Genomic DNA, 57,671 nt, shown 5'->3' with positions numbered 1-57,671 from the left:
ATATTTTGTTTGATGCAGCAGAAAATAAAGAATGGTTGGGGCCGATTGATAACTATCCTGCAATGGCAAAAATTATCGAAATTTTAAAACAGCCAACCCATCCATTGCGTTTAGAAGTTGAACGCCAAGCTTTTATCAGTTTGTTCAACAGCAATAACTCCAAAGTGTTGCGCAACCTTGAACAGACGAAACGAGCAATGCGTTTGCAATATGAAGCTAGAGGAAATAATGTACGCGATGTAAATAAACTCGCTATTATTGGTGGTGGTTTTATGGGAGCTGGAATTGCTTACATCACAGTAAGAAATGCTAAAATTCCAGTAAGAATCAAAGATATACACCCATCCGGCATTGCTAAAGCATTGCATTTAACGCATTCATTATTGCAACAAGAAGTCGGGAAAAAACTGTTATCTTCTGGTGAAATGCAGCAATTAATGTATCTGATTTCCGGTGGTGAACGCTTTTTAGCTGCACCTGATGCTGATTTTGTGATTGAAGCAGTTTATGAGGATCTAACCACTAAACAACAAGTTTTAGAAGAAAGTGAAGTATTCTATAGTGAACATACTATTTTCGCCACTAACACCTCAACCTTATCGATTGCAGACATTGCCAGTGTTGCCAATCGTCCAGAAAACGTTATTGGCTTCCACTATTTTTCCCCGATTTCCAATCGCAAAATGTTGGAAATTATTCCTCACCCTAAAACATCAGAAAAAACAATTGCGACAGCTATCCACTTTGCTATTCAGCAAGGTAAAATTCCGCTTTTGGTTTCCGATAAACCAGGATTTTTTGTAAATCGTATTCTTATTCCTTACCTGTTAGAAGCCTTTTACTGCTTGTGCGACGGTGAAGCGGTTGATTTCATCGATCGTGCTTTGCAGGAATTCGGTTTTGAAATTGGCCCATTGGCTATGTTGGATGATTTTGGTCTGGATCTTTTTGCTAAAATGTTGCCAAGTTTGGAAAGACACTACGGAATGCGTTTCGCCGTGCCGGCAAAATTAGGCAACTTAATCCGCGATCAACGCAAAGGCAGCAAGAATCGGCGTGGTTTTTATCTTTATCATTCACAGAACGGTCAACGCTCTATGGTGGATAAAAGTATCTATTATGTGATGGAAACCATTTCCGAAAATAATTTGGAATCCGAACAGGTGGTTCGCCGTTGTATTCTGATGATGATTAACGAGGCGGCTCGCTGTTTGGAAGAGGGCGTGATCAATGATCCGAATGAAGGTAATATGGCTTCAGTATTGGGCGTATTCTTCCCTGAATTTCGTGGTGGCATTTATGCCTATATCGAACATATCGGTGCCATTTCAATTGTTAAGGCATTGAATGATCACGTAAAACTTTACGGTGAACGCTTCCTGCCTTGTGATTGGCTACTGAATAAAGCCGAACAGGAACAGCAACTTATGCAGAGGTAACACAGATGGCTTCTTCGCAACGTTGGGATATTTACAGCAAAATTTATAATCTCTTTTTACAAACTGCCGATGGAATGCGTAGAAGCCAGTTTGCTCTTCTGGATCAACATAACATCTGGTTGAGCGCGCCCCAATCGGTCTATATCGCCGGTGCCGGAACCGGTTTAGATCTCCCCTATTTAACCTCAAGATTATCTGAAAAAAGCCACTTAACCTTGGTGGATTTCTCGTCGTCAATGCTGCAAAAAGCGGAAATCTTAATTCAAAAGCACAATTACCCTTGGCAGATTGAAACCAAAGTCGGTCGTGCGGAACAAAGTGGATTGCCGGATCAAAGTTGCGATTTAGTGATAATGCACCTGATTTTAGCGGTAACTTCAACGCCGGAACAACTGCTGTCAGAAGCGGTTCGCATTTTAAAACCGAATGGCGTGATTTCACTTTGGGATAAGTTTCTAGCTGATGATCAACAACCGTCCTGTGTTCGTAACGGCTTTGATCGGATTACAACTGCGTTAGGGACAACCATTAATTTACGTCTGAATGATCTGATTGCTGATTTACCGCTTAAAATCGAACAGCGTAATTTCTGTCATTGGGGCTTAATGCAACAAGTGGTATTACGAAAAACAACGTAATACCACCTACTCGCTCCTCAATGTTAATAGCCGTTCATATTATCTTTCGGCAAAAACACTTTATCTTTAATGCGATGCACCTTAGTTTCCAAACGTCCATCAGGATATAAGCTGATTTCACGCCAACCCGGCTGTAGGTTATCCAAAGTGAAATAAGCACAATCCGGTTTAAACTGGATACAGGTAGACGGCGTTGCAAACACCGGAATGCCTTGCCAAACTGCATTCACTTCCTGATGAATATGCCCATAAACTATCGCTTTAATGTTTTTGTGTTTTGCCAAAATTTCAGAAAAATCATATGGATTGCGCAAATTATGCTGATCCAACCAAGCTGAATTTGTCGGCAAAAGATGGTGATGCAATACAATCAGAGTGTTCCGATCCGGATAAAGTGATAAACGTTGTTCCAGCCATTTCAACTCTTCTTCACTCAACATTCCGTGCGGTACGCCATATAACTGACTATCCAACAGAATCACTTGCCAACTCTCGCCCAACAACAGATGTTTTTCCGGCTGAATAACGGCTTTATAAAGATCAAATACCGCTTCCATTTTCGGTTGGAAATCGTGGTTACCGGGAATCCAAAAGATTTTTTTGCCCAGCTGCACAATTTCTTTCACGAAACGGTGATAACCCGCTTCACTGTTATCTTGCACAAAATCCCCTGTTGCAAGAATATAATTGCTCTCAAATCCGGATTTTTTTATCTCACTCAACACCTGTCGAAAACTGTCAAAGGTATTAATACCTAATAATTCACCGTCTTCATCTGCAAACAGGTGAGGGTCCGTTACCTGGAGCAATTTTATTACACCAGCCGATTCGTCACGAAATAGATCTGACATAATGTCTCCTTTCATTAATTCAAATTACTATCTCTACTTTAGACAATTCCATAAAAAAGTCAGCAGCTAAATTATAAAAGTGTTAGTTTACGCACATTTTTTATTGTTTTTTATTCAGAAAATGCTCACTTGTTCACAAATTAACACCATTTCTGTTGCAATTTTTTATAGTTCAACTGCAACCACTGTAACCCAATCACAGCAACACCGTTATCAATTCTGCCTTGTTCCAACCATTGGTAAGCGGTCGCTCGGCTGACAACGTGTACGCGAATATCCTCATTTTCTTCCGCTAAACCGTGAATACCGCCCACTTTGGTTGAATCTACTTTGCCGGCAAAAAGATGGATGCGCTCCGCCATTCCGCCCGGGCTATCCCAAAATTGCATAATCGGCATTACTTCAGTTAAATGCACGCCTGCCTCTTCTTCACTTTCACGAACAGCAACGCCTGCCGGCTGTTCTCCGGTTTCGATCATTCCTGCGACTAATTCCAATAACCAAGGTGATGATGGCGATTTCGGATCAATCGCACCAATCCGAACTTGCTCGACCAAAACAACATTATCCAGTTGCGGATCATAAAGTACGACGGCTGTTGCTTCATTTTTAGCAAGCAGTTCTCGCGTAACAATACCGCTCATTTCTCCGGAAAAAAGTTTGTGACGAAATTTAACCCGTTTCATCGTATAAAAGCCTTTAAATACGACCTCATCACTGACAATTTCAATATCTTTTTGCCCATATTGTTGAATAAATTTATCGTCTGACATTTTTAATCTCCTAATTTTTCTTCTCTGCGACATTGGCTAAAAACAGTGCAATCACCATTAATAAAATCGCCGCTGCCACCGCCAATGTTCCTAGCGAACTTGAGTGATCGACAATGATCAGCCTGATCATTGCCGTAATTCCGATATATAGAAAATAACGTAATGGGAAATGGAAGCCGGCGGTAAAATATTTCACAATCAGAGCTAAAAACTCAAAATAGAGAAAATAGACCACGATTCGTTCCGCCAACACATAGGCAATCGTGGTGTCACTTGCCTTCAACACAATAATCTGCCCCAATTCAAATGTCTGTTTGCCCAGTAAAATCACCAAAATTACCGACAATACCACCAAAGCAATATTTAAAATCCACTGCAATACGCCGGCAAATTTTCGCCCGAAAGCGTGTGGATCCAATTTATTTATTTGTTCTTCTGTCATTACAATTTCCTATTAATCACTCGATAACGTTTTAATTTTACCTTCTGTTGCAGCAAGGATGCGTTTTTTTCTTGCCAACAAAAACAGTGTGATATTGTGCCACTTCCTTGTACAAAGCAAGCTAAATAAAAAGGCAATTCCTGTGCAAAAAAAAGTTGCCCGTTTGGTGCCTCTTGGGTAAAAAAACAACTATTTTCCGGTTCAAACCGCACTTTTGAAATAGCACCGATTCCCCGCCCTTTCGCTTTTAAAATCGCCTCACGAGCACACCAAGTCAAATAAAAAGCCTCATCCTGCTTTTGCTGCGATTGCCACCACGCTATTTCTGTTTTTGAGGCATAATAATGCAATAAACGTTCAAAATTTCTTACCCTCAACGGATGCTCAATATCAATTGCCACCGACTCATTATGCGCTCGTTGTACTAAAATCACTGCCACCCAATCCCCGGAATGGCTTAAATTAAAATCAAATTGCGGTGCATTAAAATGCGGTCTGCCCTGTTGATCCTTTTCAATTCCTTGAGCAAAAACCTGTTCTTGCCCAAGCTGCTGCAATAATTTCCATAATAAAAAATAACCGATTTTGCGCTGCCTTTGTTTATTAGGTGCCATTGAAGTGTGCTTAAAAATCGTGCTTAGATACGAGATCGGTGGCAAAAGGTGAAATGGATAAGATTGATGAATATTTCCCCAAACAACAAAAACCTGCGACATAATGAAAGAGATGTGCATAAAACATAGTGCAAGTGTACTCAAATTCGGCGCCAATACCAATAATATTTCTATTAATTACCTAGATTTTAAGCTATTCTATACCACATTTTTTAATATCATTTTTCATTTCAAATTTCAGTACTCATAGGACAACTTTATTATGCAAGAACAATATCGTCCCGACTTAGTCGAGAGTCGTATTCAAAAATACTGGCAAGATAATAAAACCTTTAAAGTTCAACCCGATCCAAGCAAAGAAAAATATTACTGCTTATCAATGTTCCCTTATCCTTCCGGTCGTTTACATATGGGGCACGTTCGTAATTACACTATCGGCGATGTTATTTCCCGTTACCAACGAATGAACGGCAAAAATGTATTGCAGCCTATCGGTTGGGATGCTTTCGGTTTACCGGCAGAAAATGCAGCAATTAAAAATAAAGCAGCGCCGGCAACTTGGACTTACGATAATATCGAATATATGAAAAACCAACTGAAGATGTTGGGCTTCAGTTATGACTGGGATCGCGAAATTGCGACCTGTAAACCTCAATATTACAAATGGGAACAGTGGTTTTTCACTGAATTATATAAAAAAGGGTTAATTTATAAGAAAACCTCTACCGTTAACTGGTGTCCGAATGACCAAACCGTATTGGCAAATGAGCAGGTAAACGACGGTTGTTGCTGGCGCTGTGATACGCCGGTGGAACAAAAAGAGATCCCACAATGGTTTATCAAAATTACCGATTATGCTGAACAACTGTTGCAAGGATTGGATCAGTTGCCTGAATGGCCGGATCAAGTAAAAGCGATGCAGCGCAACTGGATTGGTCGTTCCGAAGGGGTTGAAATTACCTTTAAAATGCAAGATAGCGATGAAACTGTAACCGTTTATACTACCCGTCCGGATACGTTCTACGGTGTGTCTTATCTTGCCGTGGCTGCCGGACATCCACTGGCGGAACAAGCCGCGAAAAACAATCCTGAATTAGCGCAATTTATCCAAGAATGCCGAAATACCAAAGTGGCAGAAGCGGAATTGGCGACAATGGAGAAAAAAGGGATGTTTACCGGTCGTTATGCACTTCACCCGATTACCGGTGAGGCTGTGCCGGTTTGGATCGCTAATTTCGTTTTAATGCATTACGGTACCGGTGCGGTGATGGCTGTGCCGGCACACGATCAACGCGACTATGAATTTGCGCAAAAATATCATTTACCGTTAAAACCGGTGATTGCACCGCTTGACGGTTCAGAATTGGATCTATCCAAAGCCGCTTACACCGAACACGGTGTTGCCATTAATTCTGCTGAATTCAATGGCTTAGATTTTGAACAGGCTTTTAATGGCATTGCCGATAAATTGGAAGCGATGGGCGTGGGTAAACGCCAAGTGAACTATCGGTTACGCGATTGGGGAGTTTCTCGCCAACGCTATTGGGGAACACCAATCCCGATGCTCACCTTAGAAAACGGTGATGTTGTGCCGGTGCCACTAGCAGATTTGCCAGTCGAGTTGCCGGAAGATGTGGTAATGGACGGAGTGCAAAGTCCGATTAAAGCCGATCCGAATTGGGCAAAGACCACTTACAACGGTCAACCTGCGTTGCGTGAAACCGATACTTTCGACACCTTTATGGAGTCATCTTGGTATTATGCTCGTTATACTTGCCCACAATATCAACAAGGTATGTTAAACAGCGAAGAAGCGAATTATTGGTTGCCGGTGGATCAATATATTGGTGGAATTGAACACGCCACAATGCACCTGCTTTATTTCCGCTTCTATCATAAATTATTGCGTGATGCCGGTTTACTTGCTTGTGATGAACCTGCAACTAAACTTTTATGTCAAGGAATGGTGTTGGCGGATGCCTTCTATTACACTTCAGAAACAAACGAACGCATTTGGGTATCACCAACCAAAGTGACTATTACTCGCGATGAAAAAGGTCGTATTATCAAAGCAGTTGATCCAGAAGGTCACGAATTGGTTCACGCCGGGATGACCAAAATGTCGAAATCGAAAAATAACGGTATCGATCCGCAAGAAATGGTAGAAAAATATGGCGCGGATACGGTTCGTCTATTTATGATGTTTGCCTCTCCGGCAGAAATGACTTTGGAATGGCAAGAATCCGGAGTCGAAGGCGCTAACCGCTTCTTACGCCGTTTGTGGAAATTAACTTATGATTATTTACAACAGCCGGCCACTGTTGAACTTGATCCGAAAGCGTTAAGCGCAGATCAAAAAGCATTACGTCGTGATCTACATAAAACCATTGCTAAAGTGAGCGATGATATTGGTCGTCGTCAAACTTTCAACACCGCCATTGCTGCCATTATGGAGTTAATGAATAAACTCACTAAAGCACCATTGGTGCAAGAGCAAGATCGTGCGGTAATGAAAGAGGCGTTAAATGCGGTGATTAAGATGCTTTATCCAATCACGCCGCATATCTGCTTCCAATTATGGCAAGATCTCGGCAATCAAGATAATATTGATTTTGCGCCGTGGGTTATTGCCGATCAGCAGGCGATGGTCGATGAAGAAAAATTGGTTGTAGTTCAGGTTAATGGTAAAGTTCGCGGAAAAATTACTGTTGCGGCAAGTGCTTCCGAAGAAGAGATCAAAACTGCAGCAATGGCGGATGAAAATGTACAAAAACACTTAGACGGTTTAAATATCGTTAAAGTGATTTATGTTCCTGGCAAATTGCTCAGTTTCGTTGCTAAATAAAAGCAATCATCAACGTGCCACCGCATTAAACGGCGGTGGCATATTACAGTAATCTTAATACTTTAGTTGGAAGTTGTTTAACCTCACTTGCAACGATTATTAAGATGTCAATGAATAAGGAGATTTTGATGCATAAACTAAAATATATTTTCGCCTTGTCTGCGACATTGTTACTCTCTTCTTGCGGTTTCCACTTTGCTAATGACCAACTTTCACAAAAACTTTTTAAAGAAGTCAAACTCAGCAGTGGCGACAAATACAGCGATATTGCCATTGCAATGCGCAAAGAATTGCGTACCCACGGTGTTACTTTGGTCGAAGAAGGAAATGTTCCGACATTAAAATTAAACGGTTCTACCAGCAGTGATGAAGTGGTGTCTGTCTTTAAACAAGGCCGTGAAGCGGAATCCTTACTTTCTTTATCCGTAAGTGCATCTTTGCAAATGCCGGATAAAAAGCAATATCCAATAGAAGTGCAAGTTTCGCGTACATTTTTTGACAACTCTCGTGCCGCATTAGCAAAAAATGCGGAACAGCAACTAATCCGTAATGATATGTACAAGCAGGCGGCACAACAAATTTTAATCAAAATGATCAGTATCCAACAACAATACTAATCTCAATTATGATAATACGGATCTTTGCCAACCAACTTGTCCACACATTGCAACAAAAAACCTATCCTGCATATTTGTTGGTTGGGCAAGATCCACTATTGATTGAAGAAAGCAAATATCACCTTTTTCAATTCGGCAAACAGCAAGGAGCAACACAAAAACAGGAAATCGTTATCGATAGTAATACTGATTGGGCAACACTCTTTACCGATCTACAAACTTTCGGTTTATTTTCACAACAACAGATTTTCCTTTTCACTTTGCCAGATAATATTAACGCCCAGTTACAACAGCAATTACAACAGCTAGTTTCTTTGTTGCATTCCGACATCATCGCTATTTTTCAAATCGCAAAACTGACCACTACCATTGAAAAGCAAGCGTGGTTCAAAACATTAGAACAGATCAAAACATTGCAGATTAATTGCCAAACACCCACTTTAGAACAGTTACCGCAATGGATTCAGCAACGTGCCAAGATGATGGAGTTAAGCATTGATAATGAGGCAATAGAACTTTTAGCTTATAATTATGAAAATAATTTAGCAGCATTAAAACAGACGTTACAACTAATGCAATTGCTTTATCCGCAACAAAAAATTACACTAATAAATGCTGGGCAATGTATTGAACAATCTTCTGTTTTTACGCCGTTTCAATGGATTGATGCTATTTTGCAAGGCAAAAAATATCGCTGTATCCGCATTTTAGAACAGCTACAAAATGAAGGCGATATTCAGCCAGTAATGTTATTGCGTATTTTGCAAAAGGAATTACTCCTTTTATTACGGCTTGGCAGTGATGACAACATAAAAATTAAAAATACGCAACAAATGTTAAACTCCCAGTTGTTACGTCAAAAATTTGATCAATACAAAATTTGGAAAAACAGACGACCACTTTATAGTGCAGCCATCCAACGCTTAAATTATCATCGTTTATACGATGCCATTCAGCATTTAGCTGCCATCGAAAAAGCAATCAAACAACAGGGTGATGAAAACAGTTGGCAAGCATTACAACAACTTACCGTAAAACTTGCCGCCTAATCAGCTTCTGTTTCAGCCAACAATCGTTGAATAATTTTCACATTTGCCGGTGGGAATTGCCCGACATCCAACTCTTTCTGTTCCAACCAAAAACCCTCTTGACCTTCCCGACCAAAAGGCTCGCCAACCCATTCATCTACCAAATAAAAATAGAATGAGATTCTTTTAGTTGGATATTCAAATTCAAAGTGTTCATATAATTTTGCTTGTAATACAAAAATACCGATTTCTTCTTCCAACTCTCGTTTTAACGCCTGTTCCGGAGTTTCACCGTTATCCACTTTACCACCGGGGAATTCCCAAGACTGGGCAAAATCCTTTCCTTCTAACCTTTTAGTTAAATATATCTGTTTGAACTCATTACGAATGATGCCAGCTGATACTTTTACTAATGGTTTCTTCACCTTCAATTACCTCTTATAAGAATAAGGCTTCACTCTAAAAATGAAGCCTCACTATTATTTACTGGATACGTCCGTGACAATGTTTGTATTTTTTACCCGAACCACAAGGACAAGGTTCATTTCTACCGATTTTGCGTTTCGGATGAGAAAAATCACTCTCTGCCGCACTATTTTCCCCAGCATCCTCTCCACTGTGATACTGAATATGCGCTTGTTCAGCAGCTCGCTGTGCAGCATCCATTCTTGCTTTTTCAGCGGCTTCAATTTCCTCTTGAGTACGGACTTGAACTTTGGTCAAAATGCTAACGACATTGAACTTCAATGTTTCCAACATATCTGTAAACATTTGGAAAGACTCTTTCTTGTATTCCTGTTTCGGATCTTTTTGTGCATAACCGCGTAAATGAATTCCTTTACGTAAATGATCCATTGCAGCAAGATGCTCCTTCCATAACTCATCCAATGTCTGCAACATTACACCTTTTTCAAAATTACGCATCGTTTCCGCACCCACTAACGATTCTTTATTTTTATAATCATCTATAGCAATTTGAATAATGCGTTCACGCAAAGTTTCTTCGTGTAGATTATGATCTTCATCTAACCATTTAGCGATTGGCAAATCCATATTGAAATCTGACTTCAAGCGTTTTTCTAGTCCTTCTACATCCCAAAGTTCCTCCAAAGATTGTGGTGGGATATATTGATCAATGACGTGATTGAAAACATCTTCACGAATCACATCAATGGTTTCTGAAATATCATCATTTTCCAATAATTCATTACGCTGTGCATAAATAGCGTGGCGTTGATCATTAGCGACATCATCAAATTCAAGCAGATTTTTACGTCCATCAAAGTTATGCGCCTCCACTTTTGCTTGAGCAGAAGCAATCACTTTAGTCAACATTTTAGACTCCATCGCCTCCCCTGGTTCAGAAAATGCTTTTCGCATTAAATTTAACTTACCTTCATTCAGGTAAATACGCATCAATGCATCATCCAAAGAGAGATAAAAACGAGAAGAACCCGGATCTCCTTGTCGTCCAGAACGACCTCGTAACTGGTTGTCAATTCTACGAGATTCGTGACGTTCCGTACCAATAATATGCAAACCACCCGCTTTCATCACTATATTGTGACGTTCCTGCCACGCTTTTTTAATCGCTTCGATCTGTTCTTCAGTCGGATTTTCCAATTTTGCCACTTCTGCTTTCCAGTTACCGCCTAACACAATGTCGGTACCACGACCTGCCATATTGGTAGCAATAGTCACCGCTCCCGGATAACCGGCATCCGCAACAATTTCCGCTTCTTGGGCGTGGAATTTTGCATTCAACACATTATGTTTAATGCCCTCTTTTTTCAAAATATCAGATAACAATTCTGATTTTTCGATAGATACTGTCCCAACCAAAACTGGCTGTTGGCGAGCAACACAATCTTTAATATCTTCCACAATGGCTTGAAATTTATCCGCTTCATTTTTAAACATTAAATCTGTTCTATCATCACGAATCATTGGTTTATTGGTTGGAATAACAATGGTTTCCAAGCCATAAATTTGTTGGAATTCAAAGGCTTCGGTATCGGCTGTCCCAGTCATTCCTGCCAATTTTTCATATAAACGGAAGTAGTTTTGGTACGTAATGGAAGCAACGGTTTGATTTTCACTTTGAATCTGAACCCCTTCTTTCGCTTCAATGGCTTGGTGTAAACCATCAGACCAACGGCGTCCAGCCATTGTGCGTCCAGTGTGTTCATCAACGATAATCACCTCGCCGTCTTTCACAATATAATCCACATCTCGCTCAAATAAAGCGTGCGCACGCAACGCGGCGTAAACGTGATGCAAAAGGGTAATTTTTGAAGGGGAGTAGAGCGACTCATCCTCTTTCATCAAACCGGCCTGTACCAATAACTTCTCGATCTTAATCTGACCACGTTCAGTCAAATAGGCCTGTTTATTTTTCAAATCAACGGTAAAATCACCATCGCCTTGGTACTCATCGCTATCCTCTTTATCCTGTTTAATTAATTGAGGGATTAATTTATTGATCGCGATATAGAGATCGGAACTGTCTTCCGCCTGTCCGGAAATAATCAATGGTGTACGCGCTTCATCAATCAAAATTGAGTCAACTTCATCGACCAACGCATAATATAGTGGACGTTGAAAACGTTCGTGCATTGTATGTGCCAGATTATCTCTTAAATAATCAAAACCTAATTCACTATTAGTCGCATAAGTGATATCCGCAGCATAAGCCGCGCGTTTCTCTTCAGGCAATAAACCTGGTACATTGACCGCTACTGTCATTCCTAAAAACTCAAAAAGTGGGCGGTTAGTTTCCGCATCACGTCGTGCAAGGTAATCATTAACGGTTACCACGTGTACGCCTTTACCAGTTAACGCATTAAGATAACAAGGTAATGTTGCAGTTAACGTTTTACCTTCACCTGTACGCATTTCTGCAATACAACGATTATTCAACACCATTCCGCCGATTAACTGAACATCAAACGGACGTAACCCCAAAACACGTTTACTCGCTTCACGCACGGTAGCAAAAGCTTCCGGCAGCAATTGTTCCAATGTTTCACCTTTTTCCAAACGATCACGAAACTCTGCTGTTTTTGCTTTTAGCTGCTCATCGGAAAGAGCTTCAAATTCAGGTTCTAATTTATTGATTAAACTCACACGCTTATTTAAGCGACGTAAAATACGGTCATTACGACTTCCAAAAAGTTTTCTTGCAATAGCTGATAACATAATAATTTCTTTTTCAAAATAGAATAAATACCTTACCGGTTACCTTTCACCGATACCTACATCATAAACTAAACTATTGGTTTAGGCCCGGCACGAATAAGAATTTGGTAACGATTAAGATGCTGAGGACGATTCTGCACCACCGAATATTGAACCGGTTGCATTCTGCTTTTTTGCCGGATAACTTCTATTTGCTGCAACTGTTTTTTTAATGCAACAAACTGCAAATTTATCTGCTGTGATTCAATGCTAATAACAGATTGATTCGTTTCCGGTTGCAATGGAATAACCTGATTAGGCTGCTCGCTGTGAATCGGCAAAAACAGTAACGTTAGCAAACTTAGAATCAAGCGATGCCAGGCTGTTTTTTTTCCGATTTTCAATGAAAAAAGATAATTCACTACAATACCTAATAAAACTGGTTAAAATGGAAAAGATTATAAAATAGTTGCGTTATAATAGCATAAAATTCACTGACGGAAGGGACGGAAATGTCATTAAATGATAAGAAACAGATTAGAAATCAAAAAACATTGAATGTGAATGAAATTTTACAACACTCCTCGCTTTCTGGGCTGTTAGAGCAACACCAAAAACGACAACAATTTTATCGCAATATTGAACAATGCATTCCAACTCAATTCCGAGGTCAGATCCGTATTGCTCAATATAATGAAGAAAAAATTTTATTTCACGTTGCCAATGGTAGTGTACGACAAGCATTATTACTTCAACAGGCTCAACTGCTCCGCAATATCAACACTATTTGTCCTACCATCAATCAACTCGAATTCAAGGTAATTCCAACGATGCCGCTCTCATCTGCTGTTTAGCTTGCCATTTTTGCAAATCTTGCTTTTCAAAAACCGCGATCAACTCTTTCACTTTAATGCGTTTTTCTCCGGAATGGCTGATCGAGCGCTGCACATTAATGCGCTTAAATCTTGCGCCTTGATAAATACGGCGTGTAAAAACGGTATCGTGATTAGAGATCATCACCAGTGCATTATGCTGCTGGGCGGTCTGTTTCGATAACTCTGCCAACTCTTTTTGCTGAGTTAAACCGAAATCATTGCCGGCATAACGGGTAAAATTGCTTTCCTGCTTTATCGGTGCATAAGGCGGATCACAATAAATCACGCTATTTTCACTTGCTGCAGCAAATGTTTGCTGAAAAGAGGCACAAATAAACTCTGCTTTCTGTGCTTTTTCTGCAAAATAATGCAATTCCTTCTCCGGAAAATAGTGCTGTCTGTAACTGCCAAAGGGTACATTGAACTCATTTTCGCTGTTGTAACGACATAAGCCGTTAAAACCAAAACGATTTAAATAAAGGAAAATTATTGCTCGTAACCAACGGTCTTCACTTTGATTAAAAAGTGTTCTTAACTGATAATAACGTGTTGCCGTGTTTGCTTCGGGATGTATAAAAAGCGAACGACTCTCTTTGATATAAGTATTAACGTCCGCCTTCACAATATTAAAGAGATTGATCAAATCGGGATTAATATCCGCCAGTAAATAATGATCAAAATCACTATTTAAAAAGACGGTTCCTGCCCCGACAAAAGGTTCTATTAATTGCGTCTTTCCTTTCGGATAAAGACGCTTAATATCATCAATAACGCGATATTTACCACCTGCCCACTTCAGAAAAGAGCGGTATTTTGGCATCAGGATCTTTGACGGCATAAATTAATGCGGTTTAATGCAGTCTTGGATTGATTGCAACACTAGTGCTTTATCCACATCCGATGTTACATAAGCACTTCCCAGTGATTTTAATAAAATCAAACGAAGTTTTCCTGCCAACACTTTTTTGTCGCGCATCATATGCGGCAAATAGTCATCTGCCGTCATTTCATCCGGAGAGTGTACCGGCAAATCAGCCTGTTGCAACAGATGTTGTAAGCGAGCAATATCTACAGAGGATATATCGCCCAAATGATAAGAAAGATACGCCGCCATCACCATTCCAACAGCAACAGCTTCACCGTGAAGCCATTTACCGTAACCAAGATGAGTTTCAATCGCGTGACCAAAAGTATGACCTAAATTAAGCAACGCTCTTTCACCTTGCTCAGTTTCATCTTTTGCTACGGTTAACGCTTTTAACTCACAGCAACGTTGAATGCAGTACTGCAAAGCACTCGGCTGCAACTGAATTAATTCATCAATATGCTGCTCCAACCAAACAAAGAAATCATAATCTAGAATCGCACCATATTTAATCACTTCTGCCAATCCGGCACTCACTTCTCTGCTCGGCAAAGTACTCAACGTATCTGTATCAATAATAACTTTACTTGGTTGATAAAATGCACCAATCATATTTTTACCAAGCTCGTGATTGACCGCTGTTTTGCCGCCAACAGAGGAATCCACTTGCGCCAATAGTGTGGTTGGAACCTGAATAAAACGAACACCACGTTGATACGAAGCTGCTGCATAACCGGCAATATCACCAATCACGCCACCGCCTAGTGCTAATATGGTAGTATCACGACCGTGTTTTGCTTCCAACAAAGCCGTGAAAATCTGATTTAAAGATGCCAATGTTTTATACTGCTCACCATCATTTAATAGCACTTCATCAACTACGCACCCTAGCTGTTGCAACGTATTTTTCACCGTAGTTAAATAAAATTTTGCAACAGTCGGATTGCTGACAATCATTACCTTATCGCCTGCTTTCAAAGGAGAATAATGGCTAGGATCGGATAATAATCCACTACCAATCGCAATCGGATAACGACGCTCTTTAAGTTCTACATATACATTGACCATTTTTCTATCCTTAATTCAAGCTACAAGCTATCGATTAGCCGGCAAAATTTTCTAATAAATCAATAATATTATTTGCCATTAATTTAGCACTTTGATCATCTGTCTGCAGTGTAATGTCTGCAATTTCTTCATACAACGGCGTACGAATTTTAGCCAAATCTTCCAATACTTTACGCGGATCTTCCACACCCTGTAATAGAGGACGTTTTTTATCACGCAAAGTACGTTGATGTTGTTTTTCTACTGTGGTTTCTAAATAAATCACAATACCACGCGCTGAAAGATGATTGCGATTTTCTTTAGACATCACTGCACCGCCGCCGGTCGATAAAACAATGCCTTGACGTTGAGTCAATTCATTAATAATGCGTTCTTCTCTTTTTCTGAACCCTTCTTCGCCCTCAACATCAAAAATCCAACCGATATCAGCACCTGCTCGCTGTTCAATTTCAGTATCAGAATCCACAAAATCCATACTTAGCAGTTGAGCAAGTTGACGACCAATCGTACTTTTCCCTGCTCCCATCGGGCCAATTAAAAAAATATTTCTTTTTTCCGCCATTTTTATCGTTCTTAAGGTTTAAAAATTATGAATAGTTTGATCTTTGAATATTGTAACACTCACACACAATGTTGTTTTTATTACAAAAGAAAAAGAATACCGAAGTATTCTTCATAATTACAACACTCAAAAGATCCCCTAGACCTCGAATGTTTATTGAGATAGTTCAATATTATCTCAAGAAATGGGATTATATTTCAACCTTGCATTGTATTTTTATCAAAGATTGTTTCCTTGTATAAAATCCTGTTTCCGCTTTTGATAATTTTCTATCGTTTCTTGAGAATTATGAATAATTCTTGGCGTAATAAAAATCACCAATTCACGTTTCTGATGACGCTCCGATTTGCTACTAAATAACTTGCCTAATCCGGGAATATCTCCCAACAACGGCACTTTATTTTCACCTTTTCCGATCAGATCGTGAAAAATACCACCTAACACCACAGTTTCTCCATCTTTCACCAACACTTGCGATTGCACTTCCTGTTTATCAATCGTTACCACTTGCCCGGCACCATAAGGAATACTCGCACCTGCTGAATTCTGTGTCACCACCAAATCCAGAGAAATTACACCTTGATGCAGCACTTGTGGAGTCACTTCCAAACCCAATACTGCTTCTTTAAATTCAATATGAGTACGGCTGCTACGTTCTGTATCATCTTCGATAACATAAGGAATTTCAGAACCTTGCTTAATCGATGCCTTTCTTTGGTTAGATGTCAACAAATGTGGGCTGGCAATAATTTCCACATTATTTTCCTGTTCCAACGCTTTTAACTCTAAATCCAACAGCCGTCCGTGAATTTTCGCCACCTGTAATGCAATAGATGCAGCCTCCGAACTCGTTGAAAAATTAACATTTAAATGAGAACTTAAATTTTCCAAGCCAAAACTATCAAATTTAGCCGCCACTTTGTGAAAATTATCCGCATCACTAAACATTCCCCAACGAACGCCAAGCTCATTTAAACTTTCATTATTAATCGTCACTATACGTGCCTCTATGGCAATCTGCTTACCCGGTTTATCCAGTTGAGAAATTAACTGTTTAAATTTTTGTATCTGCTGTTTATCCCCTTTCACCAACAATAAATTGTTGCTCGGTTCAACACTAAATCCGCTCAAGCCGGACAAAAGCCCATTACCGTTTTCATTAAAAATTTTATACAATTCATTCACTTGTATATATTTCACAGCAATTGCTTCAAATTCATCTGTCGCAGCCAAATTTTTATCCTCTATTAAGTCAGGCATTATATTCGCCTCTTCCGCAAAAAAAGGATCTAATATCACTTTTTTGCTCCAACCGCTCAATGACATCATCATACAAACCACCAGTATTATGCCTTTCTTCATTAATGGAACTCCTCTGCAAATAACTGAATAGAAATATGTAATACACGCGGTAACATCGGATCACGCTCCAGTTTCACTGAAGAAACTGCCCATTCCGCTAAAATAGACTGAAACAACAAATCAAGATTCATAATAAATTGTTGAAATTCCATATAAATTTGCAATTCTACTTTCACCGTTTCATTATTATTAACTTGCATTTCAAAACGAAGATCGCCCTTATCGGCAGCAAATTGCGATAATTGCTGATGAAGATCGGATAATTTCTGCGTATTCTGTTTAGAACTTAAACGCTCGCTCACACGTTTTTGCAAGGAAGAAAGTATCTGCTGTTGTTGAGCTGTTTTTAAACGTAAATCGGTAATTTGCTGTGAAAAATCGGCTATCTGCTGCGAACGTTGCCAACTTTGCCACAACGGATAAGCACAAATAACAATAAAAAGAAACAACCATCCGCAAGCTAACCAATAATGAGGCAAATTTAAGCAATACCAATACACACCTTTTGGATATTTCGTACCAAGCTCCATCACTCCTCCTTGCTTTTACTAAAATCCAATTTGAAGCGATATAACTTCTGTTCATCCGGTGTCAATTCATTGCTTAAAAAAGTTATCGGATAGGGCCACTTTGCAAGCAGATGTTGTTGCAATGCATAAAATGATTGCTGATCAATTTTTTCTCCGCTTAACATAAAAACAGTGCTGTTCCGCTGTTCTTGGCTAAAAGGATTAATCTCAATTCTCACCAAATTTAACAACGCACCGTTAAGTGGTAAATGCGACAAATTTGTCATAAAAAAGTTGATATCATCCAATGACAACTTCTCTAGTTTGACCTGATTACTGAGTATTTTTCGCTGATGTAACTGTTTATTTTCGATTTGTTGTAATTGTTGACTTAATTCCTGATATGAACTGTTTAATTGATTCAACGCAAGCCGCTGTTGCCGTTCATATTGCAAACTAAAATACCAAATCATTGCCGACAAAATAATCAATAATAGGGCTGCTAGGGCAAGTCGGCGTAATCTTTGCCGATACAATGGAGAACGCCAATCCAATAAATTAATCTCATTTTGCACCGATACCTTCCCCCCATAATGCGCACCCTAAACTTAAAAACGCATACTGTGCTTTTGCTTCCAATAGGATATGGTTTTCCGGCAGTCCAAGTTGAGATAAATCACGCTCTTCGGACTGTTCTTGATAAATCACCATTTTGGAAAAGCGATTAGCAAAACGTTCCTGAAAACGGCTCCAACTCTGAGCCAACGAAGATTGACTGACCACGATTTCTGTTTTTAACGACGAATACAGGATAAATATCGTCTGCTCGGCGCAATAACAATATAACAATGTTTCTGTCTTATCCGGTTGAATTTCATAATAAAATGCCCGAAACAACACTCTAGGCAATACATCCAAAATATTCAGATCAAATTGTCGATACTTAGCCAGTTCCGCTTCTGCATTTTTTTGTTTAACCACATAAAGATCTATCTGTTGTCCTTGATACACATAATCAAACCAGATCGGCATTCCATCGTTAGGTACGTCATTCTCCAACATTGAATAAACCTGTTGTGCAACCTCGTATTGCGTTAAGGATTGCGGGCAGAGATAACGCTTATGCCAAACTAAATGTATCGGCAACACGGAAATATAAAGTAAATGTTTCGCTTCAAGTTGGAACTGTTGGGAAAGCTGTTTCTCCAACTGCATACGATCTTCAACTTTCCCACACACAAGTTCACCATCTTGCTTAAAAAAAGAGTAGAAAAAACAATTATCTATAAAAACGATTCCGACTTTAACCAATTTTGAGGATACTTTTTTTCGTGGAGCAAAAGGAACTTTCATCGTATAATCAACATCCAATTTTACAAACATAAGCTCAATTTACTTTTTTTCACTTATATCACATCAATACAGAGAGTCATTTTTCGATGAAGATCGCAAAATTAATATTTAGTTCCATTTTGACTGTATTTGTACTGGGCTGCGTTGCTTGCGGCTTATTCTACTTCCACATCAAATCACAGCTTCCTGATGTCAGCGAATTAAAAAATGTTGAATTACAACAACCTATGCAAATTTTTACTGCTGACGGCAAACTGATTGGCGAAATCGGTGAACAACGCCGCATTCCGGTAACGCTGGATAAAATTCCTCAACAGATGATCAATGCGGTTATCGCTACCGAAGATAGTCGTTTCTATGAACATCACGGCTTAGACCCTATAGGAATTGCACGTGCGCTTAAAGTAGCCATCACTTCCGGCGGAGCTTCTCAAGGGGCAAGTACCATTACCCAGCAAGTGGCACGAAACTTTTTTCTTACGCCGGAAAAAAAATTAATCCGTAAAATCAAAGAGGCTGTACTGGCTATAGATATTGAAAATAATCTCAGCAAAGATGAAATTTTAGAACTCTATCTCAACAAAATTTATTTAGGTTATCGTGCTTATGGTGTTGCTGCTGCGGCGCAAACCTATTTCGGTAAGAGCTTAGATCAACTTACACTTAGCGAAATGGCAATGCTTGCGGGTTTGCCAAAAGCGCCATCAACAATGAACCCACTTTACTCCTTAAAACGAGCAACTGATCGTAGAAATGTTGTACTGGCACGAATGCTAGATGAAAAATATATTACTGAAGAACAGTACCAACAGGCACTCAAGGAACCGATTATCGCTAACTATCACGGTTCAAAACTTGAATTACACGCTGATTATGTGGTGGAAGCTGTACGTCAAGAAATGGTGAAATTATATGGCGAAGAACAAGCTTATACTAAAGGATATCAAGTATTTACGACCATTAACTCACAAGATCAAATAAATGCACAAAATGCATTGCGGAATAATCTTCTTGCCTATGATATGCGACACGGTTATCGCAAAAATGTAACTTTATGGAAAGCAAACGAAACAGCGTGGGATAAAGAACATATTATCGGCTTTTTGAATCAACAACCAAATGTGAAACCGTTACAGCCAGCGGCAGTTTTAGAAGTGAAAAACAATAAAGCACAGGTCTTACTTGCTAACGGCGAAAACATTACATTAGATCAAAATGCTGTGAAATGGGCTGGATCTATCAATAAAATTCTACATAGTGGTGATATGATCTGGTTAATGCAAAACGACAAACAGCAATGGTTATTACGCCAAATTCCTTTGGCTAATTCCGGAATGGTTTCTTTAAATAGCACCAATGGCGCTATCGAAGCAATGGTCGGCGGTTTTAGTTTCGCACTCAGCAAGTTTAATCGTGCCACTCAATCGATGGTTCAAGTTGGCTCTTCAATTAAACCATTTATTTATGCTGCCGCTTTAGACAAAGGACTGACTTTGGCAACAATTCTAAACGATGCTCCTATTACCTTACGAAAAGCAGGACAAGCACCTTGGCAACCAAAAAACTCACCGAATGTATTTAATGGCCCATTGCGTTTGCGTGTCGGGCTAGGTTTATCTAAAAATGTAATGATGGTTCGTGCCGTTAATATGGTCGGAATTGATTACATTGCTGATTATTTACAGCGTTTCGGCTTTCAAAAAAATCAATATGCTGCTACCGAAGCTTTAGCACTAGGTGCGGCTTCGTTCACTCCTTTAGAAATGGCTCGTGGTTACGCTGTTTTTGATAATGGTGGTTTCTTAATCGATCCTTATTTAATCCAATCGATTAAAGACAATAACGGTCAAGAAATTTTTACAGCGAAACCGAAAATTGCCTGTTTCCAATGTAGCGATAAACAAATCCCAGTCATCTATGGTGATGTTAAACCAATAGATTTTCTCTCCGTTAAAGTGGATAACTCGGCAACAGAAAACACGCCGCTCGATACTTCACTATCTAACCTTTCTGTTGATGAGGATAATAGCGAAGCCGTTCCGGATGTGCCGGAATTAAATACCAACAATGTACAATTAGAAAATGCACCAAGTTTATTGGGTAAAAATGAGTCTAAAGACAACCCTGCTCAAACAGAATATGCACCTCGTGTATTAAGCGGTAAATTAACCTTTTTAATTCGCAGTGCGTTAAATTCCGGCATTTACGGTGAGCCTAGTGGCGGTTGGGTTGGTACCAGTTGGCGGGCAAAATCAATTGGTCGTCCGGATATAGGTGGGAAAACTGGAACTACCAACAACTCAAAAGTGGCTTGGTATGTCGGTTTTGGTGCAGATTTAGTCACTTCCGTTTATATCGGTTTTGATGACAATAAATTTGACTTAGGGCGCGGCGAATCCGGCGGTAAATCAGCAATGCCAGCTTGGGTTGATTATATGACTAATGCACTAAAACCGTTACCGGTGCGTGAAGATCCTATGCCTGAAGGGATAATTCAAAAACGGATTTCAATGGAGAATGGCTTGCTAACTAACTCGGGCGGTAGAATGGAATATTTCATTGAAGGCACTGAACCGACACAATATTATGTGCCGGAGCAGGGCAATAAAATTATCAATAGTAAAGGTGAAGTGAAAGAATTATTCTAATTAAAATTTGACGTCCTCCCCGCCTTAAAAGGCGGGGAATTCCTATTAGCTCCTATTGCAAGCAATAGACTATTCTTGGTGGGTTCTTGCTGCTGACCTATAATGAAGTTCACTTCACAAGCTCTACTGCCCTGATATTTGATTATGCTTGGACAATTGTTCGCCCACGCTCCAATACATTTAACGCCCCAACCTCATCGGCGTTTTCTGTGTGACCGCATTCCACACACTCAAAATTGGCTTGCGTTTAACGATTTTATTTCGCCGTATGACCGCAACAAGGGTTGGTGCGGCTGGTATTTTGTAGTGCAATTTGGTGATTTTCGCCTTTAATTTCTGCCAATTTTGACTGAATTTCACTTTATTTTTCAGTCATTTTTGCAGTTTGGCTAATTTGCTTTTATAGGTTTTAAACTCATTCAACGGTTCAAAAAATTCCCCATTAGAAAGCGTGGTAAAATGTGCAACGTCCATATCAATACCAATCGTTCCACCCTGATGAGTCGGGATTTCGAGTTTAAATTCCGTTTGAATACTGAACAAAAAGCGTCCGCATTTCATTGAAGCGGTGACATTTTTCACTTCGCCCACCATTTCACGACTGTTGCGATAGAGAACCCAACCGATTTTCGGCAAATACAAGCGGTCGTTTTTCGACTCAATTTTGCAACCTTGCGGAAAACGGAAGCGTTCTTTCAAACCTTTTTTCTTAAATTTGGAAAAGTCTGCACGTTGTTGAAAGAAGTTTTTAAAGGCACGTTCAAGGTCTTTTAAAGACTGTTGTAGTACTTGAGAATGGCATTCTTTAAGCCAACTTAGCTCTTTTCTCCATTGAGTGAGCAGAACGGTTAGCTTTGAATAGATTAATTTAAAACGATTATCTTGTTCGTATTGTTCATTTTGCCAAGCCAATGCTCGATTGAAAAGCGAGAACATCCACAGAACTGTTTAATTCTGCGACTTCACTCACCGTTTGGCATTATCTTGAACTTAAAGGCTTTGCGTAGTATGTATTCGTCAATACATCAAGCAACAGCAAAACACCCGATTAGTTAGGTTTAGTTAAGTTTAAAACAGCACAAGCTGTTGTTTGTGCCTTATATCTATGTCCTGAAGGAGGGAGTTTTACGGCACGATCTGATAAAAAGGCTATCACTGATAGCCTTTTTTTAATCATTTTCAAGTAAGTATAGATGTAACGACTGACAACAATTTTGATATTCTAATCAGGATTGACAAGAACATTGCATATTATGGTTTTCTTTATCACTTAGTTTTCTCTAAAGCCTCTCTCAATAAAGCATTTTCCCTACGTTGCATCTCAATAATTTCATCTTTAGCTTTAATTAATTCGTTTTTATGATCAAGCTGTAATTTTAAATATTCTATCTGTTGAGCCAATTCTTCAGAATTACAAATAATATTAAGGCTTTGATTATCACTTTCTTGGTGATACATCACTATATTTTTTTCTCCAACAGACATTAATTCCAACACATCAATATCAAATACATCTGCAATCTGTTCCAATTTAGGAATATATAATCTTGTCTCACCACGTTAAATTTTAGAATAGCCGTTTGTAGACATTCCCAATTTATTTGCCATTTCTTCTTGCGACCAATTTCTTGATTCACGCAACGATCTAATTTTTTCATTTACTTTCATATATCCCTCACTAATAAGATATTTTCCCTCACTCTTACGGTAGGTAAATACCAACTGCTAGTTGATTGTAGCATAAGCAATCTTTAATAGATAATTGTCAACAATGTTTATTACTATAAGAGGTACATTTATGTTCACTTTTTTAAAGGCATCTCCCCCAGCAGCTCCCATTACAGATCAAAAACAAATTGATAAGGATTATAAACGATTACGTTGGCAAGTATTTTTTGGCGTTTTCATTGGTTATGCTGCCTATTATTTAATTAGAAAAAATTTCTCTTTAGCTATTCCTCACCTAATAGAAGAGTATGGTTATACCAAAGCTCAATTAGGCACAGTCTCTTTTGCCCTCGCTATCGCCACCCATCATTCTCATAATTACTCAAAACAACACTCGTGAAACTACTGATTTCCTATAAATACGGATAAGACAACAATTATCAACTATCCCCTGGTGGTGTAAAGTTTCTGCCACTGGTGCTGTAAAAAGCTGTTGAGAACTATCAGTGATAGACCTATTTTTCATCATTTTCAAGCAAAAGTTGTAATAGCTCAATCGCCAATCTTGCCCGACTAAAACCGCGTTCATCACTCACCAACCAAAAACTTAATTTCTCTTGTTCTGTATTGACTTGACTAATATGCAATAATGGCAACACTTCATCATTTTCCTCAATTTCACCGTTTAAAACCGGTGTTATCAATTGTTCGGCGTGATAGCGTAATAAATCATCCTGTTGCCAAACTAAAGGAATATCAACCTCATTAAACTCATAGCCGACAACTGTTACCATCTGAGATAAGCCATAAAAAACTGGTACTTGAATACTATGTTCAATAAATTGTCCATTAAATTCTGGTAAAATTTTCTGTAATAACAGTTGATCTTTAATGCTCTCCTCCTGGTTATCAATCGGACTAACATTAAACGCTAACCGTTGTTGATCTTCATTTAGCGGAATGCCGTTTAACAATTGTGCGGTTTGTCCAACCAACTCTCTTACTTTTTCCTCGCCTTTATAGGTCATTGGCAATAAAGAAGTTACCATTATCTGAACTAACTGATATTGCTGCAAAATCGGTTTTAACGCCAATGCTAATTGAGAAATCTGCGGATTAGGCAATGAAACAATATTGCGCTGTCTAACCGCCTGCAACGCTTCATTATTCACTCCTGGAACAACCGCCGGAATATCATTTAGATAAGCGCAAATTCCCAACACATCAATCACTATACAACCGGCTTCTGCTGCAGTTGCCACATAAGTTACCTGAGGCAAAGAACCAGCAAATAATAAATAATCATAATTTGCCCAATCGACATCACCAAAACCAAGCTGTTCAACATATTTGCTGTTGAAGCGAATATTCTGTTCCTCTGAAAATTTTTCCGCTTCAATAACAGTGATCGACAAATTGGATAAAGCGCTTTGTTCCAAAATCGTTACCAATTTCTCTGCCAACGAAAAATCAGCCGCAATGGCAATATTTAAACTTGAATTCATTTTCTTCTCCGTGATACGCTGATGCACCTATTTTAACAATTAAAAATTATCACGGGAACGTTTTCAATGACTCCTGCAATCAATCTACTAAAAAAGAAAAAAATTCCATTTACACTTCATCAATATGAACACGATGCTAATAACACCCATTTTGGGCAAGAAGCCGTAGAAAAACTGAATCTCTCACCGCTACAGACCTTCAAAACATTGCTTGTTTCCATCAATAATGATGATAAACATCTCGCTGTAATGGTTGTACCAATTGCTTATAACTTAAGTCTCAAAAAAGGGGCTAAAGCCTTAGGCATTAAGAAAATTGAGATGGCGGATAAACATATTGCAGAAAAAAGTACCGGATATCTTGTCGGCGGTATTAGCCCATTAGGGCAGAAAAAAGTACTACCCACCATCATTTCCACTACTGCACAGCAATTTAAAACGATTTTTGTATCGGGCGGCAAACGTGGCATTGATATTGAAATTCATCCTTCAGATTTAGCTGCTTTGCTACGTGCTGATTTTGCAGATATTAATGATGAATAAAACTTTTTAGTTCAAGCCCCTATTTTTAGATTATTTTTCAACCACATTGTTTCTGATTAAAGCAAATAAAGAAAAAACTAAAAATTTTTATTGATTAGTTTCATAAAATCAGTATTATAAGCACCCGTTGCAATGTGGTGACACGTTGGGTCGTTAGCTCAGTCGGTAGAGCAGCGGACTTTTAATCCGTTGGTCGAAGGTTCGAATCCTTCACGACCCACCATTTATTTTAATACCCTTATGGGTCGTTAGCTCAGTCGGTAGAGCAGCGGACTTTTAATCCGTTGGTCGAAGGTTCGAATCCTTCACGACCCACCACTTACAATATCAAAGAGATGATTAAGTGGGTTATTAGCTCAGTTGGTAGAGCAGCGGACTCTTAATCCGTCGGTCGAAGGTTCGAGCCCTTCATGACCCACCACTATAAAGCACAATCTAATTATTCTGGGTCGTTAGCTCAGTCGGTAGAGCAGCGGACTTTTAATCCGTTGGTCGAAGGTTCGAATCCTTCACGACCCACCATTTCAGATAATTACTTCATAAATTTTCCTAAATGCTTTTATATTAAAAATCAATTATCATTTTTTACAATCTGCATATAATCCTTATTGAAATAAAAATAATCTTAATAAGGAGAATTTTATGCAATTTGAAACACAATGTTTGCACGCAGGTTATCAACCTAAATCCGGAGAACCGAGAGTTCAACCGATTGTACAAAGCACAACTTTTACCTATAACAGTGCTGAAGATATCGGTGATCTGTTTGATTTAAAAAAAGCTGGTTTCTTTTATACCCGTTTAGCTAATCCAACCACAAATGCCGCCGAAGAGAAACTCAAGGCGGTGTCGGCGCATTGTTGTCCACAGCACTACTAAATATCTTGATGGACACGCTGTTGCTATGGGAGGCGTCATTATTGATGGTGGAAATTTTAATTGGAACAACGGCAAGTTCCCTGCATTTACCCAGCCAGATGATTCTTATCACGGCTTAATTTATACAGAAACCTTCGGTGCTGCCGCTTATATCATAAAAGCAAGAGTACAGCTAATGCGTGATCTAGGTGCAACTCCTGCTCCACAAAACAGTTTTTTACTCAATTTAGGAATGGAAACTTTGCCTCTACGTATGCAGGCGCACTACAATAGTGCGCTACAAGTAGCCCAATATTTGGAAAAACAACCTTTGGTTAATTCTGTCAATTACCCTGCTTTAGCCAGCTCTCCTGATTATGCACTCAAACAAAAATATGTACCGAACGGTCTATGCGGTGTCATCTCCTTTGAATTAAAAGGTGGTAGGGAAGCAGCAGCGAAATGGTTAAATGCTCTAAAATTGGTTTCTCGTGAAGTACACGTTGCCGATATTAGAACTTGTACATTACACCCTGCGACTTCAACGCATCGACAATTAAGTGAAGAAGAACTAGATAAAATTAATATTTCTGCTGGACTAATCCGAATCTCTGTCGGAATTGAAAATATACAAGATATTTTGATGGATATTGAGCAAGCCTTTAGTGCACTATAGCTTAATCTATAGTGGATAATATCCTCACTCTATATTTTCAGTTAAAGTTAGGCGCTTATAAGAAATATTCATTATTTAATCTTTATTGTTTAGAAATTCAAGAATAGATGAAATTAATGAACATTTCTTTTTTTATATGTTGCAGTTAGATTGTAAATTAAAAGGAAAACAAAACCCCAACCATTTGGTTGGGGTTTAATCTGAATAATATTTTGAAAATTATTCTGCAACGATGATTACGTTTAATGACGCAAATACTTCACCGTGGAATTGGAAACGCACTTCGTGTTCACCTAAAGTACGTAGTGCACCATTTGGTAAACGCACTTCGCTTTTCGCCACTTCAACACCTTTTGCAGTGATTGCATCAGCGATATCACGAGTACCGATAGAACCGAATAAACGTCCTTCATCACCTGCTTTAGAAGCGATTGTTACTGAACCTAATGCTTCAAGTCTTTCAGCACGATCCATTGCAACCGCTAATGCTTTAGCTGCTTTTTCTTCTAATTCAGCGCGACGGCTTTCAAAATACTCAATGTTTGCTTTAGTTGCCATAACTGCTTTTCCTTGTGGGATTAAGTAGTTACGTGCATAACCAGATTTTACATTTACTTGATCACCAACATTGCCTAGGTGAACAATTTTATCTAAAAGAATTACTTGCATTACCGTATCCTCTCTTGTTGATTACTGATGATTGTCAGTGTACGGTAACAACGCTAAATAACGCGCACGTTTGATTGCACGAGCTAATTGACGTTGGTACTTCGCACGAGTACCGGTAATACGGCTAGGGACAATTTTGCCGCTCTCTGTAATGTAGTTCTTTAATGTAGCAATATCTTTATAATCGATTTCTACTACATTCTCCGCTGTGAAACGGCAGAACTTACGACGACGGAAATAACGTGCCATATGGCTATTCTCCTAATCTATAAATTCGATTTGCTCAGCGTGTAAGACTAATTGGCTAAGCCCATTATTCGTTTTGTGTGAGTGGATAAATCCTGCTACACACACCTTACTGCCGACCGTAATGCTTTGAGTTTGATTTGTTAATTGATTGCCGCTAAGTTGAACCGGTATTTTACACCACGCTTGTCTGGCTAATCCGGCTTCTTGTTGCCGCGAACGATGTTCAAGCCAAAATTGACAATGCGGAATTCCACTCGGGCTTTGATGTCGTTTTGGTTGAGAAACAACAGTGCCTATCAACGAAAAACGATTTTCAATTGTCAAATTACTCTTCAGCATCCTCATAATCGTTGTTATCAACATCAGCTAAAGCTTTACGTTCATCTTTTGCTTTAACCATTGGGGACGCTTCGGTTACGGCGTGCTTAGTACGAATAATTACGTTACGAAGAATTGCATCATTGTAACGGAAAGTTGTTTCAAGCTCGTCGATGACTTCTTGCGGTGCTTCTACATTCATTAACACATAATGTGCTTTGTGTAGTTTATTAATTGGGTAAGCCAATTGGCGACGACCCCAATCTTCTAAGCGATGAATTTGACCACCAGCTTCTTTAACAGAACCTGTATAGCGTTCAATCATCCCTGGTACTTGTTCACTTTGATCTGGGTGAACCATAAACACTATTTCGTAGTGACGCATTGCTGCTCCTTACGGGTTAATCAGCCTCCGACTATAGACCAGTCGCCAATCTGCGGAAGCAAGGAACGAAAAACGGAACGACTGTGAGGTCGCAAATTGTACTCAAACTGACTCAAAAAGCAAGTTAAAAAACTAATTTAACGCTAAAAGATGCAACATTTTCTCTGCCACCCGTTCAACTGTAATTTGCGCCATTAAATCTTTACCGTAAACCTTTGTTCCCCAAGGCAAATCTTGCCACGGCTTACCATACTGTTTTAAGGCATTCTCCGCATATACCGACACCACATCTTCTTTGCTGTAATAAGGTCCGGTGCGTTGTGGATTATGATAAGCATATAATCCAAGTACTTTTGTTCCCACCATTGTCGCCATATGCGCCGGCCCGGAATCCGGTGAAATAACCAAATCGGCTTGAGCCAATAACGCAACCAGCTGCTGTAAAGAGGTTTTACCTGCCAGATTTACCACCGGCAAACGGCATAATCGGCAAATCTCAGCGGCACTGCTCATCTCATATTCACTTGGCGATCCCGAGATAATCACCTGTGCGCCTGCTTCTGTCGCAATATCCGCCAGTTGAGCATAACGATCTAACAACCAATCTTTCTCTTTTTTGCTTGAACAAGGCGAAATAACTACCGTTTTTTTCTCTGGATCAATAAATTGTCTCACATAATGATGATCTTGCTCCGCAATCGGGAACTGCCAATGCGGTGCTGTAATCGGCACACCGATATATTCAGCGAAGCTCAAAAAACCATCCAGCACGTGATAACCTTTCGCTGCGCCGACTTGATGATTAATAAACCATTTTTGCCCCTCTTTTGTGCGCTGTGCATTAAAACCGACTCGATATTTCGCTTTAATTCCTAAAGAGAGAATCGAAGCTCGAATCGCTACCTGCATATCCAACAAAGCATCAAATTTACGCGAACGTAACCTTTTCCATAACGCGAAAACGCCTCGCCACCCCTGTTTTTTATCAAAAATAATAAATTCAATATTAGGGATATTTTTTAATAATTGCGCTTCGACCTTACCAATGACCCAAGTAATTTTGGTCTGCGGATAATAAGCTTGAATCTGCTGTACTGCCGCCAAAGCATTGCAAACATCGCCAATAGCAGAAAGACGTAAAATACAGATAGATTGCGGAGGTTGAGAAAATAACGGCATAGATTTAACTCTTAATATGTTAGAATTGCGCTCTATTTTAATCAAAAACGCAGAAATCCGCAGTAAAACAGGTAGCAAAATGTCGAAAACATACTATCTCTTCGCCGAAAATATTCAGACCGACTCGCCGCAATCACTATTCGATCCTGTTTTTTGGCAAGCACAGCAAGCCATTTTAGGTTCAGCCAAAGGACGCGGCATTACCTATTTTTTAAACACTAAAGATCGTTGGGGAGTAAATTGCGCCTTACGCCATTATTATCGTGGCGGACTGTTCGGCAAATTAGTGAAGGATCATTTTCTGTTTAGCGGAATAAATCAATGTCGTAGCATTAAAGAATTTAACTTACTGCAACAACTTAAACAAAAAAATTTACCTGTACCAAAACCTATCGCGGCAAGAGTTATTCGCTCAGGATGTTGTTACCAGGCGGATATTTTAAGCGAATTAATTGAAAATAGTCAGGACTTAGTCGCTGCTTTACAAAAACACTCATTACATCACGAAATTTGGTACGATATAGGAAAATTAATTCGTCAATTACATAATGAACAAGTTTGTCACAGCGATTTAAACGCACATAATATTCTGCTACAACGCCTTGAAAATCATCAATGTAAATTATGGTTACTTGATTTCGATAAATGCGGTTTTAAAACGGGCGACAACTGGAAACAAGAAAATCTACAACGACTTTACCGCTCATTTCAAAAAGAGGTGAAGCGTTACCATATTCATTTTAACGAAAACAACTGGCAACAATTATTAAAAGGCTATACGGAATAAAGCTCAACTTAATGTCACAGAATTTTCATCATTTCTCAACAAAGATAATATATTATTTTTCCAAAATGGTTTTAAAAACACCTGCCGGCACTAATTTTGCAATATTGCCACCGTGTAATAAAATTTCACGTACCATTGTTGAGGAAACATAAGACCATTTTTCTGATGGAGGGAAAAATAAACTTTCAACACCATTCGTTAACAAACGATTTAAATGAGCAAGTTGCAGTTCATAATCAAAATCACTGGATGTTCTCGCTCCACGAATAATACCCTGAATATTACGTTCTAAAATTAGATGCGCCAATAAACCATCAAATGAGATCACTTCAACATTGTTTAATCCTACTGTAGCAATTTTGACGAAATCTAGCCGTTGTTGCAAACTGAACATTGGCTTTTTGCTCGGGCTTGCTGCTACCGCCACAATCAATCTTGGGAACAATCGCGCTGCACGCATAATAATATCCAGATGTCCATTGGTGATAGGGTCGAATGTTCCAGGATAAATCATTGTTATCATTATTTTTTCTCGCTTAAATAAGGTAATAAAATGTTTAGAGTACGTTGTAAGGCACCACGATTCTGTTGCAATATACGATAGCCGTTTTGTCCATATTGCTCGGCTTTCTGCGGATTTGTCAACAAAGCACTAATCTGCTGAACCAGTGCAGATACACTATTTTCGATCACCATCACGCCGCCAACTTCACGCAAGTTTTGATAAATCTGTCGAAAATTAAACAAATATTGCCCTGTGATTACCGGCAGTTTAAACAACAACGGCTCAAGTGGATTATGTCCGCCACGCGCAATAAAACTGCCACCGACAACCGCAATATCCGCCAACGCATATAATTTTAGTAATTCGCCCATTGTATCGCCCAACAATACCGTTGTTTGTGGATCTATCGGCGCTCCAAAGCTCCTTTTTTGATAACAAAATTGCTGTTGTCGCAACAATTTTTCCACTTCGGCAAAACGTGCGGAATGGCGTGGCACAAGAATCAACAATAAATTTGGGTATTGTTGTAGTAATTGTTGATGAGCCTGCAACATCATCGTTTCTTCACCTTCGTGGGTGCTGGCAGCAATCCACACCGGACGCTGCTGCAACATTGCCATTTTCTGCTGACGATCATCAGCAATTTCCTCGTCAGAAACAGTCAAATCAAACTTTAAATTGCCACTGCAACTGATTTTGTTTTTATCAACACCCAAGCGTTGATAACGTTCCGCACTTAATTCATCCTGTGCGGCAATATGGGTAAACGCCTGCCAAATCGGCATAAGAGAATGCCGCAAATAAGCATAATGTTTAGCAGATTTATCTGATAAACGTGCGTTGATTAAAAACAGTGGAATATGACGATTCTTAATTTGTTGCAACAGATTAAACCACAACTCTGTTTCAACAATAATAAAGCATCGAGGCTGTAACTGTTGCAAAAAAAGGTTCATTAAAAACGGCAGGTCAAACGGCAGATAACAATGTTGGACAAGGTTACCAAACAAAGCCTGTACACGTTCCGAGCCGCCTGGAGTAAAAGTGGTAATGGTTATGGGTACATTCGGAAACTGTGCCAATAATTGTTTCACCAACGGCGTAACCAACAACACCTCACCAACTGAAGCCGCGTGAATCACAACACTCTGTTTTTGCAAAGATTTTGTTAAAGCAAAGCGCTCACGCCACCGTTGACGATACCCTATCTCTTTTCGACTTTTGTACAAAAAAGTGAGTAGAATAAAGGGTAAAGCGATAATAAAAAGTGCATTATAGATGAAAAATAACATTATTTACTTCTCTTTCAAAAATCGATCTACTCCATTTTCACAATCGACAATTTTTTGCTGTATTGTTTTTTCCAATAACTGATCATTCTGTGGTAATGCATCTCTGGCTTCTTCGTTATGCCACAAATGATAAGCGATAGCCGCAAAACGAATATCTTTTCGTTTCATTCCCGCATTATAAAAACGAGCAACAAACTCGCTATCTTCTCGTCCCCAACCAACAAAGTCATTATTAAAACCATTGATTTTTAAAGCATCTTCACGGAAAAATGCCATATTACATCCTCTAACACCTTTATAATATTGGCTACGCTCCTTATGCAAAATTCTATTTAACCAATATAAATGGCACGCAGATAAACGTTTTTCAAAACGAGTTTCAATGCCAGGTTGATACCATTTAATGATCGGATAACGTTCAGGATGTTGTAGAATATGCTCCGTTTTTTCTTTGGGCAAAGACACTCTACTACCTTGAATAAAAACACCTTTTTTCGCATAACGGATATGATCCTGAATAAATAAAGGATGCAAAACCATATCGCCATCAATAACGATAATATAATCTCCCGTTGCTTTTGCTAACGCCCTATTTCTAGATTCTGCCAATCGAAACCCATCATCCGGTTGCCAACAATGAATTAAAGGAATAGGGAACTTCTGTTGATATCGTGAAATTAATTGTGCGGTTTCTTGGCGAGAACCATCATCTGCCACTAATACTTCCATTGGTAATACTTTTTGTTGCAATACCGAATTTAAGACCGCCTCTAACGCATCGGGACGATTATAAGTTGTAATAATCAAAGAACTACTAAGTTTTTGATTATATTCTATTAATTTCACATATTTATAATAAGCCCCCATTGCATTGGCACAGGAAATAACAAAACCATCTTGTCCATCTAAAAATCCTTTTTTCAAAACATAATGTTTAAAAAATGAAGAGAAACCGTGCCCTATTGCAGAAAAAACAGAGGCTTTTTTTCTCCCTTGTTGCTGCTCTGCGAACAAGGTTGTGTATTGTTGCATTTTCTGAATAAGATCAGCAGCACCATCAAAAGAATAGTGCAAGAAAGGTTGTTTTAATTTTATGACTTGGATATTTTTAGGAATTTCAAGTGCCTCGTGTACTAATTTTTGATTAAATTGCACTTGTTGACGGTGATATAAGCGAGGAACATAATTTGGATACCAACCGCAGGTTTTAATAACTCGACCTCGATAATGATTTAATCTAGATAAAGAATATACAAAATTTGTTTTTGTTAAATCTATCTGCTTTAATTCTTCAATAAGTGATTTAGGTAAAATCTCATCACTATCAATATTTAAAATCCAATTATGTTTTGCATATTCAGCAGCTAAATTTTTTAAAGGTCCAAATCCAATAAAAGGTGAATATTTAATAACAACATTAGGGAATTGCTTAGCAATTTCGATTGTTCGATCTGTAGATCCATTATCCAATACAATAATTTCATCAAAATCTGCTAATGCTTTTAATACTTTTTCTAAATATTTTTCTGAATTTTTCACTAACATAGTGATACTAATAGCAAGATTTGAACTCATATTTTCCTCTTTTTAAAAAATCTACATTCTAAATGTAAAACTACCCGTTAATAAAATACGATAATTTATAATAACTATCTATTTTATAATAGATAGTTATGCAATCCCATATAAACAAAAATCCTCTTCCTTGACGGTAAGAGGATTCTTTTCACCACATAATATAATATATTACTTCACACGAGCCACATACTCGCCAGAACGAGTATCTACACGGATAACTTCACCAATTTGAATAAATAATGGTACACGCACTACCGCACCGGTGCTTAATGTTGCCGGTTTACCGCCTGTTCCTGCTGTATCGCCTTTCAAGCCCGGATCAGTATCAACCACTTCCAACTCAACAAAGTTTGGTGGAGTCACATTGATTGGAGAACCGTTCCATAAAGTTACGATACACTCTGCCTGATCCAACAACCATTTATCATTATCACCAATCGCTTTCGCATCTGCAGCAAGTTGTTCAAAAGTTTCATTGTTCATAAAATACCAAAATTCTTCATCTTTATATAAGAAAGTAAGATTAGTATCAACAACATCTGCCGCTTCGACAGTTGAACCTGATTTAAAGTTCACATCTAATACTTTGCCTGAAATCAATTTACGAATACGAGTGCGAGTAAACGCTTGTCCTTTCCCCGGTTTTACAAACTCATTTTCTACGATTACACAAGGTTCGCCATCTTGCATAAATTTAAGACCTGGTTTGAAATCGCTGGTAGAATAGCTTGCCATAATATCCTCATTAATATTTAATTGTCTGTTCAATTCACCGCACAATTCACAAAAAATTGTGCAACTTTAGAAAAGTTGGAAGTATATATCCCTAACAGTTGAATTTTCAACTTTTTAAGAAGTTTTTGATAAAAATAATGTCATTTAACAGAAGACATAGGTAAAAAAGTCATCATATGATAAAGCAAAACATTAAATTTGGAGCAGATTCCGATTGGACTGAATACTTAACCACTGCGGTTTCCGATCCGATTCAACTTTTAACATTACTGAATTTACCGCTCGAACCTTATCAACAACATTTGGCTGCGCGCCGTTTATTTGCAATGCGCGTGCCAATGCCGTTTATAAATAAAATGGAAAAAGGCAATGCCAACGATCCTCTTTTTTTGCAAGTGATGACTGATGCTGCCGAATTTCTGCAAACACCCGGATTTGTGAAAGATCCGCTGCAAGAACAGGATAATGCCATCCCTAATTTATTACATAAATATCATAACCGTGTGTTGCTGATGGTAAAAGGTGGCTGTGCTGTCAATTGCCGTTACTGTTTCCGCCGCCATTTCCCTTATGAGGATAATCCGGGAAATAAAACGAATTGGCGTAAAGCATTGGATTATATTGCTCAACATTCCGAAATTGAGGAGGTGATCTTTTCCGGCGGTGATCCATTAATGGCGAAAGATCGCGAATTAGCGTGGTTACTTGAGCAGTTAAATCAAATTCCACACTTGAAAACTGTGCGGATTCACTCTCGATTACCAGTGGTCATTCCACAACGTATTACGCTCGAATTGTGTCGATTATTGGCAGACTTACCGCTTAACAAAGTGCTGGTGTTACATATTAATCACGCAAATGAAATTGATGCACTATTAATCAACCGCCTACAGCAATTAAAGCAATCAGGAGTAACGCTACTGAATCAATCAGTGCTTTTAAAAGGGATTAATGATGATGCACACACTCTCAAAACACTGAATGATAAACTATTTGCTGCCGGTATTTTACCCTATTATCTTCATCTGTTGGATAAAGTGGAAGGAGCAAGCCATTTTTGGATTGATGATGAACGTGCTTTAGCTATTTATCGACAATTAATTGCTTCATCTTCCGGTTATCTTGTACCGAAACTTGCGCGTGAAATTGCTGGCGAAAAAAGTAAAACTTGGTATAGCTAAAAATATTTAAATAAATCGTGATTAGCCTTAGTCATTGCCTATTTTTTCCTTTAAAATAGCCAACGAAAATATGGTAGACACTTCTGTCTGCCAAGAAAGAATTTTTTTATCATTCAAAGTTATCATATTACTTTGAATCAACAGCATTGTTATAATAATGATTTTTAACCAAAATTTGAGGTATAACCGTGAGTAACACAGACAAGGAACAGCAAAGCGAACAACAGGACGCTAAACAGAACGAATTAAATTTAGAATTTAATGAATTTGAGCCTATCACACCTAAAAGACCAGCAGTTGAAACTGCACCTTCTTTTATCGATAAACTAAAAGGTATCTTTTATAAAAAAACGACACAAGCGGAAACCTTTCAGCAAGCAGAAGTTGGGCAAACTGTTGAGAATACAGAAAGCAACGACTTTACCGCTGAACCGGTTACTACACACAAAACATCACCATTAGCCAATTTGTCAACACGTTCTCGCCGTTTGCTTATTAGTGCCGCTGTGTTGGTTATCATCATTGTGTTATTTCTTTGGTTAAAACCTAACAGCCAACCGGTAGATAGCCTACAATCTCAAGATAATAATTTGCCAATTGAATTTCAGCCAATTGATCCGAATGCTACTAATGCCAACAATGAAGGTGTGCCAACAATGCAAACCGAAGAGCAAGCAATGGATAATGCCAATGACAACATAACAGATTCGACTACAGCCAATAATAATGCTACCGTTACTGCTGAAACACTCACACAAAACAGTACCGCATCGGCTCCATCAGTGGATAATACCCCAATTACGACTGATGAAAACAATGTAGCTGCGACTAATCAAGCACAAACTCCGGCTGTTGCTCCGGCTCCGGTTATCCCAGCACCGAAAAAAACAGAACAGAAACAGGCTCTCAGTCAGGCTGAAATTGATAAAATTGAAAAACAAGCGTATGAAGCTGAACAAGCTCGTTTAATTGCAAAAGCAAAAGCCCGTGCTGAACAGCGAGCTAGAGAAGAGTTTAAAGCAAAACAGCAGAAACAGAAAGAGCAAGAACAGCGTAAAGCACAAGCCATTCTTGACGGCAAAAATGTTCCTGTTGTTGATGCCAAACCTGTCACTAGAAGTAGCTCAAAATCCACTTCATCTACAACAAACGTTTCAAGTGGTGGGCAAGCTAAAACATTAACTATTCCGGCAGGTACTTCTTTGATGCAGGTGTTCCGTGATAACAATCTGAACATTGCCGATGTAAATGCAATGACTAAAGCAAATGGTGCCGGTAATGCATTAAGTAGCTTCAAACCAGGAGACAAAGTTGCCATCAAAGTAAACGGTGGTCGCGTTTCAGAACTCCAATTACCTAATGGAGCAAAATTTATTCGTCAAAGCAATGGTTCTTATATTTATCAAAAATAGTCATAAAACCATCTGTAACTAGGTGGTTTTGACCTAACAAAAAAGGTTCAACCTCTCGGTTGAACCTTCTACAATTTGATTATTCAGAAAATACTTTTTTACTCAAAAGAATCTTTCAAACGTTCACTGGCACGTCTTGCCTCTCCTTTATGTTGCAATTTATTGAGCTGACGTTCTAATTTTTCTTGTACATCATTAATGGCTGCATACATATCTTCGTGTTCCGCTTTCGCAACAAGGTTACCGAAAGGTGTACCAATCATAGCTTCCACTCCAAATCCTTTTGGCAGTTTTTGTAAAATAAAATGAGGATTTATTAACTGGGTTTGCCATTTGCCTAATTTTGCTAAACGTTCTTCAATGTGGGAACGAATTGCTGGGGTAATTTCCATTTGTTTGCTTGTAATATTTAGGGTCATAACATTTACCTCTCATAGTAATAAGACTGTTGCCAGTCAAGAAAAAATCTTGTTCTTGATTAAGAACATAATGCCGTATGATCAGCTTTTCAAGCCTTTTATCGTTTATTTTTCAGAATAGTGAAGTAGGTCAAATTTCTAAAATAATCTGCTTTACATTTTTAGATCGTGCTTTTTCGTCCATACTGATTTTTATGTTAGAATGCGCCCCATTCTTTGACTCAAACGATAATATTATGCAGACTGACTTTTCCGAATCACATTACAATCAACAGTTAGAAGATAAAGTTTATTATCTAACTCAACTACTTAAACCTTTTTTTCAGGGTGAAATTAAGGTTCATCGTTCCGCATTAAAACATTATCGAATGCGTGCTGAATTTCGGGTTTGGCACGATGGTGATGATCTTTATCACATTATGTTTGATCCGAAAAGTAAGCGGCGCTATCGCATTGATCAATTTCCAATTGCTTCAACATTAATCAATGCAATAATGAGCGCATTAGTACCATTGCTTAAACAACAACCTATTTTGCGTAATCAATTATTCCAGATTGATTATCTCAGTACCGTCAGCAATAAAATTATCGTCAGTCTGCTTTACCATAAAAAGTTGGATGAAACTTGGATCGCTGCCGCAAAACAACTGAAACAACAGCTTGAACAGCAACAATTTGATGTGCAAATTATCGGGCGCGCCAATAAACAGAAAATTTGCTTGGATCAGGATTTTATTGATGAAGTGTTGCCAATCAACGGCAAAAACTATATCTACCGCCAAGTTGAAAACAGTTTTACCCAACCGAATGCCGGCATTAACTGCCAAATGATTGAATGGGCATTATCCTGCACAGAAAATGCCAAAGGTGATTTGCTAGAACTCTATTGTGGTAATGGCAATTTTTCAGTGGCTTTAGCACAGCATTTTAGAAAAGTGTTGGCGACTGAAATCGCCAAACCTTCAGTACAGGCAGCACAATTCAATATCACTGCCAATCATATTGATAATTTACAAATTATTCGAATGTCGGCAGAAGAGTTTACGCAAGCATTACAAGGCGTGCGCGAATTTTATCGTCTAAAGGGAATTGATCTTAAACAATACCAATACAACACTATTTTTGTTGATCCGCCTCGAGCTGGGTTAGACGCAGAAACTTTAAAAATGGTGCAACAATATGACCATATTCTTTATATTTCCTGTAATCCGCAAACTTTAGCAGAAAATTTAACCGTTTTAAGTCAAACTCATCATATTGAGAAAGCAGCACTTTTTGACCAATTTCCTTACACACGCCATATCGAAAGCGGTGTCTATTTGGTGAGGAAATAATGCAGATTCAGCTTATTAATCAATCCGGTGATGATGAAAAATTTGGTCAAATTATCGAAAAATGGCAGTTGGAAAATGATCTAAAATCACCATTTGCCTTAGTTTTAGAGCCGCAACGCTTGGTACTTTATAAGACAGATGAAACTAAACTCGGAGCTATTTGTGTGGACTTCGTCTCTGGCGCAATGGCTTATCGACGTAAATTCGGTGGTGGTCGTGGTGAAGCAGTGGCTAAAGCTGTTGGCGTAAAAAAAGGAAAATTACCAAAAGTTCTTGATGCAACTGCAGGTTTAGGACGAGATGCTTTTGTGTTGGCATCAATCGGATGTGAAGTGTCATTGGTGGAACGCAATCCGATAGTAGCTGCTTTATTAGAAAATGGCTTACAACGTGCTTATAGAGATGCTGAAATCGGTGAGTTTATGAAACAACGAATGAAATTATTACCAGTTAAAACAATAGCTGAACTTGATCCGAACACTGAAAAATTTGATGTTGTTTATCTTGATCCTATGTTTCCGCATAAAAATAAAAGTGCGTTAGTTAAGAAAGAGATGCGTGTTTTTCAGTCGTTGGTCGGAGAGGACTCAGATGCCGATCAATTATTAACAACAGCGTTGAAACTAGCTCATCGGGTAGTGGTGAAACGCCCTGATTATGCTGGTTATTTGGCGGAATGCAAACCGCACTTCAGCCAAACAACCAAAAATCACCGTTTTGATATATACATCAACCACGAGCCTGTTGCATTTGCGCAAGATTAAGTAGTGCCAATTTACGCATAATGGCTTTTAAAACTACACCATAAACCGGAACAAAAAATAACAAACCAATCAGAAGTTTAAATAAATAATCAACAAAGCCAATTTCTACCCAGTTCTCTGCCATAAATGCATCGCTACTACGATAAAACGCAATCGCAAAAAAGGCAAATGTATCGCATAAACTACCGAAAATCATTGAACTGCTCGGAGCAATCCACCAAGTTTTTAATTGTCTCAAACGATTAAATACCAACACATCCAATAATTGTCCAAATACATAAGCCGCAAAACTAGCGATAGAAATACGAAATACGAACAAATTAAAAGTCGCCAAAGCACTTAAGCCCTGATATTGTGTATCAGAAAAGAGCGTGGAGATAACATAACTGACAATAAGCGCCGGAAACATCACCCAAAAAATAATCCAACGAGCTTCTTTTGCGCCAAACACGCGAACTGTAAGGTCGGTTGCTAAAAATATAAATGGAAAGGTCAATGTTCCCCAGGTGCTATGGAAACTGAAATCCAACCACGATAAATCAATTGTGAATGGAATTTGCACAAGGTAATTACTGATAGCAATGATAAAAATGTGGAAAAATGAAAGTAAAATTAATGCACGGCGTTTTTGACGATCGCCGAAAATCGCTTGAGCTGATACCATATTGTGTCCTTTTTATCTCAATGAAAATCTTTGGGGTGAGGGAACCCAACTACAAAAATAGGGGGTGAATGATACGCCGATGATAAAATTTTGCAAGAAAAAGCATATAATATGCCAAAATTAAACAACAAAAGGAGAACTAAGATGACACAGAAAATTGCTATTTTACTAACTAACGGTTTTGAAGACTCTGAAGCCTTGGTGCCAAATGATCTCTTCAAACGTGCCGGTTTACACACTGACCTAATTTCCATTGATGACACTGAAATCGTTTCCTCTTCCCATAATGTCAGCGTGGTTACAGATCGATTACTTAACCAAACTGATCTGAACGCTTACGATTTAATAATGCTTCCGGGAGGTCAAGTCGATCTCGAAAAATATGCTATGTTATCTGATATTTATCATCAATTTGCACAACAACAAAAATGGATTGCCGCTATCTGTGCTGCTCCAACAGTATTAGCTAAATTAGGATTATTAAAAGGCAAAAATGCTGTTTGCTATCCTTCAATGCGTGCTGACTTAATTAATAACGAGGTGAATTATCGTCATCTCGCTACCGTCATTGATGCGCCGTTTATTACCGGTCGAGGACCAGGAGCTGCCTTCGATTTCGGCTTGGCGATTGTCGCTCAATTACTGGGTATTGATGTGGCTGAACAGTTAAAACAACAACTTTATTACTAAATAATTCTTGCCCATTTATTTATCCGGCCATTCTAACGATTAACATAAAAAAGGAAAGAATAATGCAAAACTATGGCGTTACCATTTCAACATTTGGCGAAGCGGATGTACTTCAATTTCAGCCCCAATTACCAATGCCGACTATCAGTGCCAAGCAGGTTTTGATCGAAAATCACTTTGCTGGCGTGAATCCAGTTGATTTTAAAACGCGTAAAGGATTAGGCTGGGGAGCGGAAAAATTTAAATCACAATTGCCAGCTGTGCTAGGTTTCGATCTTGCCGGAATCGTGATTCAAGCCGGTAAAGAGAGCGGTTTCATCGTTGGTGAGCGTGTTGCCGCACTTACTTTTGACGGCGGAGCTTGTAGTCGTTATGTTGCTGTCGATGCTGATCTAGTTGCACGCATACCGAATGCTGTTTCCTTACAACAAGCGGGAGCAATGCCAACCGTTGCCGTTACCGCATTACAAATTTTAAAACAAGCAAATGTTTCCAGCGGACAAAAAATATTAATGTCTGCACCGTTGGGCGGTGTCGGACATTTATTATTACAGCTTTTGGCAAAAGAGAAAGTACATATTACAGTCATTTGTTCTGAAGCCAAACAGCAACAAGCATTAACTTTAGGCGCAAATCAATCCGTTGATTATCATCATCCTGATGCTTATCCCGATCTAAATGCCGATCTTTTCATTGATTTAGTAGGTGGTGAAAGTGGTGTCGCTGCATTAAAAATGGTGAAAAAAGGGGGACGTGTTATCTGCATCCCTACCATTCACGTACCATTATTGCAACAAGCAGGGACTGAGCAGCAACTCATTGTCGAAAAAATGTTAGCTGTACCGAATCATCAAGATCTTGAAACAATGTTGAATTATGTAGCAAAAAACTGTTTACGGTTAAATATTGCTCGAGTTTTTCCAATAACTGAAATTCAACAGGCACACCGTCAACTCGAAAGCGGACATACTAATGGTAAAATTGTGTTAGATTTGCAACTTGGATAAGTTATGTCATTAAGTGAAAAAGAAAAAATGGCGGCAAAACTGCCGCATTTCCCGTATGATCCAGAATTAATTCGACTTAGACAACAAGCGAAGCAGATGTTGTTTCAACTCAATTATCAGCTTGCACCGGCTGATTCGCAACGTAAGCTATTATTAGAACGTCTGCTTGGTAAATGCGGCGATAATTTGCATATCAATTCGCCGTTTTTCTGCGATTATGGCTTTAATATTGAAGTTGGCGACAATTTTTTTGCTAATCATCAATGCACCATTTTGGACAGCGGCAAGGTTTCCATCGGTGATAATGTGATGTTTGCCCCTAATGTCAGTCTTTATACGGTGGGGCATCCATTGCATTATCAGCAAAGAAATCAGGGCTATGAACAGGCAAAAGAAATTATTATTGAAGATAATGTCTGGATTGGAGGTAGTTGTGTGATTTTAGGTGGTGTTACCATCGGTGAAAACAGCGTTATCGGTGCCGGCAGTGTAGTAACAAAATCGATTCCGGCAAACAGTTTAGCGTTCGGCAACCCTTGTCGGGTGATTCGAGAAATCAACGATCAGGATCGTAAACAGTATCAACAACTGCTGGATCGCTCTGTTTAAAACCACCAATTCAAGCTACAATTAGCTAACACAAATAACAGAGATAAAAAAAGCCGCCCCAAACACTAGGCGGCAAATAACCTAAGGAACTAATTTAAACAACCATTATGTTGCACCTTTTCAGACAAACCTGCTCTGAAAAAGTTCAGTCAAAATCAAAATTTTTTTAAAGAAGGGTTTTCACTATGCCATTATTAGACAGTTTTAAGGTTGACCACGTTAAAATGAATGCCCCTGCGGTGCGTGTTGCAAAGACAATGCAAACGCCTAAAGGCGATAAAATTACGGTTTTTGATCTTCGTTTTTGCAAACCGAATCAAGACAATATCAGTCCGAAAGGTATTCACACTTTGGAACATCTTTTCGCCGGTTTTATGCGTGATCATCTCAATAGTGACAGCGTTGAAATTATTGATATTTCACCAATGGGTTGCCGCACCGGATTTTATATGAGTTTAATCGGTACGCCTGCGGAACAACAAGTTGCGGCGGCATGGGAAAAAGCAATGCAGGATGTATTGTCGGTGAAAAGCGAAAAAGAGATCCCGGAATTAAACCAATATCAATGCGGAACCTACACTGAACATTCATTAGCGGATGCTCAAGCAGCAGCGAAAAAGGTGCTTGCTCAGGGAATCGGCATTAATCACAATCAAGATTTATTACTTGATGACCGTTTTTTAAATCAATAATGACCTTAAGCCAAGCTGCTCTGCTTGGCTTTTTATTTGCCCACAACATTGAAGGAATAAAATTCTATGACAACATTAGGTACACCTCTCACTTCCACTGCCACAAAAGTAATGATGCTCGGCTCCGGAGAATTAGGTAAAGAAGTCGTAATTGAATTACAACGTTTAGGTGTAGAAGTTATTGCAGTTGATCGTTATGCTGACGCACCGGCACACCAAGTGGCACACCGTGCTTACACCATTTCAATGTTAGATGGTGATGCACTCAAAAGTCTTATCGAAAAAGAAAAACCGGATTACATTGTTCCGGAAGTAGAAGCCATTGCCACCGATACTTTAGTCGAATTGGAACAGCAAGGCTATAATGTTATTCCGACCGCAAAAGCTGTTAAGCTAACAATGAATCGTGAAGGTATCCGCCGTTTAGCTGCCGAAGAGTTAGGGTTACCAACATCACCATTCCAATTTGTCGATAATTTTAAAGATTTCCAACAGGCGGTGGAAAAAATCGGCTTACCTTGCGTAGTTAAACCCATTATGAGTTCTTCTGGACACGGACAAAGCATTCTCAAAAATAGAGAGCAATTACAGCAAGCGTGGCAATACGCACAGGAAGGTGGTCGTGCCGGCGGAGAACGGGTAATTGTCGAAGGTTTTATTCATTTTGATTATGAAATCACCTTATTAACCGTACGCCATCGTGGTGGCACCTCTTTCCTTGCACCAATCGGTCACATACAGGTTGACGGCGACTATCAGGAATCTTGGCAACCACAAGCGATGAGTGAAATTGCATTGCAAAAAGCACAACATATCGCTGAAAAAATCACCAATGCACTAGGAGGTCATGGTATTTTCGGTGTAGAAATGTTTGTTTGTGGTGATGAAGTCATTTTTAACGAAGTCTCTCCACGTCCGCACGATACCGGAATGGTAACACTGATTTCTCAGGATTTATCCGAGTTTGCTTTACACGCAAGAGCAATTTTAGGATTACCGATTCCCCAAATAAAACTATTGGCGCCAAGCGCTTCTAAAGCGATCGTAGTAAAAGGAAAATCAAACCAAGTTCGTTTTGGTAATCTCGAAAATGTTCTTGCCGAATCGGATACTAATCTCCGCCTATTCGGGAAAAGAGATGTGAATGGACATCGCCGCTTAGGCGTGATTCTGGCGAGTGCCGATAGTGTTGAAACAGCACGAGAAAAAGCAAACCGAGCCTATCAAAAATTAGAAATCACGCTTTAAAATATAAATTTCTAATATTCCCACATTTAGGCTTCTCTTGACGAGAAGCCTTTGATCAAACAATATCGACCTTCAATTCACCAAGTTTATCAACAGCAACAACAATTTGATCACCAATTTCCACCTTGCCAACACCTTTTGGCGTGCCAGTAAAAATTAAATCACCCGGCTGTAAACAAAAATAAGTTGATAGATGAGAAACTGTTTCCGCCACTGACCAAATTAATTGGTTAAGATCACTGCTCTGCCGCACGTCACCATTAACCCAAAGCTGAATCGCACCTTGCGACAAATGCCCCACTTCACTTACTAACGACACTTCACTTATTGGTGCAGAGTAATCAAACGCCTTACCAATTTCCCACGGTCGCCCCATCGCTTTCATCTCATTTTGCAAATCACGTCTGGTCATATCCAAACCAACCGCATAGCCCACAACATAATCCAACGCCTTTTCCACAGCGATATTGACACCTGATTTACCGATTACCGCCACTAACTCACCTTCATAATGCAAGTTTTTCGTTAGCATCGGATAGGGAAACGCATAACATTCATTCTGCCTGACACACCGCACCGCATCCGATGGTTTACAAAAGAAAAACGGAGGTTCGCAATCCGGATTATGCCCCATTTCACGTGCGTGTTCCGCATAATTTCTGCCGACACAATAAACACGATGTACAGCTATCTTATCATTCGAACCTTTTACCGCGACTGTTGCCAACGGTGGCGGTGTGAATAGATACACCATTTTGCTCTCCTTATTTGCTCAAACCAATATCACAAACTCAATAAAAATTACCACACCACACTAAAACTCTCGATTTTTTCATTTTATTTTTTGATCAACTTCACAAATTTAAACATTGCTTATTTTAAGAAAATAGAAAATTGGTTATTTTTATCTCATCGAAACGTTTCGATAAAGAGAATTAGGAGTAAAAAATGAAAAAAACAGGTATTTTAAATGCACAGCTTTCTCATCTGATTGCAACTTTAGGACATACCGATTTTCTAACAATTTGTGATGCCGGGTTGCCGATACCGCAACAATCAGAGCGTATTGATTTAGCATTAACGCCGGCTATTCCTAGTTTCTTATCTGTTTTTGATGCAGTTATTGAAGAGTGTTTTGTTGAAAGGGTTGTACTTGCCGAAGAGATAAAAACACATAATCAAAATATTCATAACGCATTATTACAGCGCCTTTCCCAATTGGAACAGCAGCAGAATAATCATATTCAAATTGATTATGTTTCACACCAACAATTTAAACAGCTTAGCCAAGCAAGTAAGGGTTTTGTACGTTCCGGTGAATGTACGCCATACGCTAATATTATTATTGGATCAGGCGTTCCTTTTTAAATGGAGAACGATATGCAACCAATTTTAAAACTTGACAATATTTGTAAGTCATTCCCAGGTGTTAGGGCTTTATATAATGCCGGATTATCCGTTTATCCGGGCAGAGTGATGGCTCTAATGGGAGAAAACGGTGCCGGTAAATCAACATTAATGAAAATTTTAACCGGCATTTACAGCAAAGACAGGGGTTCTATTCATTATCAGGGACAAGAAGTGACGTTCAAAAATCCTAAAATGTCCCAATTAGCAGGGATCAGTATTATCCATCAGGAATTAAACATTATTCCGAATTTAACCATTGCAGAAAATATTTTTTTAGGCAGAGAATTTACTAATAAATTCGGTGGTATTGATTGGAAGAAAATGACAACCGAATCTGAAAAATTGTTAAAACGTCTAAAAATCAAACACAGCCCAACTACACCGGTAGAACAGCTTTCATTAGGCGAATTACAGATGATCGAAATAGCCAAAGCGCTGAGTTTTGATGCAAAAGTGATCATTATGGACGAGCCAACCGATGCACTTACCGACACTGAAACTGACGCACTCTTCAATGTCATCAGAGAACTCAAACAGCAAAATTGTGGGATTGTCTTCATTTCTCACCGTATGCAAGATATTTTCACTATTTGCGATGATGTCACCGTTTTGCGTGACGGAGAGTTAATTGCAGAACGCTCCTTGAAAGATATTAATGAAGAACAATTGATTGAATTAATGGTAGGAAGAAAGCTCTCCGAACAATATCCGCATATTGAATCACCGATCGGCGACACTGTCTTAGAAGTGAAAAACATCAGCGGTTGTGGTGTTCACAATGCTTCATTCAAATTACACAGAGGAGAAATTTTAGGCATTTCTGGGCTAATGGGAGCCGGCAGAACTGAATTAATGAAGTTAATCTATGGTGCTTTACCGAAAACCGCCGGCGAAGTTTTTCTCAAACAAAAACAGCTCTCCATTCATTCACCGCAAGACGGCTTAAACAACGGCATTGTCTATATTTCAGAAGATAGAAAGGGCGATGGTTTGGTGCTTGGAATGTCTATTAAAGAAAATATGACACTAACAGCATTGAAACAGCTCACTAAACATTATTCTATCAATCATAAAGCAGAAAAAATGACGGTTAATGATTTCATTCTCTTATTCAACATCAAAACACCGTCAATGAATCAAACCATCGGTTTGCTTTCCGGTGGTAATCAGCAAAAAGTGGCAATTGCCAAAGGCTTAATGACCAGACCAGATGTACTCATTCTTGATGAGCCGACACGAGGCATCGATGTAGGTGCGAAAAAAGAGATTTATCAGTTAATCAACAAATTTAAAGAAGAAGGAATGAGCATCATCATTGTTTCTTCCGATATGCCGGAAATTATCGGTATGAGCGACCGCGTTTTAGTGATGAATAATGGTGAAATTCGTGCGGAATATCTACGAAATGAAGTCACTCAAGAAAAATTACTCACTGCCGCTATTACCCAAATACATTAAAAAAGGGATTCATTATGACGACAACAACTGTAACTAAACAATTCAATTTAAAAGAATTTTTAATTGAACAACGTTCTATTATTGCGTTATTGGTGCTGATTGCGATTGTTTCTTCGATCAGTCCTAATTTTTTTACTATCGATAATTTACTCAATATTTTGCGTCAAACTTCGGTTAATGCCATTATCGCTGTTGGAATGACATTTGTTATTCTCACCGCCGGCATTGATTTGTCCGTAGGTTCTATCCTCGCCTTAACCGGTGCGGTTGCCGCCTCTTTGGTTAATATGGAGCTTTCCATTTTTGTCGTGATCCCATTAGTGCTGTTATTCGGTACTCTGCTCGGCGGCATCAGTGGTGTCATTGTCGCTAAAGGGAAAGTACAGGCATTTATTGCCACTTTAGTTACTATGACATTATTGCGTGGAGTCACAATGGTTTATACCGATGGTCGCCCAATCAGCTTAGGTTTTTCCGATGTTGCCGATCAATTCTCTTTCTTGGGTACAGGCTATTTATTAGGCATTCCGTTCCCAATTTGGTTAATGGCAATTATCTTTATCGTTGCTTGGTATCTGCTAAAACATACCCCTATCGGTCGTTATATTTATGCACTTGGTGGTAATGAAGCCGCTACCAGCTTATCCGGTATCAACGTAGACAAAGTGAAAATCTTCGTCTATGCCGTTAGTGGCTTGCTCGCTACCGTAGCCGGTTTAATTGTGACCTCTCGTTTATCTTCCGCCCAACCTACTGCCGGCGTTTCTTATGAACTTGATGCAATTGCCGCTGTAGTGGTCGGTGGAACAAGTCTAATGGGCGGTAAAGGTCGTATTACCGGAACATTAATCGGGGCGTTAATTATTGGCTTTTTAAATAATGCCTTGAATTTATTGGATATTTCTTCTTATTACCAAATGATTGCAAAATCGATCGTTATTTTACTTGCTGTGCTTACCGATCACTTTTGCAGTCGTAAAACCGCGTAACTTATTCAGTCAACCTCATTAAAGGAGAAACTTTTATGAAAAAACTTACCCTTCTCGCTTCAGCATTGGTATTAGGCTCACTTGCCAGCAACGTTGCTTTAGCAAAAGATACCATCGCACTTGCTGTATCAACCTTAGATAATCCTTTCTTCGTTACCTTAAAAGAAGGGGCAGAAAAAGAGGCAAGTAAACTTGGCTACAATCTTGTCGTGCTTGATTCACAAAATGATCCGTCAAAAGAGCTATCAAATGTTGAAGACATTACCGTTCGTGGCGCAAAAGTATTATTAATCAATCCAACAGACTCAACTGCCGTTGCTAATGCCGTTCGTGTTGCGAACAAGAAAAATATTCCGGTTATCACCCTAGACCGTGGCGCGGCGCAAGGCGATGTGGTCAGTCATATCGCATCAGATAACGTTGCCGGCGGTAAAATGGCAGGCGATTTTATCGCTGAAAAATTGGGTGACAATGCAAAAGTTATCCAGTTAGAAGGCATTGCCGGAACTTCTGCCGCTCGTGAACGTGGCGAAGGATTTAAACAAGCGGTGCAAGCGCATAAATTTGAAATTCTTGCCAGCCAACCGGCAGATTTTGATCGTACCAAAGGTCTAAACGTGATGGAAAACCTACTCACAGCACAACCTAATGTGCAAGCGGTTTTTGCTCAAAATGATGAAATGGCACTTGGTGCAATTCGTGCCATTCAAGCGGCTAACAAATCCGTATTAATTGTTGGTTTCGATGGTACTGATGATGGTGTTAAAGCAGTTAAAAGTGGCAAACTAGGCGCTACAATTGCACAACAGCCGGATTTAATCGGTGCATTAGGCGTTCAAACTGCAGATAAAATTATCAAAGGTGAAAAAGTAGAAGCCAAAATCCCGGTACCATTAAAAGTCGTAACTCAATAATCTTTTTATAAATTTAATGCGTGGTGCGCCTTGCTGCGCACCATTAAAAATAAATTTTCAGTTGATAACTAAGGGCAAACAAAATGCAAAAACTTACCGTTCTTGGCAGTATTAATGCCGATCACGTTATTCAAGTTCCTTATTTCCCAAAACCGGGAGAAACTCTATCCGGTCAAAATTACCATATCGTCTATGGTGGAAAAGGTGCCAATCAAGCTGTCGCAGCTGCTCGTTTAGGAGCAAAAGTCGATTTTATTGCTTGTATTGGCGAAGATAAAATCGGGCTTGAGATGAAACAGGCTTTTCAAAAAGATGGCATAAACACCGAAAGCATCGCTACAATTCAAGGTGAAACGACTGGTATCGCTATGATCCAAGTTGCCGACAGCGGTGAAAACAGTATCGTCATTTCAGCCGGTGCCAATGCTCATCTCACCACCGACATTGTGGACAAGTTTAAACAGAAAATTCTTGACTCCGATGCACTATTAATGCAACTTGAAACTCCGTTAGATGCCATTATTTATGCGACAAAATTTGCTAGACAAGCAGGCAAACACACTGTGTTAAACCCAGCACCAGCAAAGATGTTACCAGACGAACTACTTGCTCAATTAACAATGATTACGCCGAATGAAACTGAAGCGGAAGTGCTGACCGGCATTAAGGTAGTGGATGAAGAAAGTGCAGCACAAGCAGCATCAATTTTTCACCAAAAAGGGGTTGCTATTGTTTTGATTACATTGGGGGCAAAAGGGGTATTTATCAGCCACAATGCATTACAAAAAATTATCCCCGGTTTCCGTGTTCAGGCAAAAGACACCACAGCCGCCGGCGACACCTTTAACGGTGCATTGGTAACCGCATTGTTAGAACAGAAATCGCTGGAAGAGTCAATTCAATTTGCTCACGCAGCAGCTGCAATCAGTGTTACTCGTTTCGGCGCACAAACCTCAATTCCAAGCCGACAGGAAACGCTCGATTTTTTAGCCAATATCAAATAGCATATTCCAAACTCATCAAGCAAAAGGCAAACAACTGTTATGGCAACAATGAAGGATATTGCACGAATAGCAAAGGTTTCAACTTCAACCGTATCACACGTAATCAACAATACACGTTATGTCAGTGATGAGATACGTGAAAAAATTATGAAGGTTGTCAATGAGTTAAATTATACCCCTTCCGCTGTTGCCCGCAGTTTAAAAGTAAAAGAGACAAAAACATTGGGAATGTTGGTTACTGCCACCAGCAATCCGTTTTTCGCCGAAGTAGTGAGCGGAGTGGAACAATATTGCAATCAGCACCACTACAACTTGATCATTTCCAGTATCGATGGCAACGAACAACGCTTGCAGCAAAATATTCAAACTTTAATTCAAAAACAGGTGGACGGATTGCTGTTAATGTATTCTGACACTCGCCACGCAATGGTGGAACAGTTAAATCTAAATTTGCCGATTGTGGTAATGGACTGGTGGCCGACCGAACTGAATGCCGATAAAATTTATGAAAATTCCGAATTTGGTGCTTATCTTGCCACAAAAACCTTAATTGAGCAGGGACATAAGAATATCGCCATTATTACGGGTAAATTGGATAAATCCTTAGCTCACAACCGTTTGCTCGGTTACCAAAAAGCGTTGCAGGATGCGCATTTGCCGATCAACCCTGATTGGATCATTGAGAGCCATTTTGATTTTGAAGGTGGCGTAGAAGGAATGAAAAAATTGTTACAGATTACACCTCGCCCTACAGCAGTTTTTGCCTGTAGTGACACCATTGCAGTCGGCGTTTATCAAGTTGCTTGGCAACAAGGGTTACACATTCCTCAGGATATTTCTGTCATCGGTTATGACAATATTATGTTGGCGCAATATCTCACACCACCGTTAACCACAATTCATCAACCTAAAGCAGAATTGGGCAAATTAGCTGTGGAAACATTATTAGAAAGAATTAAATCTCCGAATTTAGAATATAAAACCACAATGTTACAGCCACAATTAATTTGGCGTGCTTCCGTGGTTAAAATTTAGATATAGTCGTTTAAATATAAAATAAAAAATTGATATAAACCGAAAACAGTATACGTGATATAGCGATACGATATAACACTGGCATTATGCTAAAAGCAAACAACTATAAAATCCTAAATTTCCTGTTTTTGTGATTCTATATAAAAAACTCCTCATTACGTCAATGATTACGAATAGAGGAGTTTTAATAGTAAAGCAAAATTATAGAATTTCTTTCGCTTTAGCAACGACATTATCCACAGTAAATCCGAATAATTTAAATAACTCGCCTGCTGGAGCAGATTCACCAAAGCGGTTCATTCCGACAACACGACCTTCCAAGCCAACATATTTATACCAGAAGTCCGAAATGCCGGCTTCAATTGCAACACATTTCTTGATGTTGCTTGGTAATACGCTTTCTTTATAAGCGACATCCTGTTTATCAAATACATTCGTGCTTGGCATAGAAACCACACGCACTTTGTGTCCTTCCGCAGTTAATTGTTCCGCTGCTTTCACTGCCAATTCCACTTCTGAACCGGTTGCAATAAAGATTAATTCAGGCGTACCTTCACAATCTTTTAAGACATAAGCACCGCGTCTAACATTGGCAAGTTGTTGGGCGTTACGTTCCATTTGTGTTAGGTTTTGACGAGTGAAAATTAATGCACTTGGGCCTGCAGTGCGTTCAACCGCTGCTTGCCACGCAATCGCAGATTCCACTTGGTCACACGGGCGCCAAGTTTCTAAATTCGGAATTAAACGTAATGTTGCCGTCTGTTCTACCGGTTGATGGGTTGGCCCATCTTCCCCTAAACCAATGGAGTCGTGGGTGTAAACAAAAAGCACACGTTGTTTCATTAACGCTGCCATACGCACTGCATTATGCGCATATTCCATAAACATTAGGAAAGTGGCACCGTAAGGAATAAATCCACCGTGTAGAGCAATGCCGTTCATAATGGCGGACATCCCGAATTCACGCACACCGTAGTTAATGTAGTTTCCATCAATCACATTGGCTCGTAATGGTTTTGAACCTGACCATAAGGTTAAGTTTGAACCTGCTAAGTCAGCAGAACCGCCCAAAAATTCAGGTAAGATTTTCGCATAGGCTTCAATCGCATTTTGTGATGCTTTACGGCTGGCGATAGTCGCCGGATTGGCTTGCAATTTTTCGATAAAGGCTTGAGATTGCGCTTTCCAATCCGCCGGTAATTCGCCGGCTAAACGACGTGATAATTCAGCTGCCAATTCTGGATATGCTGATTGATAAGCAGCAAAGCGTTGTTGCCATTCCGCTTCTCTTTCTGCGCCTTGTTGTTTTGCATCCCATTCCGCATAAATTTCAGCTGGAATTTCAAATGGTGCATAATTCCAACCTAAATTTTTACGTGTTAATGCAATTTCTTCCTCTCCTAGCGGCGCACCGTGACTGTCGTGAGAATTGGCTTTATTTGGTGAGCCATAACCGATAATGGTTTTACAGATAATTAATGTTGGTTTTGAGGTTTCTGCTTTTGCCACTTCAATAGCGGCTTTAATTTCTGCTGCATTATGACCATCTACCGCAGGAATGACTTGCCAACCGTAGGCCTCAAAACGTTTTTGGGTATCATCAGTAAACCAACCATCAACGTGTCCATCAATGGAGATATTGTTATCATCATAGAATGCGATTAATTTACCTAAACCTAAAGTCCCGGCAAGAGAGCAGGCTTCGTGAGAGATACCCTCCATTAAACAGCCATCACCCAAGAAAACATAAGTGTAATGGTCGATAATATCGTGTCCTGGTCGATTAAATTGACCGGCTAACGTTTTTTCGGCAATCGCCATACCGACAGCATTAGTAATACCTTGTCCCAATGGCCCGGTGGTGGTTTCTACACCCGGTGCATAACCGTATTCAGGGTGTCCGGGTGTTTTAGAATGCAATTGACGGAACTGTTTTAAATCTTCAATTGAAAGGTCGTAACCGGTTAAGTGTAATAAACTATAAATCAACATTGAGCCGTGACCATTAGAAAGCACAAAGCGGTCACGATTGATCCATTTTGGATTGTTCGGATTATGAGATAAAAAATCACGCCATAAAACTTCAGCGATATCCGCCATTCCCATAGGTGCGCCTGGGTGTCCTGATTTTGCTTTTTGCACCGCATCCATACTTAAAAAACGAATTGCGTTTGCTCGCTCTCTACGTGTTGCCATACTACCTCCCTAAAGTTTTTCTAATAACATCGCTTCCAATTTTTCAATATCTGCTGCAAATTTACGAATACCTTCCGCCAACTTCTCAACTGCCATCGCATCCATATTATGTTGCCAGTAAAACTCGCTTTCTGTCATTGCAGCTGGTCGAGGCAATACATCACCCTTATAATCCAATTTACGTGGCAACTGTGCTTCACTTTCCTGCAATTCTTTCAATAACGGCGGTGAAATGGTTAAACGATCGCAACCTGCCAATTCAGTAATTTCTCCGATATTGCGGAAACTTGCTCCCATTACTACGGTTTTATAGCCATATTGTTTGTAATAGTTATAAATTTTTGTTACTGAAATTACCCCAGGATCTTCACTCGGCACAAACGTTTTCTTATCACTGTTCGCTTTATACCAGTCTAAAATACGACCAACAAACGGCGAAATAAGGTAAACACCTGCTTCTGCACACGCTCTTGCCTGAGCTTCAGAGAATAATAATGTTAAATTACAGTTAATCCCTTCTTTTTCTAGAATTTCTGCTGCACGGATACCTTGCCAAGTAGATGCAATTTTTATCAAAATTTGATCATTACTGATTCCTGCTTCATTATAAAGTGCAATAAGTTTACGTGCTTTTGCTACAGTTGCTTCTGTATCGTAAGATAAACGAGCATCCACCTCAGTAGAAATACGTCCTGGGACAATTTTCAAAATTTCCAAACCAATATTTACCGCTAATTTATCTTCTGCATCAATTAATTGTTGTGCTTTATCTGAACTTTTACTTTTTGCATAATCAACAGCTTCATCAATTAACGAAGCATATTGTGGTAGTTGGGAGGCACTTAATACTAATGATGGATTGGTGGTTGCATCTTGTGGTTGGTATTTTTTGATTGCTTCAATATCGCCAGTGTCGGCAACAACCACTGTCATTTTGCGTAATGTGTCTAATTGATTCATCATTTTATTTCTCCTAAATATTAATTATCCAATTTCATACTAAAGTTGTTTTTGCATTTTTTGATGTACAATATCTACAACTTCTTTCCCAAAAATAATTTGATATTGATTAGCAATAGAAAACAAACCTTTTACTAAGTCTAATTTTTCTATTTGATTTTTATTTATCTCTTCTGGATTATTTAATACAACTCTGATTCTTGTTGCACAGTGAGTTAATGCAACAATATTCTTCTTTCCACCTAAATATTCAATTAATTTAGTAGCAATTTCATTATATTCATTGCTCTCAATATTAAGCGATAATGACTCCAATGCATTTTTTATTAACTCAATAAAATTTTCCGCATTCCAAGCACTTCTACCAATAAATAACCCATCAATATATTTCTTATTTATTAACTTATTAGCATTCTCCGGATTAACACTGCCTCCATATAATACTGGAATATCTAATCCCTCTTTATTAAACATCTCATATAAACATTGTTTAATTACAGAATGCTTTTCATCTGCATATTCTGCAGAAGCTGGAATTCCTTTTTCACCAATAGCCCAAACAGGCTCATAAGCTATTCTAACAAGAGGTAACTGATCTTTAGTTACTCCACTCAAGCCAATTTTTAATTGTGTTCTTAATATTTCATCTGAAATACCATATTCTTTTTGTTCTAATGTTTCACCAACACATAATAATGTAATAAATTTATGTTTTAATGCTGAAAGAACTTTCTTATTTTCTTCTTCATCTGTCTCTTTAAAGATATGGCGTCTTTCAGAATGTCCTATCATTACTAATTTAATATCTAATTCTTTTAACATTAATGGCGATATTTCACCTGTAAATTGACCTGAATCAGCATAACACATATTTTGTGCGCCAATCACAATTAAATTATTAAATTTATTATTTATTAAACTCGTCGCATCACTTAAAGTTGTATAAGATGGTATAACAAATAACTCTACATTATCAGTTTTGATATCTCTTTTATATAAATCTCCTAACCTTGATAAATAATGAATAACATCTTTATTCCCTTTATACATTTTTAGATTAGTACCAAAATAAATCTTATTTTTCATTTATTTATTCCTTTATGTTTTTTATTAATACTCTACAAGGAGAACCATCTGCATTTTCAATAGCTATCGGAACCATCACTGCATAAACTTTATGACTTGTAATATTTTTTGTATTACAGATATATTCTACTAACGTTATACCTTTGGATAATAAATGATAATGTGTTGTATGTTTTTCTAAAGGCTTATCCATTTTATTTTCCACCCAAAATCGGATTGGATAATCCTGAGGAAAATCAAATGCTACAATAGTAATATTTTTATTCTTCATAAATATCACAGCATCATCTGTTAAATAAGGTGACTTTGTCCAAAATTCTTTAGAATTATAACTATAAAAAGTATCCCAATGCGTTTTAAAAATGATCTTATCTGGATTATTATCTGGCCACACTCTTCTTAATATATCTTCTGTAATAGCCAAATTTTCTTGGATTTCCTTAGAAAGATCAACAATATAAAATTCTCCTATATAAATATTAGGATTAATATCCAATATATTATAACCATCTTTATTAATATGACTTAACGCATCCATATGAGTAAAAGCGTGGCAAGATACTTTTATTTGTGTTGCTTCAAATAAATCTCCATTATCAAAATCACCCTTTTTCTCAATAATTGTTTTCCAACGTATATGCTGATTAGTAATAGGCATTGATAAATCTACCCATTCTCTCTCCATAATAAACCTCCCGTTTACTCAAAAAATATACTTGGTAAATAAGTACTAAATTCTGGCACTAATATTAAGATTACTAATAATCCTAATAAAGATAGTAAATATGGAATACTACTCTTTAATACTTTTATTGGTTCACATTCAGCAATATTTGCAGATAAATAGATTAAATAACCAACTGGAGGAGTAACCAATCCAATCATTAAGTTCAAAATAATGACTAAACCAAAATGGATAGGTGAAATTCCGAATTGATTTATAATTGGCATAAATACTGGAACTAATATTGTTAAAGCAGCTGTAGGATCCATAATCATTCCAATAAAAAGAACAATTACATTAATTAAAATTAATGCGGATAAAGGCGAAGAACAGATTTCTGAAACATAACTAGCAACTTGATGACTAATTTGTAATCTTGCAATAACCCATGCAAATATTGAAGATGCTCCAACAATTAGCATAACTGTTATCGTCCCCTTTAAAGATGAAATTAGTGCTTTTTTTAATCTTTCTATATTTAATTCTTTATAAATAAATGTTCCTACTAGATACGCATATACAACCGATACTGCTCCTGCCTCTGTTGCTGTAAACATACCTGAAATAATTCCATATAGAATAATAATTGGACAAAATAGAGCCCAAATAGCATCTTTTGAACTTTCTTTAACTTCTTTCCAGCTAAATGGTGTTGATTGATTACCAAAACCTTTCATTTTTGAAATAACAAAAGTAACAAAGATAAGTGTAAAGGCAATGAGTAGTCCTGGTATTACACCAGATAAAAACATTTTTCCTACAGAAACACCTGCTCCAGCCAACGCAGCAAATACGATCATAGGAACACTTGGTGGAATAATTGGCCCAATAATTGAAGCAGATTGTGTTAATGCTGCAGAAAAAGGAGCTGGATAATTATTCTTTTTCATTTCCGGAATTAATGAGCTGCCAATTGCTGCTGTAGAAGCAACAGCTGATCCACTAATAGATCCAAAAAATAAACTGGAAAAAATATTAATATAAGCTAGAGAGCCTTTCCAACGACCAATAAATGATGTTACAAAACGAATAATCCTTGTTGTAATTCCTCCAACACTCATCAATTCACCAGCTAAGAAAAAGAAGGCTAATGCTTGTAGTGCATTAGTATCAATACCCTGCATAACTTGTTGTGCAACAATAGTTACTGGTACAAAATAAAAATAAAGTAACTATTGAGGAAAAAATAATACTGTAGAATAATGGCAATCCAAAGACAGTTAATATAAACATAACGCCTAATAAAACAATAAATGACATTA

60 protein-coding genes, 4 tRNA genes and 2 pseudogenes (1 of these 66 running past the window's edge) are annotated in these 57,671 nt (G+C 38.6%); 30 read left to right on the top strand and 36 right to left on the bottom strand.

Annotated features, from left to right (window positions below; all coding sequences use genetic code 11):
* On the top strand, positions 1–1,439 hold the 3' portion of the coding sequence (locus QV04_RS04480; protein ID WP_065233234.1) for a 3-hydroxyacyl-CoA dehydrogenase NAD-binding domain-containing protein. 709 nt of this gene lie to the left of the window's left edge; 1,439 of the gene's 2,148 nt are visible here — the last part of the coding sequence; the start codon falls outside the window, past its left edge; it ends in the stop codon at positions 1,437–1,439.
* Between the two features lie 5 nt (positions 1,440–1,444).
* On the top strand, positions 1,445–2,077 hold the full coding sequence (locus tag QV04_RS04475; protein ID WP_065233233.1) for a class I SAM-dependent methyltransferase: 633 nt from the start codon (positions 1,445–1,447) through the stop codon (positions 2,075–2,077).
* Between the two features lie 23 nt (positions 2,078–2,100).
* Here the strand turns inward: QV04_RS04475 and cpdA are convergent, their stop codons facing one another.
* The 4 genes from cpdA to QV04_RS04455 all read right to left on the bottom strand — a co-directional run bounded on the left by cpdA (position 2,101) and on the right by QV04_RS04455 (position 4,757).
* Positions 2,101–2,928 carry a 3',5'-cyclic-AMP phosphodiesterase gene (gene cpdA / locus QV04_RS04470; RefSeq protein ID WP_013746264.1) on the bottom strand — a complete coding sequence of 276 codons (828 nt, stop codon included), beginning with the start codon at positions 2,926–2,928 and terminating at the stop codon, positions 2,101–2,103.
* A gap of 140 nt (positions 2,929–3,068) precedes the next feature.
* The gene (gene nudF, locus QV04_RS04465; RefSeq protein ID WP_013746265.1) at positions 3,069–3,701 is read right to left on the bottom strand and encodes an ADP-ribose diphosphatase; all 633 of its coding nucleotides are present in this window, start codon (positions 3,699–3,701) and stop codon (positions 3,069–3,071) included.
* A gap of 10 nt (positions 3,702–3,711) precedes the next feature.
* Complete coding sequence (gene psiE, locus QV04_RS04460; RefSeq protein ID WP_013746266.1) at positions 3,712–4,143, bottom strand: phosphate-starvation-inducible protein PsiE; 432 nt, start codon at positions 4,141–4,143, stop codon at positions 3,712–3,714.
* Positions 4,143–4,757 (bottom strand): 4'-phosphopantetheinyl transferase family protein, encoded by a 615-nt coding sequence (locus QV04_RS04455; protein WP_039173181.1) that lies wholly within the window; start codon positions 4,755–4,757, stop codon positions 4,143–4,145. Before QV04_RS04455 ends, psiE begins: the two co-directional genes overlap by 1 nt.
* Before the next feature lie 262 nt (positions 4,758–5,019).
* Between QV04_RS04455 and leuS the strand changes: the two genes are divergently transcribed.
* The 3 genes from leuS (at position 5,020) to holA (ending at position 9,268) form a co-directional block, all read left to right on the top strand.
* The gene (leuS, locus tag QV04_RS04450) at positions 5,020–7,602 is read left to right on the top strand and encodes a leucine--tRNA ligase (RefSeq protein WP_065233232.1); all 2,583 of its coding nucleotides are present in this window, start codon (positions 5,020–5,022) and stop codon (positions 7,600–7,602) included.
* A gap of 125 nt (positions 7,603–7,727) precedes the next feature.
* Positions 7,728–8,219: an LPS assembly lipoprotein LptE gene (gene lptE, locus QV04_RS04445; protein WP_026211100.1), complete on the top strand. Its 492-nt coding sequence runs from the start codon at positions 7,728–7,730 to the stop codon at positions 8,217–8,219.
* 11 nt (positions 8,220–8,230) lie between these two features.
* The gene (holA, locus tag QV04_RS04440) at positions 8,231–9,268 is read left to right on the top strand and encodes a DNA polymerase III subunit delta (protein ID WP_039158003.1); all 1,038 of its coding nucleotides are present in this window, start codon (positions 8,231–8,233) and stop codon (positions 9,266–9,268) included.
* On the opposite strand, the gene mutT is transcribed toward holA, so the two are convergent.
* The 3 genes from mutT to secM all read right to left on the bottom strand — a co-directional run bounded on the left by mutT (position 9,265) and on the right by secM (position 12,846).
* A complete protein-coding gene (gene mutT, locus QV04_RS04435; RefSeq protein WP_039134037.1) occupies positions 9,265–9,672 on the bottom strand; it encodes an 8-oxo-dGTP diphosphatase MutT in 408 nt (135 codons plus the stop codon). The two genes, holA and mutT, sit on opposite strands and share 4 nt — an antisense overlap.
* A gap of 58 nt (positions 9,673–9,730) precedes the next feature.
* Positions 9,731–12,445, bottom strand: a complete 2,715-nt coding sequence (secA, locus tag QV04_RS04430; RefSeq protein WP_065233231.1) for a preprotein translocase subunit SecA — start codon at positions 12,443–12,445, stop codon at positions 9,731–9,733.
* A 68-nt stretch (positions 12,446–12,513) separates the two neighbouring features.
* Positions 12,514–12,846, bottom strand: coding sequence for a secA translation cis-regulator SecM (gene secM / locus QV04_RS04425; protein WP_065233230.1), 333 nt, complete (start codon positions 12,844–12,846; stop codon positions 12,514–12,516).
* Positions 12,847–12,936: 90 nt separating this feature from the next.
* Between secM and QV04_RS04420 the strand changes: the two genes are divergently transcribed.
* A complete protein-coding gene (locus tag QV04_RS04420) occupies positions 12,937–13,278 on the top strand; it encodes a DciA family protein (protein WP_039134028.1) in 342 nt (113 codons plus the stop codon).
* On the opposite strand, the gene QV04_RS04415 is transcribed toward QV04_RS04420, so the two are convergent.
* The 7 genes from QV04_RS04415 to QV04_RS04385 form a co-directional block, all read right to left on the bottom strand.
* The gene (locus QV04_RS04415) at positions 13,238–14,137 is read right to left on the bottom strand and encodes a Dam family site-specific DNA-(adenine-N6)-methyltransferase (protein WP_065233229.1); all 900 of its coding nucleotides are present in this window, start codon (positions 14,135–14,137) and stop codon (positions 13,238–13,240) included. The two genes, QV04_RS04420 and QV04_RS04415, sit on opposite strands and share 41 nt — an antisense overlap.
* Before the next feature lie 3 nt (positions 14,138–14,140).
* The gene (gene aroB, locus QV04_RS04410; protein ID WP_065233228.1) at positions 14,141–15,232 is read right to left on the bottom strand and encodes a 3-dehydroquinate synthase; all 1,092 of its coding nucleotides are present in this window, start codon (positions 15,230–15,232) and stop codon (positions 14,141–14,143) included.
* Between the two features lie 34 nt (positions 15,233–15,266).
* Complete coding sequence (gene aroK / locus QV04_RS04405) at positions 15,267–15,794, bottom strand: shikimate kinase AroK (RefSeq protein ID WP_013746277.1); 528 nt, start codon at positions 15,792–15,794, stop codon at positions 15,267–15,269.
* 219 nt (positions 15,795–16,013) lie between these two features.
* Positions 16,014–17,156, bottom strand: coding sequence for a type IV pilus secretin PilQ (pilQ, locus tag QV04_RS04400; RefSeq protein ID WP_052118806.1), 1,143 nt, complete (start codon positions 17,154–17,156; stop codon positions 16,014–16,016).
* Positions 17,156–17,686, bottom strand: coding sequence for a hypothetical protein (locus tag QV04_RS04395; protein ID WP_039086216.1), 531 nt, complete (start codon positions 17,684–17,686; stop codon positions 17,156–17,158). Before QV04_RS04395 ends, pilQ begins: the two co-directional genes overlap by 1 nt.
* Positions 17,686–18,240, bottom strand: a complete 555-nt coding sequence (locus QV04_RS04390; protein WP_065233227.1) for a hypothetical protein — start codon at positions 18,238–18,240, stop codon at positions 17,686–17,688. The genes QV04_RS04395 and QV04_RS04390 overlap by 1 nt, the downstream gene beginning before the upstream one ends.
* On the bottom strand, positions 18,230–18,904 hold the full coding sequence (locus QV04_RS04385) for a hypothetical protein (RefSeq protein WP_230589407.1): 675 nt from the start codon (positions 18,902–18,904) through the stop codon (positions 18,230–18,232). Before QV04_RS04385 ends, QV04_RS04390 begins: the two co-directional genes overlap by 11 nt.
* 200 nt (positions 18,905–19,104) lie before the next feature.
* Here QV04_RS04385 and QV04_RS04380 point away from each other — a divergent pair, with 200 nt between their 5' ends.
* Positions 19,105–21,666 carry a penicillin-binding protein 1A gene (locus tag QV04_RS04380; RefSeq protein ID WP_039166278.1) on the top strand — a complete coding sequence of 854 codons (2,562 nt, stop codon included), beginning with the start codon at positions 19,105–19,107 and terminating at the stop codon, positions 21,664–21,666.
* 180 nt (positions 21,667–21,846) lie between these two features.
* Here the strand turns inward: QV04_RS04380 and QV04_RS11760 are convergent, their stop codons facing one another.
* The 4 genes from QV04_RS11760 to QV04_RS11755 all read right to left on the bottom strand — a co-directional run bounded on the left by QV04_RS11760 (position 21,847) and on the right by QV04_RS11755 (position 23,334).
* The gene (locus QV04_RS11760; protein WP_231924858.1) at positions 21,847–22,026 is read right to left on the bottom strand and encodes a hypothetical protein; all 180 of its coding nucleotides are present in this window, start codon (positions 22,024–22,026) and stop codon (positions 21,847–21,849) included.
* A gap of 12 nt (positions 22,027–22,038) precedes the next feature.
* On the bottom strand, positions 22,039–22,602 hold the full coding sequence (locus tag QV04_RS04375) for an RNA-guided endonuclease InsQ/TnpB family protein (protein ID WP_231924857.1): 564 nt from the start codon (positions 22,600–22,602) through the stop codon (positions 22,039–22,041).
* Between the two features lie 330 nt (positions 22,603–22,932).
* On the bottom strand, positions 22,933–23,196 hold the full coding sequence (locus QV04_RS04370; protein ID WP_052121777.1) for a hypothetical protein: 264 nt from the start codon (positions 23,194–23,196) through the stop codon (positions 22,933–22,935).
* Between the two features lie 30 nt (positions 23,197–23,226).
* Positions 23,227–23,334 carry a helix-turn-helix domain-containing protein gene (locus tag QV04_RS11755; protein WP_231924856.1) on the bottom strand — a complete coding sequence of 36 codons (108 nt, stop codon included), beginning with the start codon at positions 23,332–23,334 and terminating at the stop codon, positions 23,227–23,229.
* A gap of 130 nt (positions 23,335–23,464) precedes the next feature.
* Between QV04_RS11755 and QV04_RS04365 the strand changes: the two are divergent.
* Positions 23,465–23,695: pseudogene (locus QV04_RS04365) on the top strand (glycerol-3-phosphate transporter); the annotation flags it as partial.
* 154 nt (positions 23,696–23,849) lie between these two features.
* Here the strand turns inward: QV04_RS04365 and QV04_RS04360 are convergent.
* Entirely contained in the window at positions 23,850–24,839 is a 990-nt protein-coding gene (locus QV04_RS04360) for an Asd/ArgC dimerization domain-containing protein (protein WP_065233225.1), read from the bottom strand.
* Positions 24,840–24,905: 66 nt separating this feature from the next.
* Between QV04_RS04360 and ybaK the strand changes: the two genes are divergently transcribed.
* From ybaK to QV04_RS04330, 6 genes and pseudogenes are all read left to right on the top strand, one after another.
* A complete protein-coding gene (ybaK, locus tag QV04_RS04355) occupies positions 24,906–25,382 on the top strand; it encodes a Cys-tRNA(Pro)/Cys-tRNA(Cys) deacylase YbaK (RefSeq protein WP_065233224.1) in 477 nt (158 codons plus the stop codon).
* A 147-nt stretch (positions 25,383–25,529) separates the two neighbouring features.
* Positions 25,530–25,605: transfer RNA gene (locus QV04_RS04350), tRNA-Lys, on the top strand.
* A gap of 19 nt (positions 25,606–25,624) precedes the next feature.
* A tRNA-Lys gene (locus QV04_RS04345) sits at positions 25,625–25,700 on the top strand.
* A gap of 27 nt (positions 25,701–25,727) precedes the next feature.
* Positions 25,728–25,803: transfer RNA gene (locus QV04_RS04340), tRNA-Lys, on the top strand.
* Positions 25,804–25,828: 25 nt separating this feature from the next.
* Positions 25,829–25,904: transfer RNA gene (locus QV04_RS04335), tRNA-Lys, on the top strand.
* 120 nt (positions 25,905–26,024) lie between these two features.
* Positions 26,025–26,916 (top strand): annotated as a pseudogene (locus QV04_RS04330) (PLP-dependent transferase).
* A gap of 219 nt (positions 26,917–27,135) precedes the next feature.
* Here the strand turns inward: QV04_RS04330 and rplI are convergent.
* The 5 genes from rplI to QV04_RS04305 form a co-directional block, all read right to left on the bottom strand.
* Positions 27,136–27,585, bottom strand: a complete 450-nt coding sequence (rplI, locus tag QV04_RS04325; protein WP_065233223.1) for a 50S ribosomal protein L9 — start codon at positions 27,583–27,585, stop codon at positions 27,136–27,138.
* A gap of 21 nt (positions 27,586–27,606) precedes the next feature.
* Positions 27,607–27,834 (bottom strand): 30S ribosomal protein S18, encoded by a 228-nt coding sequence (rpsR, locus tag QV04_RS04320; protein WP_005759927.1) that lies wholly within the window; start codon positions 27,832–27,834, stop codon positions 27,607–27,609.
* Between the two features lie 12 nt (positions 27,835–27,846).
* Complete coding sequence (priB, locus tag QV04_RS04315) at positions 27,847–28,173, bottom strand: primosomal replication protein N (protein ID WP_013746287.1); 327 nt, start codon at positions 28,171–28,173, stop codon at positions 27,847–27,849.
* Positions 28,160–28,537: a 30S ribosomal protein S6 gene (gene rpsF / locus QV04_RS04310; protein ID WP_013746288.1), complete on the bottom strand. Its 378-nt coding sequence runs from the start codon at positions 28,535–28,537 to the stop codon at positions 28,160–28,162. Before rpsF ends, priB begins: the two co-directional genes overlap by 14 nt.
* A 132-nt stretch (positions 28,538–28,669) precedes the next feature.
* Positions 28,670–29,716 (bottom strand): glycosyltransferase family 9 protein, encoded by a 1,047-nt coding sequence (locus tag QV04_RS04305; protein ID WP_065233222.1) that lies wholly within the window; start codon positions 29,714–29,716, stop codon positions 28,670–28,672.
* Between the two features lie 79 nt (positions 29,717–29,795).
* On the opposite strand from QV04_RS04305, the gene QV04_RS04300 reads away from it, so the two are divergent.
* A complete protein-coding gene (locus QV04_RS04300) occupies positions 29,796–30,503 on the top strand; it encodes a 3-deoxy-D-manno-octulosonic acid kinase (protein WP_419177508.1) in 708 nt (235 codons plus the stop codon).
* 52 nt (positions 30,504–30,555) lie between these two features.
* Here the strand turns inward: QV04_RS04300 and coaD are convergent, their stop codons facing one another.
* From coaD to efp, 4 genes are all read right to left on the bottom strand, one after another.
* Complete coding sequence (coaD, locus tag QV04_RS04295) at positions 30,556–31,026, bottom strand: pantetheine-phosphate adenylyltransferase (protein ID WP_039133994.1); 471 nt, start codon at positions 31,024–31,026, stop codon at positions 30,556–30,558.
* A complete protein-coding gene (gene waaA / locus QV04_RS04290) occupies positions 31,026–32,300 on the bottom strand; it encodes a lipid IV(A) 3-deoxy-D-manno-octulosonic acid transferase (RefSeq protein ID WP_065233220.1) in 1,275 nt (424 codons plus the stop codon). The genes coaD and waaA overlap by 1 nt, the downstream gene beginning before the upstream one ends.
* 3 nt (positions 32,301–32,303) lie before the next feature.
* Positions 32,304–33,875 (bottom strand): glycosyltransferase family 2 protein, encoded by a 1,572-nt coding sequence (locus tag QV04_RS04285; protein ID WP_065233219.1) that lies wholly within the window; start codon positions 33,873–33,875, stop codon positions 32,304–32,306.
* 171 nt (positions 33,876–34,046) lie between these two features.
* Positions 34,047–34,613 (bottom strand): elongation factor P, encoded by a 567-nt coding sequence (efp, locus tag QV04_RS04280; RefSeq protein WP_039133985.1) that lies wholly within the window; start codon positions 34,611–34,613, stop codon positions 34,047–34,049.
* A gap of 176 nt (positions 34,614–34,789) precedes the next feature.
* Between efp and epmB the strand changes: the two genes are divergently transcribed.
* Both epmB and QV04_RS04270 read left to right on the top strand, forming a co-directional pair.
* Complete coding sequence (epmB, locus tag QV04_RS04275) at positions 34,790–35,794, top strand: EF-P beta-lysylation protein EpmB (RefSeq protein WP_065233218.1); 1,005 nt, start codon at positions 34,790–34,792, stop codon at positions 35,792–35,794.
* Positions 35,795–35,982: 188 nt separating this feature from the next.
* Complete coding sequence (locus QV04_RS04270) at positions 35,983–37,206, top strand: LysM-like peptidoglycan-binding domain-containing protein (RefSeq protein WP_065233217.1); 1,224 nt, start codon at positions 35,983–35,985, stop codon at positions 37,204–37,206.
* 98 nt (positions 37,207–37,304) lie between these two features.
* Here QV04_RS04270 and raiA read toward each other — a convergent pair whose 3' ends face one another.
* Positions 37,305–37,625: a ribosome-associated translation inhibitor RaiA gene (gene raiA / locus QV04_RS04265; RefSeq protein WP_013746297.1), complete on the bottom strand. Its 321-nt coding sequence runs from the start codon at positions 37,623–37,625 to the stop codon at positions 37,305–37,307.
* Positions 37,626–37,861: 236 nt separating this feature from the next.
* Here raiA and trmA point away from each other — a divergent pair, with 236 nt between their 5' ends.
* Positions 37,862–38,959 carry a tRNA (uridine(54)-C5)-methyltransferase TrmA gene (trmA, locus tag QV04_RS04260; RefSeq protein ID WP_065233239.1) on the top strand — a complete coding sequence of 366 codons (1,098 nt, stop codon included), beginning with the start codon at positions 37,862–37,864 and terminating at the stop codon, positions 38,957–38,959.
* Positions 38,959–39,723 (top strand): class I SAM-dependent methyltransferase, encoded by a 765-nt coding sequence (locus tag QV04_RS04255; protein WP_065233216.1) that lies wholly within the window; start codon positions 38,959–38,961, stop codon positions 39,721–39,723. The genes trmA and QV04_RS04255 overlap by 1 nt, the downstream gene beginning before the upstream one ends.
* On the opposite strand, the gene QV04_RS04250 is transcribed toward QV04_RS04255, so the two are convergent.
* Positions 39,689–40,387, bottom strand: a complete 699-nt coding sequence (locus QV04_RS04250) for a 7-cyano-7-deazaguanine/7-aminomethyl-7-deazaguanine transporter (RefSeq protein ID WP_065233215.1) — start codon at positions 40,385–40,387, stop codon at positions 39,689–39,691. The genes QV04_RS04255 and QV04_RS04250 overlap by 35 nt on opposite strands.
* A 144-nt stretch (positions 40,388–40,531) precedes the next feature.
* Here QV04_RS04250 and QV04_RS04245 point away from each other — a divergent pair, with 144 nt between their 5' ends.
* From QV04_RS04245 to purT, 5 genes are all read left to right on the top strand, one after another.
* Positions 40,532–41,077 carry a DJ-1 family glyoxalase III gene (locus QV04_RS04245; RefSeq protein ID WP_065230585.1) on the top strand — a complete coding sequence of 182 codons (546 nt, stop codon included), beginning with the start codon at positions 40,532–40,534 and terminating at the stop codon, positions 41,075–41,077.
* 62 nt (positions 41,078–41,139) lie between these two features.
* Positions 41,140–42,084, top strand: coding sequence for an NADP-dependent oxidoreductase (locus QV04_RS04240; RefSeq protein ID WP_065230584.1), 945 nt, complete (start codon positions 41,140–41,142; stop codon positions 42,082–42,084).
* Between the two features lie 3 nt (positions 42,085–42,087).
* A complete protein-coding gene (locus tag QV04_RS04235; protein WP_065233214.1) occupies positions 42,088–42,693 on the top strand; it encodes a sugar O-acetyltransferase in 606 nt (201 codons plus the stop codon).
* Between the two features lie 185 nt (positions 42,694–42,878).
* Positions 42,879–43,385 (top strand): S-ribosylhomocysteine lyase, encoded by a 507-nt coding sequence (luxS, locus tag QV04_RS04230; protein WP_039083128.1) that lies wholly within the window; start codon positions 42,879–42,881, stop codon positions 43,383–43,385.
* A 66-nt stretch (positions 43,386–43,451) separates the two neighbouring features.
* Positions 43,452–44,633, top strand: a complete 1,182-nt coding sequence (gene purT, locus QV04_RS04225) for a formate-dependent phosphoribosylglycinamide formyltransferase (protein WP_065233213.1) — start codon at positions 43,452–43,454, stop codon at positions 44,631–44,633.
* 55 nt (positions 44,634–44,688) lie between these two features.
* On the opposite strand, the gene QV04_RS04220 is transcribed toward purT, so the two are convergent.
* The gene (locus QV04_RS04220) at positions 44,689–45,387 is read right to left on the bottom strand and encodes a fumarylacetoacetate hydrolase family protein (RefSeq protein WP_065233212.1); all 699 of its coding nucleotides are present in this window, start codon (positions 45,385–45,387) and stop codon (positions 44,689–44,691) included.
* A gap of 194 nt (positions 45,388–45,581) precedes the next feature.
* Here QV04_RS04220 and rbsD point away from each other — a divergent pair, with 194 nt between their 5' ends.
* The 6 genes from rbsD to QV04_RS04190 all read left to right on the top strand — a co-directional run bounded on the left by rbsD (position 45,582) and on the right by QV04_RS04190 (position 51,443).
* Positions 45,582–46,001, top strand: a complete 420-nt coding sequence (gene rbsD / locus QV04_RS04215; protein WP_013746307.1) for a D-ribose pyranase — start codon at positions 45,582–45,584, stop codon at positions 45,999–46,001.
* Positions 46,002–46,013: 12 nt separating this feature from the next.
* Positions 46,014–47,501, top strand: a complete 1,488-nt coding sequence (gene rbsA, locus QV04_RS04210; RefSeq protein WP_065233211.1) for a ribose ABC transporter ATP-binding protein RbsA — start codon at positions 46,014–46,016, stop codon at positions 47,499–47,501.
* A gap of 14 nt (positions 47,502–47,515) precedes the next feature.
* On the top strand, positions 47,516–48,490 hold the full coding sequence (gene rbsC, locus QV04_RS04205; RefSeq protein ID WP_065233210.1) for a ribose ABC transporter permease: 975 nt from the start codon (positions 47,516–47,518) through the stop codon (positions 48,488–48,490).
* Positions 48,491–48,525: 35 nt separating this feature from the next.
* Complete coding sequence (rbsB, locus tag QV04_RS04200; protein ID WP_013746310.1) at positions 48,526–49,404, top strand: ribose ABC transporter substrate-binding protein RbsB; 879 nt, start codon at positions 48,526–48,528, stop codon at positions 49,402–49,404.
* A gap of 83 nt (positions 49,405–49,487) precedes the next feature.
* Positions 49,488–50,408: a ribokinase gene (rbsK, locus tag QV04_RS04195; RefSeq protein ID WP_065233209.1), complete on the top strand. Its 921-nt coding sequence runs from the start codon at positions 49,488–49,490 to the stop codon at positions 50,406–50,408.
* Positions 50,409–50,447: 39 nt separating this feature from the next.
* Positions 50,448–51,443 carry a substrate-binding domain-containing protein gene (locus QV04_RS04190; protein ID WP_065233208.1) on the top strand — a complete coding sequence of 332 codons (996 nt, stop codon included), beginning with the start codon at positions 50,448–50,450 and terminating at the stop codon, positions 51,441–51,443.
* Positions 51,444–51,644: 201 nt separating this feature from the next.
* Here QV04_RS04190 and tkt read toward each other — a convergent pair whose 3' ends face one another.
* The 5 genes from tkt to QV04_RS04165 are packed head-to-tail and all read right to left on the bottom strand — an operon-like array spanning position 51,645 to position 57,533.
* Positions 51,645–53,639 (bottom strand): transketolase, encoded by a 1,995-nt coding sequence (gene tkt / locus QV04_RS04185; protein ID WP_065233207.1) that lies wholly within the window; start codon positions 53,637–53,639, stop codon positions 51,645–51,647.
* Positions 53,640–53,648: 9 nt separating this feature from the next.
* Positions 53,649–54,602, bottom strand: a complete 954-nt coding sequence (gene tal, locus QV04_RS04180; RefSeq protein ID WP_065233206.1) for a transaldolase — start codon at positions 54,600–54,602, stop codon at positions 53,649–53,651.
* A gap of 36 nt (positions 54,603–54,638) precedes the next feature.
* Entirely contained in the window at positions 54,639–55,685 is a 1,047-nt protein-coding gene (locus QV04_RS04175; protein ID WP_065233205.1) for a triose-phosphate isomerase, read from the bottom strand.
* Between the two features lie 4 nt (positions 55,686–55,689).
* Entirely contained in the window at positions 55,690–56,370 is a 681-nt protein-coding gene (locus tag QV04_RS04170; RefSeq protein WP_065233204.1) for a cyclase family protein, read from the bottom strand.
* A 14-nt stretch (positions 56,371–56,384) separates the two neighbouring features.
* A complete protein-coding gene (locus QV04_RS04165; protein WP_231924855.1) occupies positions 56,385–57,533 on the bottom strand; it encodes a TRAP transporter large permease in 1,149 nt (382 codons plus the stop codon).
* Positions 57,534–57,671: the final 138 nt, after the last annotated feature.

This window comes from Gallibacterium genomosp. 1 (genome assembly GCF_001678575.1).
Classification (GTDB): domain Bacteria; phylum Pseudomonadota; class Gammaproteobacteria; order Enterobacterales; family Pasteurellaceae; genus Gallibacterium.
The sequence above is the reverse complement of the archived record's forward strand: the minus strand, read 5'-3'. Positions and strand labels throughout refer to the sequence as shown.

Coding starts and splice junctions, on each gene's coding strand:
- QV04_RS04475 (WP_065233233.1), top strand. CDS start 1,445: ATGGCTTCTTCGCAACGTTGGGATATTTACAGCAAAATTTATAATCTC.
- cpdA (WP_013746264.1), bottom strand. CDS start 2,928: ATGTCAGATCTATTTCGTGACGAATCGGCTGGTGTAATAAAATTGCTC.
- nudF (WP_013746265.1), bottom strand. CDS start 3,701: ATGTCAGACGATAAATTTATTCAACAATATGGGCAAAAAGATATTGAA.
- psiE (WP_013746266.1), bottom strand. CDS start 4,143: ATGACAGAAGAACAAATAAATAAATTGGATCCACACGCTTTCGGGCGA.
- QV04_RS04455 (WP_039173181.1), bottom strand. CDS start 4,757: ATGGCACCTAATAAACAAAGGCAGCGCAAAATCGGTTATTTTTTATTA.
- leuS (WP_065233232.1), top strand. CDS start 5,020: ATGCAAGAACAATATCGTCCCGACTTAGTCGAGAGTCGTATTCAAAAA.
- secA (WP_065233231.1), bottom strand. CDS start 12,445: ATGTTATCAGCTATTGCAAGAAAACTTTTTGGAAGTCGTAATGACCGT.
- QV04_RS04420 (WP_039134028.1), top strand. CDS start 12,937: ATGTCATTAAATGATAAGAAACAGATTAGAAATCAAAAAACATTGAAT.
- QV04_RS04415 (WP_065233229.1), bottom strand. CDS start 14,137: ATGCCGTCAAAGATCCTGATGCCAAAATACCGCTCTTTTCTGAAGTGG.
- aroB (WP_065233228.1), bottom strand. CDS start 15,232: ATGGTCAATGTATATGTAGAACTTAAAGAGCGTCGTTATCCGATTGCG.
- aroK (WP_013746277.1), bottom strand. CDS start 15,794: ATGGCGGAAAAAAGAAATATTTTTTTAATTGGCCCGATGGGAGCAGGG.
- pilQ (WP_052118806.1), bottom strand. CDS start 17,156: ATGAAGAAAGGCATAATACTGGTGGTTTGTATGATGATGTCATTGAGC.
- QV04_RS04395 (WP_039086216.1), bottom strand. CDS start 17,686: ATGGAGCTTGGTACGAAATATCCAAAAGGTGTGTATTGGTATTGCTTA.
- QV04_RS04380 (WP_039166278.1), top strand. CDS start 19,105: ATGAAGATCGCAAAATTAATATTTAGTTCCATTTTGACTGTATTTGTA.
- QV04_RS04375 (WP_231924857.1), bottom strand. CDS start 22,602: ATGTTCTCGCTTTTCAATCGAGCATTGGCTTGGCAAAATGAACAATAC.
- QV04_RS11755 (WP_231924856.1), bottom strand. CDS start 23,334: ATGAAAGTAAATGAAAAAATTAGATCGTTGCGTGAATCAAGAAATTGG.
- QV04_RS04360 (WP_065233225.1), bottom strand. CDS start 24,839: ATGAATTCAAGTTTAAATATTGCCATTGCGGCTGATTTTTCGTTGGCA.
- ybaK (WP_065233224.1), top strand. CDS start 24,906: ATGACTCCTGCAATCAATCTACTAAAAAAGAAAAAAATTCCATTTACA.
- rplI (WP_065233223.1), bottom strand. CDS start 27,585: ATGCAAGTAATTCTTTTAGATAAAATTGTTCACCTAGGCAATGTTGGT.
- rpsR (WP_005759927.1), bottom strand. CDS start 27,834: ATGGCACGTTATTTCCGTCGTCGTAAGTTCTGCCGTTTCACAGCGGAG.
- priB (WP_013746287.1), bottom strand. CDS start 28,173: ATGCTGAAGAGTAATTTGACAATTGAAAATCGTTTTTCGTTGATAGGC.
- rpsF (WP_013746288.1), bottom strand. CDS start 28,537: ATGCGTCACTACGAAATAGTGTTTATGGTTCACCCAGATCAAAGTGAA.
- QV04_RS04305 (WP_065233222.1), bottom strand. CDS start 29,716: ATGCCGTTATTTTCTCAACCTCCGCAATCTATCTGTATTTTACGTCTT.
- QV04_RS04300 (WP_419177508.1), top strand. CDS start 29,796: ATGTCGAAAACATACTATCTCTTCGCCGAAAATATTCAGACCGACTCG.
- coaD (WP_039133994.1), bottom strand. CDS start 31,026: ATGATAACAATGATTTATCCTGGAACATTCGACCCTATCACCAATGGA.
- waaA (WP_065233220.1), bottom strand. CDS start 32,300: ATGTTATTTTTCATCTATAATGCACTTTTTATTATCGCTTTACCCTTT.
- QV04_RS04285 (WP_065233219.1), bottom strand. CDS start 33,875: ATGAGTTCAAATCTTGCTATTAGTATCACTATGTTAGTGAAAAATTCA.
- efp (WP_039133985.1), bottom strand. CDS start 34,613: ATGGCAAGCTATTCTACCAGCGATTTCAAACCAGGTCTTAAATTTATG.
- epmB (WP_065233218.1), top strand. CDS start 34,790: ATGATAAAGCAAAACATTAAATTTGGAGCAGATTCCGATTGGACTGAA.
- raiA (WP_013746297.1), bottom strand. CDS start 37,625: ATGACCCTAAATATTACAAGCAAACAAATGGAAATTACCCCAGCAATT.
- trmA (WP_065233239.1), top strand. CDS start 37,862: ATGCAGACTGACTTTTCCGAATCACATTACAATCAACAGTTAGAAGAT.
- QV04_RS04255 (WP_065233216.1), top strand. CDS start 38,959: ATGCAGATTCAGCTTATTAATCAATCCGGTGATGATGAAAAATTTGGT.
- QV04_RS04250 (WP_065233215.1), bottom strand. CDS start 40,387: ATGGTATCAGCTCAAGCGATTTTCGGCGATCGTCAAAAACGCCGTGCA.
- QV04_RS04245 (WP_065230585.1), top strand. CDS start 40,532: ATGACACAGAAAATTGCTATTTTACTAACTAACGGTTTTGAAGACTCT.
- QV04_RS04240 (WP_065230584.1), top strand. CDS start 41,140: ATGCAAAACTATGGCGTTACCATTTCAACATTTGGCGAAGCGGATGTA.
- QV04_RS04235 (WP_065233214.1), top strand. CDS start 42,088: ATGTCATTAAGTGAAAAAGAAAAAATGGCGGCAAAACTGCCGCATTTC.
- luxS (WP_039083128.1), top strand. CDS start 42,879: ATGCCATTATTAGACAGTTTTAAGGTTGACCACGTTAAAATGAATGCC.
- purT (WP_065233213.1), top strand. CDS start 43,452: ATGACAACATTAGGTACACCTCTCACTTCCACTGCCACAAAAGTAATG.
- QV04_RS04220 (WP_065233212.1), bottom strand. CDS start 45,387: ATGGTGTATCTATTCACACCGCCACCGTTGGCAACAGTCGCGGTAAAA.
- rbsD (WP_013746307.1), top strand. CDS start 45,582: ATGAAAAAAACAGGTATTTTAAATGCACAGCTTTCTCATCTGATTGCA.
- rbsA (WP_065233211.1), top strand. CDS start 46,014: ATGCAACCAATTTTAAAACTTGACAATATTTGTAAGTCATTCCCAGGT.
- rbsC (WP_065233210.1), top strand. CDS start 47,516: ATGACGACAACAACTGTAACTAAACAATTCAATTTAAAAGAATTTTTA.
- rbsB (WP_013746310.1), top strand. CDS start 48,526: ATGAAAAAACTTACCCTTCTCGCTTCAGCATTGGTATTAGGCTCACTT.
- rbsK (WP_065233209.1), top strand. CDS start 49,488: ATGCAAAAACTTACCGTTCTTGGCAGTATTAATGCCGATCACGTTATT.
- QV04_RS04190 (WP_065233208.1), top strand. CDS start 50,448: ATGGCAACAATGAAGGATATTGCACGAATAGCAAAGGTTTCAACTTCA.
- tkt (WP_065233207.1), bottom strand. CDS start 53,639: ATGGCAACACGTAGAGAGCGAGCAAACGCAATTCGTTTTTTAAGTATG.
- tal (WP_065233206.1), bottom strand. CDS start 54,602: ATGATGAATCAATTAGACACATTACGCAAAATGACAGTGGTTGTTGCC.
- QV04_RS04175 (WP_065233205.1), bottom strand. CDS start 55,685: ATGAAAAATAAGATTTATTTTGGTACTAATCTAAAAATGTATAAAGGG.
- QV04_RS04170 (WP_065233204.1), bottom strand. CDS start 56,370: ATGGAGAGAGAATGGGTAGATTTATCAATGCCTATTACTAATCAGCAT.
- QV04_RS04165 (WP_231924855.1), bottom strand. CDS start 57,533: ATGCAGGGTATTGATACTAATGCACTACAAGCATTAGCCTTCTTTTTC.